At 61.8% G+C, this 56628-nt stretch carries 53 protein-coding genes (2 of these 53 running past the window's edge); 27 read left to right on the forward strand and 26 right to left on the reverse strand.

Translation table 11 applies throughout. The annotated features are described in order from the left end of the window. Positions 1–316, reverse strand: the 5' portion of a protein-coding gene (locus tag BM177_RS06530; protein WP_091680136.1) for an aminotransferase class I/II-fold pyridoxal phosphate-dependent enzyme. It extends 911 nt beyond the left edge of the window; the window shows 316 of its 1227 coding nt (coding positions 1–316); the start codon lies at positions 314–316; its stop codon lies off the left edge, out of view. A gap of 561 nt (positions 317–877) precedes the next feature. Then, on the reverse strand, positions 878–2149 hold the full coding sequence (gene purD, locus BM177_RS06535; protein ID WP_091680139.1) for a phosphoribosylamine--glycine ligase: 1272 nt from the start codon (positions 2147–2149) through the stop codon (positions 878–880). A 195-nt stretch (positions 2150–2344) separates the two neighbouring features. On the opposite strand from purD, the gene BM177_RS06540 reads away from it, so the two are divergent. After that, positions 2345–3055, forward strand: a complete 711-nt coding sequence (locus BM177_RS06540) for a VOC family protein (RefSeq protein WP_342028895.1) — start codon at positions 2345–2347, stop codon at positions 3053–3055. Between the two features lie 23 nt (positions 3056–3078). Here BM177_RS06540 and mutL read toward each other — a convergent pair whose 3' ends face one another. Next, a complete protein-coding gene (gene mutL / locus BM177_RS06545) occupies positions 3079–4938 on the reverse strand; it encodes a DNA mismatch repair endonuclease MutL (RefSeq protein ID WP_091680142.1) in 1860 nt (619 codons plus the stop codon). Positions 4939–5093: 155 nt separating this feature from the next. Further along, entirely contained in the window at positions 5094–5390 is a 297-nt protein-coding gene (locus tag BM177_RS19460; protein WP_139223538.1) for a hypothetical protein, read from the reverse strand. On the opposite strand from BM177_RS19460, the gene BM177_RS06550 reads away from it, so the two are divergent. Continuing rightward, positions 5391–5648 (forward strand): antitoxin, encoded by a 258-nt coding sequence (locus BM177_RS06550; RefSeq protein ID WP_425284375.1) that lies wholly within the window; start codon positions 5391–5393, stop codon positions 5646–5648. Between the two features lie 5 nt (positions 5649–5653). After that, the gene (locus tag BM177_RS06555; protein ID WP_091680145.1) at positions 5654–6064 is read left to right on the forward strand and encodes a type II toxin-antitoxin system VapC family toxin; all 411 of its coding nucleotides are present in this window, start codon (positions 5654–5656) and stop codon (positions 6062–6064) included. 75 nt (positions 6065–6139) lie between these two features. Here BM177_RS06555 and BM177_RS06560 read toward each other — a convergent pair whose 3' ends face one another. The 11 genes from BM177_RS06560 to yajC all read right to left on the reverse strand — a co-directional run bounded on the left by BM177_RS06560 (position 6140) and on the right by yajC (position 18116). Then, positions 6140–7420 carry a M16 family metallopeptidase gene (locus tag BM177_RS06560; protein ID WP_091680323.1) on the reverse strand — a complete coding sequence of 427 codons (1281 nt, stop codon included), beginning with the start codon at positions 7418–7420 and terminating at the stop codon, positions 6140–6142. Between the two features lie 34 nt (positions 7421–7454). After that, positions 7455–8855, reverse strand: a complete 1401-nt coding sequence (locus tag BM177_RS06565) for a M16 family metallopeptidase (protein WP_091680326.1) — start codon at positions 8853–8855, stop codon at positions 7455–7457. A gap of 5 nt (positions 8856–8860) precedes the next feature. Continuing rightward, a complete protein-coding gene (locus tag BM177_RS19965) occupies positions 8861–9007 on the reverse strand; it encodes a hypothetical protein (protein WP_175492520.1) in 147 nt (48 codons plus the stop codon). A gap of 5 nt (positions 9008–9012) precedes the next feature. After that, positions 9013–9687 carry a hypothetical protein gene (locus tag BM177_RS06570; RefSeq protein ID WP_091680148.1) on the reverse strand — a complete coding sequence of 225 codons (675 nt, stop codon included), beginning with the start codon at positions 9685–9687 and terminating at the stop codon, positions 9013–9015. 138 nt (positions 9688–9825) lie between these two features. Next, positions 9826–10320, reverse strand: coding sequence for a signal peptidase II (lspA, locus tag BM177_RS06575; RefSeq protein WP_091680328.1), 495 nt, complete (start codon positions 10318–10320; stop codon positions 9826–9828). Further along, positions 10317–13436 carry an isoleucine--tRNA ligase gene (gene ileS, locus BM177_RS06580; RefSeq protein ID WP_091680330.1) on the reverse strand — a complete coding sequence of 1040 codons (3120 nt, stop codon included), beginning with the start codon at positions 13434–13436 and terminating at the stop codon, positions 10317–10319. Before ileS ends, lspA begins: the two co-directional genes overlap by 4 nt. Positions 13437–13801: 365 nt before the next feature. Next, on the reverse strand, positions 13802–14668 hold the full coding sequence (locus BM177_RS06585) for a phytoene/squalene synthase family protein (RefSeq protein ID WP_091680150.1): 867 nt from the start codon (positions 14666–14668) through the stop codon (positions 13802–13804). Next, positions 14665–15051: an Mth938-like domain-containing protein gene (locus BM177_RS06590; protein WP_091680152.1), complete on the reverse strand. Its 387-nt coding sequence runs from the start codon at positions 15049–15051 to the stop codon at positions 14665–14667. The genes BM177_RS06585 and BM177_RS06590 overlap by 4 nt, the downstream gene beginning before the upstream one ends. A 58-nt stretch (positions 15052–15109) precedes the next feature. Further along, entirely contained in the window at positions 15110–16057 is a 948-nt protein-coding gene (gene secF / locus BM177_RS06595; protein ID WP_091680332.1) for a protein translocase subunit SecF, read from the reverse strand. Positions 16058–16162: 105 nt separating this feature from the next. Then, positions 16163–17758: a protein translocase subunit SecD gene (secD, locus tag BM177_RS06600; RefSeq protein ID WP_091680154.1), complete on the reverse strand. Its 1596-nt coding sequence runs from the start codon at positions 17756–17758 to the stop codon at positions 16163–16165. 76 nt (positions 17759–17834) lie between these two features. Next, positions 17835–18116: a preprotein translocase subunit YajC gene (gene yajC / locus BM177_RS06605; RefSeq protein WP_091680333.1), complete on the reverse strand. Its 282-nt coding sequence runs from the start codon at positions 18114–18116 to the stop codon at positions 17835–17837. A gap of 329 nt (positions 18117–18445) precedes the next feature. On the opposite strand from yajC, the gene BM177_RS06610 reads away from it, so the two are divergent. Further along, positions 18446–19351, forward strand: coding sequence for an ATP-binding protein (locus tag BM177_RS06610; protein ID WP_244532179.1), 906 nt, complete (start codon positions 18446–18448; stop codon positions 19349–19351). A 27-nt stretch (positions 19352–19378) separates the two neighbouring features. Here BM177_RS06610 and dusA read toward each other — a convergent pair whose 3' ends face one another. After that, positions 19379–20383 (reverse strand): tRNA dihydrouridine(20/20a) synthase DusA, encoded by a 1005-nt coding sequence (gene dusA / locus BM177_RS06615; RefSeq protein WP_091680156.1) that lies wholly within the window; start codon positions 20381–20383, stop codon positions 19379–19381. Positions 20384–21058: 675 nt separating this feature from the next. On the opposite strand from dusA, the gene BM177_RS06620 reads away from it, so the two are divergent. The 7 genes from BM177_RS06620 to puhA all read left to right on the forward strand — a co-directional run bounded on the left by BM177_RS06620 (position 21059) and on the right by puhA (position 30125). After that, positions 21059–21361, forward strand: a complete 303-nt coding sequence (locus BM177_RS06620; protein WP_244532168.1) for a hypothetical protein — start codon at positions 21059–21061, stop codon at positions 21359–21361. Positions 21362–21415: 54 nt separating this feature from the next. Next, on the forward strand, positions 21416–22687 hold the full coding sequence (ihpA, locus tag BM177_RS06625) for a divalent metal ion exporter subunit IhpA (protein ID WP_091680159.1): 1272 nt from the start codon (positions 21416–21418) through the stop codon (positions 22685–22687). Beyond that, on the forward strand, positions 22684–23673 hold the full coding sequence (ihpB, locus tag BM177_RS06630) for a divalent metal ion exporter adaptor subunit IhpB (RefSeq protein WP_091680161.1): 990 nt from the start codon (positions 22684–22686) through the stop codon (positions 23671–23673). Before ihpA ends, ihpB begins: the two co-directional genes overlap by 4 nt. Next, on the forward strand, positions 23666–26860 hold the full coding sequence (locus BM177_RS06635; RefSeq protein WP_091680164.1) for an efflux RND transporter permease subunit: 3195 nt from the start codon (positions 23666–23668) through the stop codon (positions 26858–26860). Before ihpB ends, BM177_RS06635 begins: the two co-directional genes overlap by 8 nt. 142 nt (positions 26861–27002) lie before the next feature. Next, complete coding sequence (locus BM177_RS06640; protein ID WP_244532169.1) at positions 27003–27674, forward strand: hemerythrin domain-containing protein; 672 nt, start codon at positions 27003–27005, stop codon at positions 27672–27674. 391 nt (positions 27675–28065) lie between these two features. Beyond that, positions 28066–29028, forward strand: coding sequence for a phasin family protein (locus tag BM177_RS06645; RefSeq protein ID WP_091680167.1), 963 nt, complete (start codon positions 28066–28068; stop codon positions 29026–29028). A gap of 419 nt (positions 29029–29447) precedes the next feature. Next, positions 29448–30125, forward strand: a complete 678-nt coding sequence (gene puhA / locus BM177_RS06650) for a photosynthetic reaction center subunit H (RefSeq protein WP_091680169.1) — start codon at positions 29448–29450, stop codon at positions 30123–30125. Between the two features lie 386 nt (positions 30126–30511). On the opposite strand, the gene BM177_RS06660 is transcribed toward puhA, so the two are convergent. Next, positions 30512–30901, reverse strand: coding sequence for an HU family DNA-binding protein (locus BM177_RS06660; protein ID WP_091680345.1), 390 nt, complete (start codon positions 30899–30901; stop codon positions 30512–30514). A gap of 329 nt (positions 30902–31230) precedes the next feature. On the opposite strand from BM177_RS06660, the gene BM177_RS06665 reads away from it, so the two are divergent. The 4 genes from BM177_RS06665 (at position 31231) to BM177_RS06680 (ending at position 34804) form a co-directional block, all read left to right on the forward strand. Then, entirely contained in the window at positions 31231–31458 is a 228-nt protein-coding gene (locus tag BM177_RS06665) for an FmdB family zinc ribbon protein (protein ID WP_091680173.1), read from the forward strand. 58 nt (positions 31459–31516) lie between these two features. Beyond that, positions 31517–32830: an alpha/beta fold hydrolase gene (locus BM177_RS06670; protein ID WP_091680176.1), complete on the forward strand. Its 1314-nt coding sequence runs from the start codon at positions 31517–31519 to the stop codon at positions 32828–32830. A 316-nt stretch (positions 32831–33146) separates the two neighbouring features. Then, positions 33147–33791 (forward strand): DUF47 domain-containing protein, encoded by a 645-nt coding sequence (locus BM177_RS06675; RefSeq protein ID WP_091680178.1) that lies wholly within the window; start codon positions 33147–33149, stop codon positions 33789–33791. A 50-nt stretch (positions 33792–33841) separates the two neighbouring features. Continuing rightward, complete coding sequence (locus tag BM177_RS06680) at positions 33842–34804, forward strand: inorganic phosphate transporter (protein WP_091680347.1); 963 nt, start codon at positions 33842–33844, stop codon at positions 34802–34804. A gap of 55 nt (positions 34805–34859) precedes the next feature. Here BM177_RS06680 and BM177_RS06685 read toward each other — a convergent pair whose 3' ends face one another. After that, positions 34860–35363, reverse strand: a complete 504-nt coding sequence (locus tag BM177_RS06685; protein WP_244532171.1) for an NUDIX hydrolase — start codon at positions 35361–35363, stop codon at positions 34860–34862. Positions 35364–35451: 88 nt separating this feature from the next. Next, entirely contained in the window at positions 35452–36477 is a 1026-nt protein-coding gene (gene pstS / locus BM177_RS06690; protein WP_091680180.1) for a phosphate ABC transporter substrate-binding protein PstS, read from the reverse strand. A gap of 477 nt (positions 36478–36954) precedes the next feature. On the opposite strand from pstS, the gene BM177_RS06700 reads away from it, so the two are divergent. From BM177_RS06700 to BM177_RS06710, 3 genes are all read left to right on the forward strand, one after another. After that, positions 36955–37722, forward strand: coding sequence for a YkgJ family cysteine cluster protein (locus tag BM177_RS06700; RefSeq protein ID WP_244532172.1), 768 nt, complete (start codon positions 36955–36957; stop codon positions 37720–37722). A 71-nt stretch (positions 37723–37793) separates the two neighbouring features. Continuing rightward, the gene (locus tag BM177_RS06705; protein WP_091680352.1) at positions 37794–38207 is read left to right on the forward strand and encodes a group III truncated hemoglobin; all 414 of its coding nucleotides are present in this window, start codon (positions 37794–37796) and stop codon (positions 38205–38207) included. Between the two features lie 27 nt (positions 38208–38234). Then, positions 38235–39206, forward strand: a complete 972-nt coding sequence (locus BM177_RS06710; protein ID WP_091680186.1) for an LLM class flavin-dependent oxidoreductase — start codon at positions 38235–38237, stop codon at positions 39204–39206. 22 nt (positions 39207–39228) lie between these two features. On the opposite strand, the gene BM177_RS06715 is transcribed toward BM177_RS06710, so the two are convergent. Further along, the gene (locus tag BM177_RS06715; RefSeq protein ID WP_091680188.1) at positions 39229–40125 is read right to left on the reverse strand and encodes a tRNA nucleotidyltransferase/poly(A) polymerase-related protein; all 897 of its coding nucleotides are present in this window, start codon (positions 40123–40125) and stop codon (positions 39229–39231) included. Between the two features lie 410 nt (positions 40126–40535). Here BM177_RS06715 and BM177_RS06720 point away from each other — a divergent pair, with 410 nt between their 5' ends. Together BM177_RS06720 and BM177_RS06725 are read left to right on the forward strand one after the other, a co-directional pair. Beyond that, entirely contained in the window at positions 40536–41408 is an 873-nt protein-coding gene (locus tag BM177_RS06720) for a xanthine dehydrogenase (protein ID WP_091680190.1), read from the forward strand. A gap of 214 nt (positions 41409–41622) precedes the next feature. Further along, positions 41623–42045 (forward strand): winged helix-turn-helix domain-containing protein, encoded by a 423-nt coding sequence (locus BM177_RS06725; RefSeq protein ID WP_091680192.1) that lies wholly within the window; start codon positions 41623–41625, stop codon positions 42043–42045. Here the strand turns inward: BM177_RS06725 and BM177_RS06730 are convergent. Beyond that, on the reverse strand, positions 41975–42460 hold the full coding sequence (locus BM177_RS06730) for a TOBE domain-containing protein (protein WP_091680354.1): 486 nt from the start codon (positions 42458–42460) through the stop codon (positions 41975–41977). The two genes, BM177_RS06725 and BM177_RS06730, sit on opposite strands and share 71 nt — an antisense overlap. Positions 42461–42583: 123 nt before the next feature. Here BM177_RS06730 and modA point away from each other — a divergent pair, with 123 nt between their 5' ends. The 5 genes from modA to BM177_RS06755 all read left to right on the forward strand — a co-directional run bounded on the left by modA (position 42584) and on the right by BM177_RS06755 (position 47184). Continuing rightward, positions 42584–43426, forward strand: coding sequence for a molybdate ABC transporter substrate-binding protein (gene modA / locus BM177_RS06735; protein ID WP_091680194.1), 843 nt, complete (start codon positions 42584–42586; stop codon positions 43424–43426). A gap of 135 nt (positions 43427–43561) precedes the next feature. Beyond that, the gene (gene modB / locus BM177_RS06740) at positions 43562–44257 is read left to right on the forward strand and encodes a molybdate ABC transporter permease subunit (RefSeq protein WP_091680196.1); all 696 of its coding nucleotides are present in this window, start codon (positions 43562–43564) and stop codon (positions 44255–44257) included. A gap of 69 nt (positions 44258–44326) precedes the next feature. Beyond that, the gene (gene modC, locus BM177_RS06745; protein ID WP_091680199.1) at positions 44327–45424 is read left to right on the forward strand and encodes a molybdenum ABC transporter ATP-binding protein; all 1098 of its coding nucleotides are present in this window, start codon (positions 44327–44329) and stop codon (positions 45422–45424) included. 96 nt (positions 45425–45520) lie between these two features. After that, entirely contained in the window at positions 45521–46333 is an 813-nt protein-coding gene (locus BM177_RS06750) for an amino acid kinase family protein (RefSeq protein ID WP_091680357.1), read from the forward strand. Positions 46334–46344: 11 nt separating this feature from the next. Continuing rightward, positions 46345–47184, forward strand: a complete 840-nt coding sequence (locus tag BM177_RS06755; protein ID WP_091680201.1) for an amino acid kinase family protein — start codon at positions 46345–46347, stop codon at positions 47182–47184. A 215-nt stretch (positions 47185–47399) separates the two neighbouring features. Here the strand turns inward: BM177_RS06755 and BM177_RS06760 are convergent, their stop codons facing one another. From BM177_RS06760 to BM177_RS06775, 4 genes are all read right to left on the reverse strand, one after another. After that, positions 47400–50147 (reverse strand): bifunctional diguanylate cyclase/phosphodiesterase, encoded by a 2748-nt coding sequence (locus BM177_RS06760; RefSeq protein WP_091680203.1) that lies wholly within the window; start codon positions 50145–50147, stop codon positions 47400–47402. Positions 50148–50165: 18 nt separating this feature from the next. Then, positions 50166–51071 carry a transporter substrate-binding domain-containing protein gene (locus BM177_RS06765; protein ID WP_091680360.1) on the reverse strand — a complete coding sequence of 302 codons (906 nt, stop codon included), beginning with the start codon at positions 51069–51071 and terminating at the stop codon, positions 50166–50168. 319 nt (positions 51072–51390) lie between these two features. Further along, positions 51391–52125, reverse strand: coding sequence for a TVP38/TMEM64 family protein (locus BM177_RS06770; RefSeq protein ID WP_091680205.1), 735 nt, complete (start codon positions 52123–52125; stop codon positions 51391–51393). A 247-nt stretch (positions 52126–52372) separates the two neighbouring features. Continuing rightward, positions 52373–53776 (reverse strand): pyridoxal-phosphate dependent enzyme, encoded by a 1404-nt coding sequence (locus BM177_RS06775; RefSeq protein WP_091680207.1) that lies wholly within the window; start codon positions 53774–53776, stop codon positions 52373–52375. A 511-nt stretch (positions 53777–54287) separates the two neighbouring features. Between BM177_RS06775 and BM177_RS06780 the strand changes: the two genes are divergently transcribed. Both BM177_RS06780 and BM177_RS06785 read left to right on the forward strand, forming a co-directional pair. Then, the gene (locus BM177_RS06780) at positions 54288–55409 is read left to right on the forward strand and encodes a diguanylate cyclase domain-containing protein (RefSeq protein WP_175492521.1); all 1122 of its coding nucleotides are present in this window, start codon (positions 54288–54290) and stop codon (positions 55407–55409) included. Positions 55410–55471: 62 nt separating this feature from the next. Beyond that, entirely contained in the window at positions 55472–56125 is a 654-nt protein-coding gene (locus BM177_RS06785; RefSeq protein ID WP_244532173.1) for a TetR/AcrR family transcriptional regulator, read from the forward strand. Positions 56126–56311: 186 nt separating this feature from the next. Here BM177_RS06785 and asd read toward each other — a convergent pair whose 3' ends face one another. Further along, positions 56312–56628, reverse strand: partial view of an archaetidylserine decarboxylase gene (asd, locus tag BM177_RS06790; RefSeq protein ID WP_091680212.1) — the end only. Its footprint extends 553 nt past the window's final position; only the last 317 of its 870 coding nucleotides appear in the window; the start codon falls outside the window, past its right edge; it ends in the stop codon at positions 56312–56314.

The raw sequence follows: 56628 nt of genomic DNA on the forward strand, positions 1-56628 counted from the left end.
CTGTTCCGACGAATTTCGCAAGGGCGACCTCAAGATTGCGATGGGTCGACCGCTCTCCGCCGACGAGACGGGAGGCCAGCGCCCCGACGCCAAAGGTATCGAGCGCGGCGGCCGCGCTCGACTTGATGGCCGGATGGGTGGACAGCCCGAGGTAATCATAGTTTGCGAAGCTGACAAACCGCTGGCCCTTCGCTTCCGCCTCGCGCCGCAAAGTATCGGTCGGAGCAAAGAATGGATCGCCGCTTTCCAGATAGGCTTTCCCGGCAAGGCGGAAGCGCTTGGTGGCGTATTGCGCGAGGCTGTTATCTTTTTGCACTTAGGTCTAGCCGTCTCAAAGGAGTTCTAGGATGTCTTTAAGAAACCTTGCGGCGTTAAGAAACCTTGCGGCGTTGCGCCTGCAACGAATCAAAGAGCCTGCAATGAATCGAAGCGCCTTCAATGAATCGAACTGTTCCCCCACAGCAAATCAATGCATAGCATCGCCCGACGGGGGGAGCAAAAGTCGATCGGGGGATAACCCTCGCCGATCGTCTTAAACTGCTTGCTGAAATCGCGTAACCCCTTGCAGACCAAAGATTTAGCGGCTTTGGTCAATTCGAGTTACAAACCGTAACAATGCTCAGTTTAACCGTCGGACGCGGTATTTAGTGCTGACGATAGCCCAACGAAGACCGAAGATGGGAATCGGTTGCTTTAAAGCGGCGATCTTGACCGCCAAGTCAGGGCCGCGGATTTTTAAATCCGTTTGAGCTCCAACGACTGAAATGCACTTCTAAACATGAATTTTTTACAAAGATTAAGAAAGTCTTTACTATATTGCCGGGCCGCCAGCCTACGGCGAGCCATCGTCGACTCAGTTTCCGTCGACGCTTGCCCTTTACGGGCGTTGCAAGGCGCGCCAGCCGATATCGCGGCGGCAAAATCCCTCCGGCCAATCGATCGCGTCGATCGCCGCATAGGCTCTGGCGCCGGCTTCCGCCACGTTGGCTCCGACGGCGGTGACGTTGAGCACCCTGCCGCCGTCGGCGAGAAGCCGCGTTCCCTCGAGCCGCGTTCCCGCGTGGGTGATTGTAACAAAAGGTTTCGCCTCGGCCCGTTCAAGATGGACGATCTCCGCGCCCTTCAGCGGCGCCTCGGGGTAGCCGCGTGCGGCGAGCACGACGCTCAGCGCGGTGCAGGCGGAGAGCCGTATCGGCCGGTCCGGGAGAGTGGCGTTTGCGCAGGCGAGCATGAGGGCGAGGAGATCATCCTCCAGACGCGGCAGGATCGCCTGCGTCTCGGGATCGCCGAACCTGACATTGAATTCGATGAGCTTTGGACCCTCGCGGCCGATCATCAGGCCCGCAAAAAGGACGCCCCTGAACGGCGCGCCCAATTCCGTCATGCCCTTGAGGGTCGGTTCGATGATCTCGGTCATGACCCGCCGGCTCATCGCCGCGTCCATGACCGGCGCGGGCGAATAGGCGCCCATCCCGCCGGTGTTGGGCCCGGTTTCCCCCTCGCCGACGCGCTTGTGATCCTGCGCCGAGGCGAATTCGACGGCGCGGGCGCCATCGCAGAGCGCGAAAAAGGAAGCTTCCTCGCCTTCGAGAAAGTCCTCGACGACGATGGTCTCGCCTGCGGCGCCGAATCCGCCGCGAAACATCATGCCGATCGCCTCTTCCGCCTCGGCGAGACTGGCGGCGACCACAACCCCTTTCCCGCTGGCGAGGCCATCCGCCTTGATGACGATCGGCGCGCCTTTGCCGCGTGCATAGGCCAACGCCGAAGCCGCGTTGCTGAAACGCCCGTAGGCCGCCGTCGGAATCCTGAACCGCGCGCAGAAGTCCTTGGCGAACCCTTTTGACCCTTCGAGACGGGCGGCCGCTTTGCCCGGCCCGAAGACCTTGATCCCGGCCAGAGCCAGATCGTCGGCGATGCCGGCGACGAGCGGCGCCTCGGCGCCGACCACGACAAGGCCGATCCGGTTCGCCTTGCAATACGCGGCGACTGATGCATGATCGGCGGCGTCGAGCCCCACGCATTGACCGATGCGGGCGATTCCGGGATTGCCGGGCGCGGCGAAAAGGGTGTCGAGCAGCGGACTTTTGACCAGCGCGGCCGCGATCGCATGTTCGCGCCCGCCCGAGCCAAGGAGGAGGACGTTCACGCCGCCGCCGTAACGTTTGCGCCGGCCTGACCGTTGTGGTGGGATCCCTGCGCGATCAGGCCCGGCGGAAGGCGGAATACGGCGCTCACCTAGAATTTTCCTCTTGCCTGCTTTTGCGCGCTTGCGTCATCGAATTCGCCTGTCCGATTGCGCGGCGGATCGGGCGAGGGCGTGATTGGACGGGGTCCTGATCGGATGAAGACCGAGGCCGGCAAAATGCTGAAGGATGCGCCCGTCGTCAAGGAGCGTTCGTCGGGGGCGGACCGGATTTACGCCTTCCCCCCCCCAGCGGGCTCGGGCGACGGGGCGGAGCTGAACTTGAACGCCCTCGCTCGCGCGCGAAGGGAATTATTGCCGCGCCTTCGGCGCCGGCGGCGTGAAACCCCGCGACGCTTTGCGGATTATCTGACGGACAAAAGCGAAGGGAGAGACACTATGGCGAGCGCTCAGGTAAAGCCAATTCCGGACGGGATGCATCGCGTGACGCCGCACCTTGTCTGCGACGGCGCGGCCGGCGCCATAGACTTCTACGAAAAAGCCTTCGGCGCCGTTGAGGAAATGCGCCTCGCCGGGCCCCAGGGCAGATTGATGCATGCGCGAATCCGCATCGGCGATAGCGCAATCATGCTGGTCGACGAATTCCCGCAATGGGGATCGTTCGGTCCGAAATCGCTGAAGGGCACGCCAGTGACGATCCATCTTTTTGTCGAGGACGCCGACGCCGCCGCCGCCCGCGCCGTCGAGGCGGGGGCGAAACTGATCCTGCCGGTCACCGACATGTTCTGGGGAGACCGTTACGGCGTGATCGAGGATCCGTACGGTCACCGCTGGTCGATTGCGACGCATGTGCGCGACCTGAGCGCGGAGGAGATCGCGCAGGCGATGCCGAAGCATATGTCCGGTTGAGCCGCGCCAGGCCCCGCCCTTCCCTACCGCCGCCCGAACAGCTTCTCGACATCGACGAGTTTCAGTTCGACATAGGTCGGGCGGCCGTGGTTGCACTGGCCGGAGCCTGGCGTGCGCTCCATCTCGCGCAAAAGCGCGTTCATCTCGTCCGCGCCGAGCCGCCGCCCCGCCCGCACCGAATGATGGCAGGCGAGCGTCGCCAGCACCCGGTCAAGTCGCTTCTCCAGAGGCGCCGCGCCGCCGCCCTCCCCGGCGAGCGCCGCGGCAAGATCGCGCACGAGACTCGAGGCGTCGCAGGCGCCGAGCGCGGCGGGCGTCTCGCTGACCGCGACGGCACCCGGCCCGAACGGTTCGACCCTGAGGCCGAACTCGCCAAGGAGGTCCGCCGCATCGCAGACCCGCGCCGCCTCGCTTTGCCCCATCTCGACGATCACCGGGATGAGCAGATGCTGGCGCGGCGGGCTAGAGCCCGCGCGGGCGGCCTTGAGGCGCTCGTAGACCAGCCGCTCATGCGCCGCGTGCTGGTCGACGATGACGATCCCCTCGCGGGTCTGCGCGACGATATAGGTCTCGTGCAATTGCGCTCGCGCCGCGCCCAGAGGCGCGTCGAGGTCTTGCTGCAAAGGCTGCTGCTGATGCGCCCGCGCGGAGACGCTCGCGATCCGCGCCAAGGCCCCGTCCGTGGCGAAGCTTGTCTGGTCAGGCGCAGCGAAAAGGTTTGTCGCCTCGGCGAAGCCGGCGGAGGGGCCGGAATGCTCCGGCTTCGCGGGCGAGGCCCGCCAATCCCAGTTCGCGGCGGGCGCATAACCCGACCGGGCTGCGCCGAAGCCGCGTCTGGCGAGAAGATCGAGCGCGGCGGCGGAATTGTTCGGGGTCGCCCTGTGCAGCGCGCCCGCCAGGGTCTGTTTCAGCGCGCCGACGATCAGGCCGCGCACGAGGCCGCCGTCGCGAAAGCGCACCTCCGCCTTGGCCGGATGGACGTTGACGTCGACCTCGCGCGGATCGCAGGAGAGGAAAAGCGCCAGCGCCGGATGGCGTCCCTGCGGCACAAAATCCATATAGGCCGCGCGCACGGCGCCCGCGAGTAGCTTGTCGCGGACCGGACGGCCGTTGACGAAGAGAAATTGCGCCGACGCATTGGCGCGGTGCCAGGTCGGCAGCCCGGCGAAGCCCGCAAGGCTCACGCCCTCGCGCTCCGCCTCGACGCGCAGCGCATTGGCGCTGAACTCGCGGCCCAGAATGTCCGTCAGCCGCGCGAGCAGACCCGCGTCGCCCGGCCCCTGCGCGGCGAACTCGAAGCCCGCCGCCTCGCCCCCGCCTGAAAACGTGAACCGCACCTGCGGATGCGCCATCGCATGGCGCTGCACGGTCTCGGAGGCGGCGCGGGCCTCGGCCCGGTCGTTTTTCAGGAATTTCAGCCGCGCGGGCGTCGCCGCGAAGAGGTCGCGGATTTCGATCCGCGTCCCTTGGGGATGGGCGGCGGGCGCAATGGCGCTTTTGGCGCCCTGATCGACGCAGATCCGCGAGCCATGCGGCGCGCCAGACGCGCGGGTCGTGATCTCGAGGCTCGCGACCGAGCCGATCGAGGGCAAAGCCTCGCCCCGGAAGCCGAGGGTCTCGATCGCGGAGAGATCGCCGCCGGGAAGTTTCGAGGTGGCGTGGCGCTCGACCGCGAGGTCGAGGTCCTGCGCCGACATGCCGAAGCCGTCGTCGATGACGCGAATGAGCTTTTTCCCGCCCGCCTCGAGCGCGACGTCGATCCGGGCCGCCCCGGCGTCGAGCGCGTTCTCGATCAATTCCTTCAAGGCCGAGGCCGGCCGCTCGACGACCTCGCCCGCGGCGATGCGGTCGATGAGAACGGGATCGAGGCGGCGAACCGGCATGGGGGTTTGATGCTCTCAGCTTGGGCTTGCGCCGATCTTATCGTGCGCCGGACGCCGATGCGCGTTCGAGATTGGGCGGAGGAAGTTTTTCCAGAGCTTTCTTACACAAAAAGGCCAATGCCAGTCTGATGCGGCGAGTGTAGTCGGCGATACGCCTAACCAAGTCTTGTTGAATCTTTGCGGGTTCTTCCTGAAATCTGGACGGCGCGGAAGAGCTTTTGTCGCGACTTCTGCGCCAACATCGCGCTCTCTGACACGCCGACGCTCACACTGGCTTCCCTTCTTGACGGCGGCGCAACGTGATGCATATCAATGGTATCCACCATAAGAGCGCTTTCCGATCGCATGAAGTCATGCGATCGATCAGAAATCGCTTCAGATTCAAAGAATTGAGCATATTCTTGTCGATTGGATTGATTCAATCCAATCGGAATTTGCTCCAGGAGGCGCATTTGACCGCCAAAGGAACCGCCAAGCTCTTCATGTCCGGCCGCAGCCAGGCCGTGCGCCTGCCCAAGGAATTTCGGTTCGAGGGATCGCAGGTGCGGGTCTCCAAAATCGGCGACAAGGTTATTCTGGAGCCGATGGAGAACGCACCCTTCGACGTCACGGCCTGGCGCGCGAGGCTGCGGGCCCTCGGCGCCGCCGATTTTCTTCCCGAGGGGCGCCCCGAGCAGCCGCCAACGCCTGATGACGGCGCCGCGTTCTAAAGGCGATGTTCTGTCTCGATACGAACGCCGTCATCGCCGCGCTGAATGAGAAAAGCCCGTTGATGGCGGCGCGCCTCGACGCGGAAATCGCGCGCGGCGCGCAAATCCTTTTATCAGCGATCGTTCTTTACGAATTGCGGTATGGCGTCGCCAAAAGCGTGCGCCCGGAGCGCAGCCAGGCGATTCTCGCGGCGTTTCTGGATCTGCCGCTCACGATCGCCGCGTTTGACTCGGAGGACGCGAAAGGCGCGGGCGAAATCCGAGCGGCGCTGGCAAAGGCGGGAACGCCGATCGGACCCTATGACGTGCTGATCGCGGCGCAGGCCCGCCGCCGGAGCGCTACGCTCGTCACGGCGAACCGCCGCGAATTCGAGCGTGTGCCGGGGCTGGTCATCACCGATTGGATGGCAGGTTGACCGAGAATCATCGGTGCGTCATTCCTGCATCCTTCTTCGAGAGGCACGGGCTCATCTGGATGAGGAATTGCCCCCTCACATCCCTTCCGGGCGCCCTGCGACGGCGACGAGGAGCTTCCCATCGCCAAAGATGCGCCTCGCCGCGCGCTTGGCGTCGTCCATCGTGACGGCGGCGATCAGCCTGTTGCGTTCATCGAGATAATCGACGCCATAGCCCTCGGTCTGGAGGTGGACGAGCTGGGCCACGATCTTGGTCGAGGTATCGAAGCGGAGCGCATAGGAGCCGATGAGGTATTTTTTCGCCTTGTCCAGTTCCTCTTCCGTCGGCCCCGACTCGGAAAGGCTGGCGATCTCGCCCTCGATCACCGCCATCGATTCGGCGGCGCGTTCATTCTTGGTGGAGGTGCCGCCGCTCAGCATGGCGGCGTGATCGAAGGTCGTGAGGTGGGACCAGACCGAATAGGCGAGGCCGCGCTTCTCGCGCACCTCGCGGAAGAGCCGCGCCGAAAACACGCCGCCGCCGAGGACGTGGTTGACGACAATCGCGGGGATGATGTCGGGATCGGCGCGGGCGATCCCTTGCCGGCCGAAACGGATCGCCGATTGCGGCACGTCGATCCTGACGACATGGCGCGCGCCTTCCCCCGAGAAGGCGATGGGAGCGATAGGATCCAGGTCGGACTTTGCCGGCAGGGCTCCGAACACGTCGTCGAGACGGGCGGCGAGCGTCGCGGCGTCGATCGCGCCCACCGCCGCGATTTTCAGCGTGTCGCGCGCGAAGACCCGCGCCCGCATGTCGGTGAGGTTGGCGCGGGTCAGCGTCGGCAGAGTCGCGAGATCGCCGCGCACCGGCAGGCCATAGGGATGGTTCGCATAGGCGACCGAACGGAAGGTGCGCGCGGCGACATGGTCAGGATCGTTGACCTCGCGCTTGAGGCTGGCGGAGATCTGGCCGATGACGCGCTCGAACGGTTCGGAGTCGAGACGCGCCTTGCCGACGGCGAGCTGCAGAAGTTCGAAGGCCCGCGCAATGTTGCGGGCGAGCGTCTGCATCCGCCCGCTGACGAGATCGCGGTCGGCCGAGAACGAAAGCTCGATGGCGTCTTCATCGAGCGCGCGATGGAAGGCCTCGGCGTCATAGGGGCCGGCTCCTTCATCGAGCATGCCGGCGAGAAGGGTGGCAACGCCCGGCTTGCCGATCGGGTCCTGCGACGCGCCGCCCTTGAAGGCGAATTCAAGCGCGACGATCGGAACGGCGTAATCCTCGACCAGCCAGGCCTCGATGCCGCCGGGCGAGACGATCTTCTGGACGGCGGCGGCGCGGGACGGGCTTTGCGTGCTGGCGAGAGCGGTCATGATGGATCCATTTTTTCTTTTTTTTGCTTTTCGTTCAGCACGCGATGATGGCGTCGGCAGCATCCTGCGCGGGAGGGGTTCGCGCAGAGGGTTCGGCCGGAAGCAGGAATCCAGTGACGCTGCGCCGCTTGTCGAGCCAGCGCGCGGCTCTTTTCACGTCGTCGGCGGTCACAGCCTCGATCCGCTCGGGCCAGTGCGCGACGTCCTCGATCGAAAGTCCGACCGCCAGCGAGGCGCCGTACCATCGGGCGAGGGTCGCCTGATTGTCCTGCGCATAGATCGCGTCGGCGACGAGCCGGGTTTTCGCGCGTTTGAAGTCCGCCTCATCGACGCCATGGGCGGCGACGCCGGCGATGATCTCTCCGATCGCGGCGTCGAGCCGTTCGAGCGAAACCCCGGGCGCCGGGACGGCGAAGACATAGAATCGCGTGTCGTCGACCGAGGCGCCCTGGTAATGCGCGCCCGCCCCGACCGCGATCTTGTCGTTCATGACGAGGGTCTTGAAGAGGAGGCTCGTCGGGCCGCCGCCCAGAAGATGGGCGAGGACTTCGAGGGCCTCGGCCTCGCCGGGCTCGGCCGTCCTGTACGAGGGCGCAAGGAACACGCTCTGGTGCGAGGGCTGTTCGACCTTCTCGTCGGCAAGGGTCACGAGACGGTGCGCGCGGGGCTCGGGTTCGCGTGGACGCGAGCGTTTCGGGGCCTCGCCCCGCGCCGGGATCGCGCCATAGATCTCCCCCGCGAGTTCGATCACGGCCGCCGCATCGACGTCTCCCGCAATGACGAGGATCGCGTTTTCGGGCGTATAGAACCGATGGTAATAGGCCAGCGCGTCGTTACGGTCGAGACCTTCGATCTCGTGATTCCAGCCGATGATCGGCCGGCCGTAGGGGTGCTGGGTGAAGAGCGCGGCCTGCACCGCCTCGTTCAACTGGTCCGAAGGATCGGAATCGGTGCGCATCCGACGCTCCTCGAGCACGACGTCTCGTTCGGGCGCCACCACCTCGTCGCTGAGGACAAGATTGGTCATCCGGTCCGCTTCATATTCCATGCAGACCCGAAGATGGTCCTTGGCGACGCGCTGGAAATAGGCGGTGTAATCGTTTGAGGTGAACGCGTTCTCCTGACCGCCGACATCGGCGATCAATTCGGAGAATTTACCCTGGGGATTGGCCTTGGTGCCCTTAAACATCAGATGTTCGAGGAAATGGGCGATGCCGGATTTTCCCAGCGGGTCGTCGGCGGAGCCGTTGCGGTACCAGACCATGTGCGTCACGACCGGCGCGCGATGGTCGGCGATCACGACGATTTCGAGGCCGTTGGCGAGTTTCGCCTGAGCGACAGGCGGCCCGGCGGGTTTGGCGGAGGGCTGCGCAGAGGGCGTAAGGGCGCAGGCGCGCGGGCCGGAAGCGGCTTGACCAGGAAGCATTCGATCCATCGCTTTCATGAGACCGCGGCGAGCAGGCCGAGGTCCGAGTTGAAAAGTCTGGAGCGAATATAGGTCAGAAAATCGGCGGCGGTATAGTCTTTGTGAATTTGCGGCGACAGGCCCCGGCCCGGAAAGCCGCCGCCCGCCGCGCGCGGAACCATAAAGGTTAGTTGTCCACCGAGTTCTTGCGTCGTTGCGAGCGGTTGTAGGCGGCGGGATCCGACGGGTCCGCCTCTTCTTTGACCTTGTCCGGCGCAAGAGCGGTGGCGGCGGTCGCCTTGCGATAGCCCGGCGGCGGTTCGGTCAGATATTTCCGGCTCGGCTCGACTCCCGGCTGGACCACATCCGCTTGTCCGCCGCCGCCGACGGCGGCCTGCAGGGCTTTCCAGGGCGCGTAAAGGCAGATCGGCGTTCCAGAACCCGCCTGACATTCGCTAGGCGGCCCCTCCTTCGGAAGATCGCCGGTGACGCGACTAAGGTCGCGGGGCGACATTTCCACGCGGGCGTTCGGCGTCGGTTGCGGCGCCGGCTGATTCGCGCTGAGCGCCGCCCGGCGGCGTTCGACGACATCGGGGTCCGTTGGCCATGACGCGCTCCGGGCGCTTTCCTTTGGCGGGGGAAGATCGAGTCGCGGCGGCACGACGATGGGGGCGCGGGCGCGGTAATCGATCGCGTCCTGCTCCTTGTCGAACTGCAGCCCGACAAAGCCGAGCATCGAGTTGAACATATTGGTGTCTTCTTCAGCCGCCGCAGGCAAAGGCGCGGCGGCCATGAAAGCGCCGGCGGCCAACGCGGCCAAAATGGAGGCTTTGCTGCGTCCCTGAACCTTGTCAAACACCATAACGAAGTCCTCTCCCCTGTCGTCGCCCGAACACGGCGGTCAATCGCCGGGAAGCCGCGAGAGCGCTTGCGCCGAGCTTACGTCGCCATGTTAAGCGCCATCGCGGCATTTTGACGGCGAAGCTGCGCCATTCGGCGATTATTGCTCCGCAACGCCCTCCGGGTCGCGGTTCGAGGTAAACAAAGAATCGTAAAGAAGTAGTCCAACCCCGGACACAATCGCGACGTCGGCGAAATTGAAAACGTACCAGGAGAATGTCCCGACGTGGAAATGGTAGAAATCGGCGACGAACCCGTAGGCGAACCGGTCATAGGCGTTGCCGAGCGCGCCGCCGATGATCAGCCCCAGCGCGAGGGCGACCGTTTTCGTCTGCGCGCGCCAGAGCCATGCGCCCAGAAAGAACGTCGCGGCAAGGGCGAAGGCCAGCAGGACATACCTTCCGGTCTCGCTGCTCGCGCGCAGGAGCGAATAGGAAATGCCGGTGTTTTTCGCGTAGATCACGTCGAGAAACGGCGCTAATCGCACCGGCTGGCGCGTCTCGATGCCATAGACGAAGATCAGCCACAGCTTGTTGGCCTGGTCCGCCGCCAGCGTCGCCAGCGCGACGGCGGCGCCAAGGCGGCGGGGACTCATCGCCATAGGCCGGCGGCCCGCAATTCGCGAAGGGCCTGCGCGTCGCGCGGGCTGACGTCTGGAAATTCGGAATCGGCGCCGACACTTTTCGAGATCTTCCACGATCTCGCGCATTTCGTTCCCTCGGCGAGTCCCGGGACGATTGCGACGCCGGGAACGTCGTCGAGCCGGAACGCTTCCGCCGGGCCTTCGCCCGCCGCAATCGAGATGTCGGAGGTGATGCAGATCTCCGCGAAATCGACGCCGTTGAGAAGAGCGCGCCAGTCTTCATTTTCGATGAAGACCTTTGGCGCCGCCTCGAGCGACGAGCCGATGCGCTTTTGCGCCCGCTCGATCTCGAGCGCGCCGGTCACCACCGAGCGGATGCGGCGGATTTTTTCCCATTTTTCGGCGAGCGCGTCGTCGCGCCAGGCTTGCGGCGTTTCGGGAAATGCTTCGAGATGAACCGAGACGGCGTCGGGGCGGCGCGACAGCCACGCCTCTTCAGACGTGAAGGCGAGAATCGGCGCGAGCCACAACGTGACCCGGCGGAAGATCTGCTCGACAGTCTCCAGCGCGGCGCGGCGCTTAAGGCTCGAGGGCGGCTCGCAATAGAGCGCATCCTTGCGGATGTCGAAATAGAAGGCCGACAGGTCCGAGTTGAGAAAGGCCGACAGGCGCGCCACCACCCTCTTGTAGTCGAAGCGCAAGTAGGCGTCGCGGATCTCGCCGTCGAGTTCCGCGAGCTTGTGCAGCATCAGCCGCTCCAGTTCGCCCATGGCGGCCGGCGCGACGGTCTGGGCCGGATCGTAATGAGCGAGCGTCCCGAGCATCCAGCGGATCGTGTTGCGCAGCTTACGATAGGTCTCGACGAAGGTCTTGAGGATTTCCGGCCCGATGCGCAGATCGTCGGAATAATCGGACGCCGCGACCCAGAGCCGGAGAATGTCGGCGCCGGCGTCCTTGATGATGGTCTGCGGGGCGGTGACGTTGCCCGCCGATTTCGACATTTTCTGGCCCTTCTCGTCGAGAACGAAGCCATGGGTCAGAACCGCGTCGTAGGGCGCCCTGCCCCGCGTGCCGCAGGATTCGAGCAGCGAGGAATGGAACCAGCCGCGATGCTGGTCGGAGCCTTCGAGATACATGATCTCGTCGGCGCCGCCGTCGCGCAGCCGATGGATTCCCGCAAGGCCGGGAAAGTTCTTCGGATCGTCCAGCGTGAAGGAATGGGTCGATCCGGAATCGAACCAGACATCGAGAACGTCGTCGATTTTCTCGAATTTTTCCGGATCGTAGCCGGGCTGCAGGAAGCGCTCGGCGGCGCCATCGGCAAACCATGCGTCGGCGCCCTCTTCTTCGAAAGCCGCCGCGATGCGCTGGTTCACCACATCGTCAACGAGAATGTCCTTCGTGTCCTTATCGACAAAGATCGCGATGGGCACGCCCCAGGCGCGCTGGCGCGAAACCACCCAGTCCGGGCGGTTGGCGATCATGCCATTGATGCGATTTTCGCCCGCCGCCGGAACCCATTTGGTGGCTTCGATTTCGCGCAGGGCGATCTGGCGGATGGTGGGAGCGTTTGTGGAGGCGCCGGCGTCAATCGGCTTGTCGAGCGCGATGAACCATTGCGGCGTGTTGCGGAAGATGAGCGGCTTTTTCGAGCGCCAGCTATGCGGATATTGATGCTTCAACCGTCCACGCGCGACGAGATTGCCCGCCTCGATCAGCGCCTTGATGACCGCCTCGTTGGCGTCGCCCTTATTGCCCTTGTCGTCGATGACGCGGCGGCCCTCGAAGCCGGGCGCTTCCTTGGTGAGAAAGCCGTCGGCGTCGACGGTGTAGGGAATGCGCGTCTCGATGCCGCGCGCGGCGAGTTCGCGGCCGTGCGCCATCCAGACGTCGAAGTCGTCCCGGCCGTGGCCGGGCGCGGTGTGGACGAAGCCGGTGCCGGTATCGGCGGTGACGTGGTCGCCGTCGAAAAGGAGAACGTCGAAATCATAGCCGGGGATTGTTGCGGCGAGGGGATGTCGAACTTCGAGAGCCGCGAGAGCCTCGGCGGACACGTCGTTTTCACGCTCGAAAGCGTTGACTTTTGCAGCATTGAACACGCTTTCGGCAAGCGCATCGGCAAGGATGTAGAGATCGTCAACTTTCATCCAATTGTGTTCAGGCGCCGCCGTCACGCGATACAGGCCATAGGCGATCTTGGACGAAAAGCTAATCGCCCGGTTGGCTGGGATGGTCCAGGGCGTCGTCGTCCAGATGATCACACGCGCCCGTTGGCGCTTGACGCTCTCAACTTCACTTAGATGTCTGGTTCGAGCGTTCGCCCAATCAAACAATGCAGAATCATCGAATATGGTCTGACCGGTTTCTTCATCTACAGAGATTTTGCCGGACGGCGCCATTAATCGGTGGGCATTTTCGGCGCCACCGATAGGAAACGCCACAAAAACCGTGTCGCTAACATGGTCTTCGTATTCCACCTCCGCCTCGGCCAAAGCGGTTTTTTCGACGACGCTCCACATCACCGGCTTCGAGCCGCGATACAGCGTCCCGTTGGCGGCGAATTTCATGATCTCGCGGGCGATCTGCGCTTCGGCCGGAAAGGTCATAGTGAGATAGGGATGATCCCAGTCTCCCGTGACGCCAAGACGCTTGAACTCCTCGCGTTGCACATCGACCCAGTGCGCGGCGAAGGCGCGGCACTCGCGGCGGAATTCGTTGATCGGGACAGCGTCCTTGTTGCGGCCCTTGGCGCGGTACTGCTCCTCGATCTTCCATTCGATCGGCAGTCCGTGGCAGTCCCAGCCCGGCACATAATTGGAATCCTTGCCGAGCATCTGCTGCGAGCGGGTGACGAGATCCTTGAGGATCTTGTTCAGCGCATGGCCAATGTGGATGTTGCCGTTGGCGTAGGGCGGGCCATCGTGGAGGACGAATTTCGGGCGCCCCCGCCCGCTCTCGCGCAGCCTCTGATAGAGGCCGATCTCGCGCCAGCGGGCGAGCAATTGCGGCTCCTTGGCCGGGAGGCCGGCGCGCATCGGAAAATCCGTCTGCGGCAGAAAAAGCGTCTTCGAATAATCTGGGCCATCCGGCTTCTTGTCAGCCGTTTTGGCCGGAGCTTGTTCGTTCATAGTGTTTGAGGCCTGATCGAGCATGGCGCGGCGCCTGCCGCGTGAGAGCATGATCGCCGCAATCGGACCATGCCCGGCAATATGGACGGGTGCGCGAGATCGGTCTGGAAAATTTCCCGAACTGGTCTAGCGGCCGGATCGTCCCCGGACTCGCGGGCGCACGGCGCCGGCGCGAGCCGGGCCCCTAATTCGCGTCGCCCGCAAAGGAGAGTTCTGTAGCATCGAATTGTTCTAGCAATAGACGGGAGCGGAATAAAGCGCCGCTTTATTGGACGACTTGGTCAATTCCTTGGGCCAATTCCTTAGGCCCACCCTGACCCCAAAGCCTCAGCCCCAAGCCCCCCCAAGTCGTCACCCCCAAGTCCTCAGCCCCAAGTCTTGGCGGCGCGCCAGAGGATCCATTGCCGGCGCCATTGCGGCGGCGCGACCGGAGTCTTGAACGGGTCGTAGCCAGGCTGTTCCATCGCGCAGAGATAAAGTTCGCAAAGACTCGCCGGCAGGAACGCGGCCCGACTCCGGTCGGGAAGCCCGAGAATCCGCGCATCGAACGTCTCGAGATGGCGCCGCGCGAGGGCGCGAAGGTCCGCGAGCGCGGCGAGAACGCCGGGCGTCGCCACCCCGGCGGCGAAATCCTCGCGCCGCGCGCCATGTTTCGCCAGGAGGTCCAGCGGGACATAGAGCTGGCCGCGCGCGCAATGCCAGGGCAAGGCGCGTAAAAGTCCGGTCAAGGCATAGGCGATTCCAGCCGCTTCGTCAGCGCCAAGGCCTTGAGTCGGCTCGTCGGGTTCGAGGATCGTCGAGGCCAGCCTGAAGAGGCCCGAGGACGTCGCCCTGGCGTAGGCCTCGAGCGCCTCCACCGATTCCATCGGATCGTCGTAAAGATCGAAATGCCGCGCGTCGATCAGGTCGAGCAGCGGCCGTTTGGGCAGATCGGAGCGCTCGACCGTATCGAGAAGCGCCGCCGCGACGGGATTGGCCTGTGTTTCCGATCCGGACCCCTCGATGGCGTCCCGCCACCATTGATAGCGGATTTCGCCCAGCAAGGGTTCGGAAACGATTTCACGGACGCGGGCGATCTCGAGGCTGAAGGCGTAGAGCGCGTGAATGTGGGGGCGAAGCGGCCTTGGAACAAAAAGCGCGGAAAGCCAACGGTCCGGGTCGTCTCGGCGCAGCATCGTTTCGCAATAGGAATAGTCGGGCTCGCGTCCCGGGAAAAGATGATCCGCGGTCATGGCGCCGCCAGAAGCGCGGCGGCGACCCGCCGTCTCTCGCCCAGCAGAATGGAATAGGTGCGGGCCGCCGCCCCGGTCGGCATGGGCTCCGCCCTGATCCCGGCCTCGCGCAGACGCTGGCGCAGGGGGGCGGCGAGCGGCCGGAGTTCGGTCCCGGTCCCGACCAGGAGATGCTCGACGAGACCCGCAGGCTCCGCGAAAAGCTGGCCCAGCGAGTCGATGTCGATCTCGGCCGGAGTCGCCGCGCTCCAGGCGTAGATTCCCGACGGCAAGGCGAGGATCGAGCCGCGATGGGACATTCCGCCGAAGCGGAAGCCGCCGCCGCCATATCCTTCGATCATATGGGCGCCGGGGAGGAAGCCCTTGTCCTGCGGCTGATTCATGGGGCCTCCCTGGCGGCCTCAGCCGCGCTCATCCGATGAGCGGTCAGACCGGCGCGCGTCAGGCCGGGCTCTTCGCCAGCTTGCCCGGCGCGGGCGGGGCCGATCCGACGGTCTCGGTGCGCAGCCCGAGATAGATCAGCATGGGCGAGCAGATGAAGACCGACGAATAGGTGGCGACGAAAATTCCCCAGATCATCGCAATCGAGAACGAGCGGATGACCTCGCCGCCGAACACGACGAGCGACAGAAGCGCGAGAAACACCGTCGTCGCGGTCATGATGGTTCGCGGCAGGACGGCGTTGACCGAAAGATCGATCAATTCATCGGTCGGCATCTTGCGGTATTTACGCATCATTTCACGGATGCGGTCGAGCACGACGACGGTCTCGTTCAGCGAATAGCCGACGATGGTGAGAATGGCGGCGATCGAGGTCGTGTTGAATTCGAGCCGCGTCAGCGCGAAGAAGCCGACGGTCAGAAGAAGGTCGTGCATCGTCGCGATAATGGCACCGACCGCGAACTGCCATTCGAAGCGGAACCAGAGATAGCAAAGCACCGCGATGATGGAGATCACGACGCCGAGGGTGCCAGATTGCACGAGTTCGCCGGACACGCGCGGTCCGACGACCTCGGTGCGCCGGACCTCGTATCCATCCCCGATCGCCGCCCGCACCCTTCCGACCGCGACTTCCTGCGCCGCGTCTCCTCCCGCCTGAAGGCCGAACCGCAGGGTCACGTCCGTCGGCGCGCCGAATTCCTGAACCTCGACCTGGCCGACATTCATCTGTTCGGCGGCGGCGCGAAGCTTGGCGATGTCGGCCGGTCCGGACTTGGCGCGCAGCTCGATCAGGGTGCCCCCGGAAAAATCGATCCCGAAATTCATGCCCACGGTCAAAAACAGGACCACAGATGCGATCGAGAGCAGCGCCGAAAAGGGATAGCTGATGCGCCGGAAGCGCATGAAGGGAAATTTGGTGTTCTCGGGCGCGAGGCGCAGCAGTTTCATGGGATTAACATCCTTGGCCGCTTGAGCGAACATATCGTCTCAACGGGCGCCGTTGGCAAGCGCGATCCCCGGCGGGGCGCCTTTGACTAATATTCTGGCCCCGATTCAGATCGGCAGCTTCGAAGGCCGCCGGTACCGGTACCAGAGCGTGATCATCATCCGCGTCATCGTCACCGCGGTGATGATGGTCGTCAGAATGCCGAGGGCGAGAGACACCGCGAAACCGCGCACCGGCCCGGAGCCGAGAAAATAAAGGATCGCGGCGGCGACGAACATCGTGACGTTGGAGTCGACGATGGTGGCGAAGGCGCGGTTGAACCCTGCGTCGAGCGAGGACAGGATCGAGCGCCCCTGATGCGATTCTTCGCGGATGCGCTCGTAGATCAAAACGTTGGAATCGACCGCCATGCCTATGGTGAGGACGATGCCCGCGATGCCGGGCAGGGTTAGGGTCGCCCCGAGGAGGACAAGACCAGCGAAAATGAACGCGATGTGGACCAGCAGAGCGATATTGGCGAAGACGCCGAACACGCCGTAGGTGATCAGCATATAGAAGCCGACAAGCCCGGCGCCGACATAGGCCGCGCGTTTGCCCGCGTCGATCGAATCCTGTCCCAGCCCCGGCCCGACGGTGCGCTCCTCGACAATCGTGAGCTTGGCGGGAAGCGCGCCCGCGCGCAGGAGAATGGCGAGATTGTTCGCCGACTCGACGGTGAAATGGCCGGAGATCTGACCGGATCCGCCGGTGATCGGCCCGAGGATGCGCGGCGCCGAAATCACTTTTCCGTCGAGAACGATGGCGAACAGATGGCCGACGTTTTCCGACGTCACCTCGCCGAATCGTTGGCCGCCGCGAATATTGAAACGGAAGTTGACGATCGGCTCCTGCGTCCTTGTATCGAAACCGGGCTGGGCGTCGGTCAGATCCTCGCCCTGCACCATAACCCGCTTTTCCACGGGTAGCTTCCCGCCGGGACGGTCGACTTCCTCGAGGAGATCGGCCTCGGAGGGATCGGCGCCCGCCTCGCTCACGAGACGGAATTCGAGTTTGGCCGTGGTGCCAAGGATTTCCTTGAGCTTGCTGGTGTCCTGCAGGCCGGGCACCTCGACCAAGATCCGGTCGGCGCCCTGGCGCTGGATATTTGGCTCCGTCGTCCCGAGCGCGTCGACGCGGCGGCGCAGCACTTCGATCGACTGGTCCACGGCGCGGCGAACCTTGGCGTTGACGCCCGCTTCGGTGACGGTGAATTGAATGAGGCCGCTGTCATTTTCGATCACGTCGAAAGCGGGCGCCCGCGACCCGTCGGCCAATCCGCTGCCGGCGCTCGCCAATTGCCTCAGCTGCGGCATCACCTTCGCGCGATCGTTCGCATCGGGAATCCGCAACTGGAGACCCCTCGGCTGCACGCCGATGCCTCCCGTGATCGAAACCTTGTCCTCGCGCAGAACCCGGCGCACGCTGTCTCGCAGATTGTCGATCAGCGTCTTGACGACAGACGGACTGTCAACCTCGAGCAGGACATGCGAGCCGCCCTGCAGATCGAGGCCGAGCACGATCGCGCGCGCGGGAACCCATTTCGGCAAAAACGAAATCAGAGCGTCGCGGTTCGCAGGGCTCAGCAGGCTCGGCACGATGACCAGGAAGGCCAGCACCGTCATGCCGATAATGGAGACGATCTTCCAGGTGGCGTAACGCAGCATGGCGTTGTCAGCAATCCAGGTTCAGGGGCGCCCCGCGAAAGGCGCGCGATGGGAGAGTAGAGAGGTATGGCTCAGGTCACGCCTGGTCTTTGACAGGCTCGCTTTTGGACCGGACGTCCGTGATCATGCCCCGCGCGACGCGCACGCGCACGTTCGGCGCGATCTCGAGTTCGATTTCATTCTCGTCGACGACCCTGGTGATCTTGCCGATCAAACCGCCGTTGGTGACGACGCTGTCGCCCCGGCGCATGTTCTTGACGAGATCGGCATGATCCTTCGCCCGCTTCTGCTGCGGGCGAATAATAAGAAAGTACATGATGACGAGGATCAGCGCGAAGGGCACAAGCTGCAACAGCATGTCTCCCGGCGCGCCCTGCGGGCCGCCAGCGGCTTGAGCGAAAGCAGACGTGAACAATACCCTTCTCCTCAATTGCGGCGCTCAAGGCTCTTGCCCGAACGCGCGCGAATATAACTAGAGTCCGCATGAAAGCAATGCCGCTCGCGCCGCATTCAAAAACCGCTTGGACTCGAAGGCTGTTTGCGTCGCGAAACGCGATCCTGATCGAAACTCCCGCGATCCTGATCGAAACTCCGCGAGATCGCGGAACGCCCTGCCTCGAACCCACTGGCGCCATGGCCGCGGGGCGGGTAAAGCCGGATGCGAAGATAAATCCGGTGTCGAGCCCAATGACCGAGCAGAACCATGATTCCCCCGTCCCTTTCGCAAACGAGAGAGCCGCGGGGGCGCTCGAGCGGATCGCGGCCGCGCTCGAAGCGCTGGCGCCGGCCCCGCCCAAGCCTTGCGATTTCGAAGCCTCGGACGCGTTCGTTTTTTCAGCGCCAGGAATCCGGCTTCAGCCGGTCGCCCGCGTCAATCGCGTCGACATGAAGCTTTTGCGCGGCATCGACCGAGTGCGCGGTCTGCTGACGGAGAACACCAGCCGCTTCGCCAACGGATTCGCGGCGAACAACGCCTTGTTGTGGGGCGCGCGCGGCATGGGCAAATCCTCGCTGGTGAAAGCCGTCCACGCCAGCGTCAACGCCGGTCTCGCCGCAAATCCCGAACTCCCGCCGCTCAAGCTCATCGAGATTCATCGCGAGGACATCGACAGTCTGCCCGCTCTTATGGGATTGCTGCGCGACGCCCCGTTCCGGTTTCTCGTCTTTTGCGACGATTTATCCTTCGACGCGGCGGACACAAACTACAAGTCGCTGAAGGCGGCGCTGGAAGGCGGCGTCGAGGGCCGGCCGCGCAACGTCCTCTTTTATGCGACGTCCAACCGCAGGCACATCCTGTCGCGGGAAATGGTCGAGAACGAGCGGGGAACCGCCATCAATCCGGGCGAATCGGTCGAGGAAAAGGTCTCGCTCTCGGATCGCTTCGGTCTTTGGCTGGGATTTCACTCCTGTTCGCAGGACGATTATCTCGCCATGGTTTTCGGCTACGCGGACCATTTCGGCCTGACGGGCGAAAGAAGCGCGATCGAACACGAGGCGCTCGAATGGTCCCTCACCCGCGGCTCAAGGTCGGGGCGCATCGCGTGGCAGTTCATTCAGGATCTCGCCGGGCGGCTGGGTAAGACGACGGAATAAGGCGAAGACGCCCTTTCACCGGGCCTTTCAGGCGGCCGCGCCGGCGTCCGCCAAGAGGCCGCGAGCGACATTCGCCAAGGCCGCCGTGAGGGTTTCGAGTCCCGCGCCCGGCTTCACCGCCTCCGCGGCGAGATGACGCCTCCAGGCCCGGGCGCCGGGCCGCCCGTTGAAAATCCCCAGAACGTGCCGGGTCATCGCATGCAGCGGCGCCCCTTCCCGCAACCGCTCCTCTATGTACGGACCATACGCCTCGATCGCGGCGAAGGCGTCCGGGACGGGCGCCGGCGCCCCAAAGAACAGCGGATCGACCGACAGGAGCAGCGCCGGATCCTGATAGGCGGCGCGCCCGACCATCACCCCATCGACGTGATCCAGCTCCGCAAGCATCTGGTCGAGCCGGGCGAGGCCGCCGTTGAGTGCGATGGGCGTTTTTGGAAAGCGCCGCTTCAGGGCGCGCACAAGCGAATAATCGAGAGGTGGAACATCGCGGTTCTCCTTGGGCGAAAGACCCTTCAGCCACGCCATGCGGGCGTGCACGAAAAGGCCGTCGCATCCGGCGGCGATCACGTCTTCGGCAAGCCGGCCGAGCGCCGTTTCGGGATCCTGATCGTCGACGCCGATCCGGCATTTGACCGTCACCGGAAGCGCGACCCGCGCCTTCATGGCGCTGACGCAGGCGGCGACAAGCTCCGGTTCGCGCATGAGGCATGCGCCGAATGCGCCGTTCTGGACCCGGTCCGAGGGGCACCCGACATTGAGGTTGATTTCGTCGTAGCCGAAGTCGGCGCAGATGGCCGCCGCCGCCGCAAGTTGCGCAGGGTCCGAGCCGCCGAGCTGGACGGCGACCGGATGCTCGGTCGGATCGAAGCCCAGCAGACGGTCGCGCTGACCATGAAGGACGGCCGCCGCCGTCACCATCTCGGTGTAAAGCCGGGCGCGCCGCGAGAGCGTGCGATGAAAGACCCGGCAGTGCCGGTCGGTCCAATCCATCATAGGCGCCACGCTAAATCTGATATCGCGGTCAACGAGCATTTTCTGTCGTCTCACTCCGTCAGGTCGGTCGTGCGCACTCTTTTCAACGCTGTCACTCGACCTTTTCGTCGCAGTTCGACAGCTCGGCGCACGCACATTTTTCGGCGACTTTTACGAAGCTCAAATCGGGTTCGTGGCGAGCCCAAGTGCGGCGAAAAGGAACGTATGTCAATGAGACGTTCCTTCGCCGCAAAGCCGCCGAGGAATGGGCGCTCGAGACTGAGCGCCGTATCGATCGCAGCGATCGAAGCGCCCCGTCGCCTCAACAGCCAGGATGCGCTTGCCATTTTGGGGCGGCTATTATTCAACGGTGAAACTCCGCAACGAACGTCTGAATATGGAATTGTTTTATGCTCTACTCGAGCGAAGATGATCATCGAGCGCTGGAGGCGCGGCTACACGACCCGTCCCCTCCCAGAAGAGAGGCGGCGGCGCGCCGGACATCCACGATCCCAACTCCTATCAGGGGGAGCAAGATCAAAGCACGCGTGCAATCTTGCGCGCTTAACGTACGCGCACGTCTGCTGAAACGCCTCGTGTAACATTGTTGCGGGTCGACACGTCATCCACCGCATGGTACTCGGTGTCCTTACGATGGACTGGACTCGCCAAGCGCCCTTCTCAGCCTTAAAATTTGGCCGTGTTTTGCGGCGCTCTCAACGGGGGGCGATGGCCATGTTTGTGCTGGCGATTTACCTGGTCGCCGGTCTGCTGCACGGCGTCTGTGACCTGGATGTCACGAACATTTCGGGCAAGACCGTCATCTCTCTTGCCGACAAGCACGCCGATCACTCCGATCAAGGCTCCTTGGCGGACCATCATTGTCACGGCTGCTTCTGCTTCTCCATCTCCTTTCAAGCGCCGTTGGCCGTACCGGTATCCGTGGCGCACGCCGTCAAGGCGATCCCCGTGTTGGAAGCTCGCCGCCCCGGCCTGCCGCCCGGGATCGATCTTCCCCCGCCGAAATCCCTGACTTGAAGATGACCGCTGGGCGTTCCGCGCCCTGACTCCGTCTGTCGTCAGGTTTTCATCATGTTGTCTAAATGCGCCACGCGTTTCGCGTGCGCGATCGCATTGCTGGTCAGCCCCTGGCTGGCGGTGGCGTCGCATTCGCAGACCCTTACATTGCGAGCGTCGCTGCAGCGCGCGCTCGCCGCCAGTCCTCGACTGACCGCAGCCGAGCGAGACGTCGGCATCGCCACCGGCCAGCGCATCCAGGCTGGCGCGCTGCTCAATCCGGAAGTGTCCTATGAGCAGGACAATTCTTTCGGTACGGGCATCTATCGCGGCACGAAATCGGCCGAGACAACGCTGCAGATCAGCCAGATTTTCGAACTGTTCGGCAAGCGCGAGGCGCGGATCGCGGTCGGCCAGGCGGCGCTCGATGGCGCGGCGATCGAGCGCAAGGCCGTGCGGTTGCAGATCTTGTCGGAGACGGCGATCGCGTTCCTTTACGTGCTCGGGTCGCAGCGGCGAATCCAGATTTTCGACGAACAAGTCACCGCGCTCGAGCGTCTGACGCCGTTGCTCCAGCGCCGGGTCGAAGCCGGCGCATCGTCGCCCGCCGAGACCGGACGCGCCGAAGTCGCCGTGGCGTTGGTGAAGGCCGATCGCGAGCGAGCCAAGGCCGCCTTGTCGAGCGCGCGTCGCGAACTGGCGGTGCTCATGGGAGACCCGTCGCTAAAGTTCGCCGGCGTCTCCGGCCGGCTGGACGCGACCACTCGCGCGCCGTCGTTCCAGGCGGTGATCGCCGCCATCGACGCGAACCCGCAATTGGTCAAGTGGAACGCGATCTACGCAAAGCGTAACGCCGAACTCCTGCTGGCTCGGCTAACCCCATATCCGGACGTTCGTCTCGCCGCCGGGTGGCGTCACTTCAATGAGACCAACAACGACGCCGTCCGGCTAACCTTGTCGGTCCCGATCCCCGTGTTCGATCAGAACCAGGGCGACATTTTCGCTGCTCAGGAAAGCCTCGCCAAGACGCAGTCGGAGCGAGAGGCGAGCCGCAACACGCTGATCGTCGTCGCGGGGCGCGCCTACGACACGGTCCAAGGCTCACTCAAAGAACTGTCGGTCCTCCGCGAAGCCGGCATCCCGAAGGCGCAAGCCGCCGCGAACGAGATCGAACAGGGGTACGGCGCCGGGCGCTTCAGCTTGCTCGAGGTGCTGGATGCGCAGGCCAATGTCATGCAGACGCGGCTCCGCGAACAGGAGGCGCTCCAGAACTACCACGTCGCCGTCGCCACGATCGAAGGACTCGTTGGCAATCCCTTTGCTCTGGCGCGGGAGAGCGCACGATGAAAAATTCGAGCGTGATCGTCCTCGCTGTGGTCGCCGCCGCCGCCGGGGCCTTCGGTTATCGTTGGCTTGCGCCGATGGATGCGCCTGCCGCCAAAGGTCAGGTCGAAAGGCAGGGAGGCAAGGACGCCAAAGAGGAGAAGGCCGGCGCCGAACAGGACGAGCACGGCGCCGACCGCATCGTGATCAGCGATGTCAAGCTGGCGGCCGCCGGCGTCAGGTTCGCGGAAGCAGGGCCCGCGACGCTGACGCAGACGCTGTCTTTCAATGGCGTGCTGCGCGCCAACCAGGAGACCGTGGTGCAAGTCACCCCGCGGTTTCCTGGCATCGCGCGTGCGATCAAGAAGCGGATCGGCGACGTGATCGGCAAAGACGATCTTCTGGCGTCGATCGAAAGCAACCAGAGCCTCACGGTCTACGATCTGAAGGCGCCGATCGGCGGCACCGTCATCGATCGGCAGATCTCGCTCGGCGAATATGTGTCCGAGCAAAAGCCTGCCTTCATCATCGCCGATCTCTCGACGATCTGGGTGGATCTATCGATCTACCGCCAGGATCTCAGGCGCGTGCGGACCGGGGACGAGGTCCTGATCGATCCGGACGACGGCGCGGGCGACATCAAGGGCTCGATTTCCTATCTTGCGCCTGTCGGCGCGAGCGAGACCCAGACGGCGATCGCGCGAGTGATTTTGCAGAACCCGAAGGGACGGTTGCGACCTGGCCTGTTCGTTACTGCTCGCTTGGTGTTGGCTGAACGCAAGGTCCCCGTCGCCGTGCATGCCGGCGCCATCCAGACCTTCGAGAACACGAATGTCGTGTTCGTGCGCGAGGGCGGCGACATGCTCGAGGCGCGCCCGGTTGAACTCGGCTATTCGGACCAGAACTTCGTGGAGATCCGCGCCGGCATCTCTCCCGGCGACAAGTACGTCGCTGAAAACTCGTTCGTCGTGAAGGCCGAGATGGGCAAAGGGGAGGCCGAGCATGATTGAACGCCTCATCGCATTCTCCATCCGCCAGCGCTGGTTCGTGATTCTGTTCGTGCTCGGGCTGGCGACTTTCGGCGGCTGGAACTTCACGCGGTTGCCGATCGACGCCGTGCCCGATATCACCAACGTGCAGGTGCAGATCAACACCCGCGCGCCGGGCTATTCGCCGCTTGAGACCGAACAGCGCATCACGTTCCCGGTCGAGACCGCGATGGGCGGGCTGCCCAAGCTCGAATATACCCGGTCCCTGTCTCGTTATGGTCTGAGCCAGGTGACGGTCGTCTTTCAGGACGGCACTGACATTTACTTCGCCCGTCAACTCGTCAATGAGCGGATCCAGCAGGTCAAGGATCAGCTTCCCCCAGGGGTCGAAGTCGCGATGGGACCGATCGCCACGGGCCTTGGCGAGATCTTTCTCTACACGGTCGAGGCAAAGCATGGCGCGAAGGGGCCGGGCGGAAAGGAATTTTCGCCGAGCGATCTGCGGACGATCCAGGATTGGATCATCAAGCCGCAGCTTCGCAACGTCCCAGGCGTGATCGAGATCAACACGATCGGAGGATTCGAGCGGCAGTTCCACGTCCTGCCAGATCCCGGCAAGCTCATGGCCTATAAGCTAGGCTTTCGGGATGTAATGACCGCGCTTGCCGCCAACAACGCCAATGTCGGCGCCGGCTACATCGAGAAGAACGGCGAGCAATATCTGGTCCGGACCCCAGGCCAGGTCGCCAATATCGCCGAGATCGAGGACATCGTGATCGGCTCGCGCGGCGGCGTGCCGGTTCGGGTCAAGGACGTGGCGCAAGTCGCCGAGGGCAAAGATCTGCGCACCGGCGCCGCCACGCTCGGCGGCAAGGAGACAGTTCTGGGGACCGCCATGCTGCTGATCGGCGAGAACAGCCGTTCGGTGGCTCAACGGGTCGGCGCCAAACTGAACGATATCGCGAAGTCGCTTCCGGATGGGGTCGTCGCGCGGACCGTCTACGACCGCACCCATCTCGTCGAGGCGACGATCAAGACCGTCGAGAAGAATCTCGTCGAGGGCGCGATCCTCGTCATCGTCGTGCTGTTCCTGATTCTCGGCAACTTCCGCGCGGCTCTCGTCACCGCGTGCGTGATCCCCCTGTCCATGAGCATGACCATCACAGGGATGGTGGAGACGAAGGTCAGCGCGAACCTGATGAGCCTCGGCGCCATCGACTTCGGCATCATCGTGGATGGCGCGGTCATCATCGTCGAGAACTGTCTTAGGCTGCTCGCCGAGTCGCAGCATGAGAAGGGCCGGCGGCTGACCTTGACGGAACGGCTCGATACGATCCGCCGCGGATCCGTCGAGGTCATCAAGCCCAGCCTGTTCGGAACGCTCATCATCGCGGTCGTGTATCTGCCGGTCCTGACGCTGACGGGCGTCGAGGGGAAGATGTTCACGCCGATGGCGCTGACGGTGCTGATGGCGCTCGCCGCGGCGGCTCTGTTCTCGATCACCTTCGTGCCGGCGGCCGTGGCCATTTTCGTCACCGGCAAGGTATCGGAGAAGGAGAACTTCTTCATGCGCGTCGCCAAGCGCGTTTACCTGCCTCTTCTAGACCAAGCGCTCGCCTTCCGCGGGATTGTCGCGTTCGCGGCGGCCGTGATCGTGGCGGTGAGCGTGTTCGCGGCGACTCGTATGGGCGGCGAGTTCATCCCGAGTCTCGACGAGGGCGATATCGCTCTGGCCGCGATCCGGATCCCCGGAACGAGCCTGACACAGTCGCTCGAGCTGCAGATGGCGCTGGAAAAGAGGATTCAGCAACTCCCCGAAGTGAAGGAGTTCTTCACCCGTACGGGCACGGCCGAGGTCGCCACCGACCCGATGGCGCCGTCGATGTCCGACGGCTACGTGATGCTCAAGCCTCGCAGCGAGTGGCCGGACCCTGGCAAGCCGAAGTCGGAACTGATCGAGGAGATCGAGAAGGCGGCGAACGACATCCCTGGCAGCAATTATGAGGTCTCCCAGCCGATCCAGTTGCGCGTCAACGAACTTATCTCGGGCGTCCGCAGCGACGTCGGCATCAAGATCTTCGGCGACGATCTCGACGTGCTGCAGGGGGCAGCGAAGCAGGTGCAATCGGTGATCCAGGGCGTCCGCGGCGCGACGGACGTGAAAACCGAGCAGGTCGCCGGCCTGCCGATCCTTACCGTCAAGCTCGACCGGCGGGCGTTGTCGCGCTACGGGCTGAGCGTCGGCGATGTTCAGAACATCGTTGAGATCGCCGTCGGCGGAAAGAGCGTCGGGAAGCTGTTCGAGGGCGATCGGCGTTTCGAGATCGTCGTGCGCCTTCCCGAACGCCTGCGCGGCGACATCGAGGCGATCCGCGCAATCCCGATACCTCTGCCCGCGGAGGATCCCGGCTCCTCCGCGATCGCCAAATCCGCCTGGTCTGGCGCGCTCGGCGCGCAGCCGCGCTACGTGCCGCTCTCGTCGGTGGCCGCCGTCGAGTCCGCGCCCGGACCGAACCAGATCAGCCGCGAGAACGGCAAACGCCGCATCGTAGTGACCGCCAACGTTCGGGAGCGCGACCTCGGCTCGTTCGTCTCCGAAGCGCAGGATGCAGTGGCGCAGAAGGTCAAGCTTCCGGCCGGCTACTGGATCGGCTGGGGCGGCCAGTTCGAACAACTGGTCTCGGCGACCAACCGGCTCATGATCGTCGTCCCGGCGGCGCTGCTGCTGGTGCTGCTGCTGTTGTTCATGAGCTTCGGCTCCATCGCCGACGCGCTTCTCGTGTTCAGCGGCGTGCCGTTGGCGCTGACCGGCGGCGTCGCAGCGCTGCTGCTACGCGGCATTCCGCTGTCGATCAGCGCAGGCGTCGGGTTCATCGCGTTATCGGGCGTCGCGGTGCTCAACGGTCTCGTCATCATCGCGTTCATCGAACGGCTCAGGCGGGAAGGCAAATCCGTTCTCGACGCCGTCCACCAAGGCGCGGCGACGAGACTACGGCCCGTGCTGATGACCGCGCTTGTGGCTTCGCTCGGGTTCGTTCCCATGGCGGTCGCGACCGGCGCGGGCGCGGAGGTGCAGAGGCCGCTGGCGACCGTCGTCATCGGGGGGATTATCTCCTCGACGATCCTGACGCTGCTGGTTCTGCCGGCCCTCTACGTGCTGTTCCGGAAGGATTCCGAGCCGGCGTCCGCACCCGAAGAGGCGGCATGATGACGGATCCAAACGTAAGAAATGAGAACCCCGTTCCGCTGTCCCCTTCGGGCTCGCCAGGGTTGCATTTCCCCCTGCGCTGGGGGCGCACGCGATTATTTGAATTGGAATAATTCAATTACCGCACACTACAGCCAACGCGATGCGATTTCATCGGGAAAGCCGGCGCCTACGGGACTCATACAAAAAATTTGCTGTGACTATGAGTCGATCTGGTGGAAAAAAAATGCTTTGGCCGAGGATCAAGGACATGCTCATTGACTCTTTGCGGCGACAACATCGCAACATGGAAACGCTGCTTGATGTTCTCGAACGGGAGCAACACGTTTTTGATCGCGGGGGACGGCCGGACTACGAAGTCATCCATGCGATCATTTCCTATTTTGAAGTGTATCCAACCGCCTGTCATCACCCTCAGGAAGATCTGATTCTCGCCAGATTGGCGGTGCGTGATCCCGTCGCGGCGGAAGCTGTTGGCGATCTCGCGAGCGAGCACAGAAACGGCGTTGTCCGCCTCCGCCGGGTCGCTCGGGCGGTCGAGGACGTTCTCTCAGGCGGGGCGATCACGCGGAGCGGCGTCAACGCCATTCTCCGCCACTTCATTAACAGTGAAAGACGGCATATCGCTATTGAAGAGCGCGTTTTCTTTCCTGCCGCGCTCAAGGCGTTGCGGCAAGAGGATTGGGTTCAGATCGCCTGTGCAATTAGCGAAGGAAAAGACCCGCTCGTCAGTAAGGCCGCCGAAGACGGTTTCAACACCGTGCGCAGGCACATCTTGCAGTTGGAAGCCGAGGCTGAAGCGATCCGGGCCTGAAAGGACGCCGACAGCCGCCATCTCTGTGAAACGCCTGTTTCAATATCTTATCACACTATTTGCCTCGACCCGTTCGCGCCGCCATCAAGTCCGTCAAAGGCGTCGTGCCAGCGAGCGCAATAATCGTCCACGGAACATAATTTCAGGCGCGCGCCGCTGACGGGCGTCGCCGGCTGACCGGCGACGCCCTCGGCTAGAAGCTGGCGCGAGGCGCTGTTCTGACTCGCGCTTTCCCGGGTCCTTTCCAGTCCGCGCCGCGGCCCTGCCGGAAGTTCTGCGATAGCCTGTCAAGGCGACAGTCCGATTTGGGATTGTTGTCGCGGAGCGCGCGATCAAACAACGTAAATCCGCCCTCATTGTGCGCTGCAGTAGAAAGAGAGTAAACTTGAACATGGTCCGATTCCACGGCGGCGGCGAGCCGCTTCCCAATCCGAGGGTGAACCACATGGCGACGAGCAAGGAAACAGATCCGTCCGCAAAGCAGAAATCTCTGGTTGAAGAAGAGGTCTGGGCCAAAGTCGTGGAGGAGGCCGCGCGAGCCAATGCCGAAGGCGAAGCGCGCGGAGGCTCCAAGGGAAAAGGCCGCGCAAGAACCATTAACGCCGCCGAACCGGATGAAGCGGTCATGGCCAAGGCTAAACAGAATGCCCGCGCCAAAGCTGAAGAGCTTGCCCAGCTAAAAGTCAAACTTGAGGCTCGGATCAAGGCCGTGCAAGACTCATCCGCCAAGGCCGAGGAAGACGCAAGGTTGCGAGCTGATCTCGAAGCTCGGCTTCAGACGGAGCAAACGGCGCGGCTCGAGGCTGAAAAGAAGGCCCTGGCCAAGGATGAACAATTGGCGTGGACAAGGACCGAGTTCGAAGCCCGGCTCCTCGAAGAGCAGGAAAGCCGGGCGAAGGCTGAACAGAAGGCGTCAACCAGGGCCGAGGACGCGGCGAGGATCAGGGCCGAACTTGAGGCCCGGCTTCAGACGGAGCAGGCTGCGCGGATCCAGGCCGAGCAGGAGACGTCAGCCAAGACCGAGGAAGCGGCCCGACTGCGAAGCGATCTGGAAGCCGGGCGTCGGACGGTGCGGCCGATTCGGGTCGGGGCCGGTCGGCCGGTCGCGCTCCTTGCCCCGGGCGTCGAAAACATTGCCGCAGAAACAATTGAATATTCAAAAAAGACAATCGCGAACAGCTCTGCTTTCTTTGAAAAATTGCTGAACGCCAGGACATTCTCCAGCATCATCCAAATCCGGATCGAATATGCTAGGACAACTCACGCCGATCTGGTGGCATTCGCGGCCAGCATCGGCAGCGTCTATGGCAGGTTCGCCAGAGACCTTTTCGTCAAGCCTTGTTCCGCCGCGTGAACGCCCGTCACGTGCAACCTTGATCGTTTCGCCTCCGGCGTGACGGCGACGAGGTGACGAGGCCGTGTTGTCCAACGAATGCAGGTTCGGGCGCCCGCCGAATTGGGCAGGTCGCCCGACCGACGTCTGTCACCCTGCTTTCCGTTTAAAGTTTCTTGCGGTTTCGACGCCGCCGGCCTGGGCTCAACCCGAAGTGTCTATTTTCTCTGACGTCATTTTTGCTTGACTGTCGCCGGCGTCTATCTTAGCTTTTCCCGTGCCCTGGCGTGGACTCGCCGCGATGGAAAAAGCTTTCCCGGATCTTTCCGCCGGAGATGGCGCCAATCAGGAACTTCGCAAGCCGGACCGGCGCGAAGTTTCGCCAATGATCAACGGCTGAAGCGAATACGGATAAGCAACACAATGTGGAGTTAACGTCCATGCCCGTCGGCGCGATCACAAGCAACATCGATGTCGCTCAGGTGACGCTCTATGCGTTCTGGATTTTCTTCGCCGGGTTGATCCTTTATCTTAGGCAAGAGGATCGCCGCGAAGGTTACCCTCTCCAAGATGATCTCAAGCCGCGAAGGCCTCCCGCCAATTCGACGTCATTGGGAATTCCGGGCGGACCCATTACGCCTGTCGGCAACCCCTTGCTGGCCGGCGTCGGACCGGGAGCCTGGGCGCAACGGGCCGACGCGCCTGACCTCACTTTCCATGAAAAACTGCCGAAAATCGTTCCTCTGAGGGTGGCTTCAGGATTTTACCTGGAACCGGACGATCCTGATCCAAGGGGGTTCACCGTGATCGGCGGCGATGACCGCGTCGCGGGCGCCGTGGTGGACGTGTGGGTAGATCGAAGCGAAACGCTCATTCGCTATTATGAACTGGAAGTGTCCGGCGGGGCAAAACGCGTGCTGGCGCCCGCGACATTCGCTGTCGTCAAACGAAACAAGCGGCAAATAAAAATCAACGCGATCTTCGCCTCCCAGTTCGCAGATGCGCCAACCACCAAGAACCCGGTAGAGATCACCCTGGCGGAGGAAGACCAGATCGCCGCCTACTACGGAGCCGGAACGCTCTACGCTTCGCCTGGCCGGCTTGGTCCGTATATTTAATTCGGCGAGGCTAAATTCCGCCGACGCGTCGCACGAAGAGAGAACACATCGCGAGCAGCAATCGCTTATCGCAAGCTAGAGCGCTTTCCGATCGCATGAAGTCATGCGATCGATCAGAAATCTCTCCAGATTCAAAAGCTTGAGCATAGTCTTGTCGGTCGGATGGGTTCAATCCGATCGGAATTTGCTCCAGGTGAACCGGTCCGCCAAAGTTTGGCTGACGCCAATCCGATCTCGTTTCACATCTAATATATTTTTGCTCCGGACATGCGGTCCCCGCTCGCGCCCATGCAATGCGGCGGAGAGCGCCGTCGCGGCCTCGTTCCAAACTCGGAACCAAGGATATTCCACCGTGGTTCGGTTCGAGATCGACGCTGAAGTTGAAATCAGCGCGCCGCCGCCGTCTTCAGTTTAGATAAAGCGCGGATCGTGACTCGGACGCTTGCGGGTTTCGCCGCTCCCTTCATCATCTCGCCGGTGGCGGGATTGCGAACAAGGGTTCCCGCTCTGCGCGCCGGCACCTTGCGAAGAGACACCTTCAGCAATCCCGGCAAGGTGAATTGGCCGACGCCGCGCGGATGAACTGATCCGAGAAACACGCTTTCCAGTGTGGCGTAGACCGCCGCAGCGGTTTTACGCGGAATGTCGTTCTGCTCGGCGACAAGATTGATGAGCGCCGACTTGGTCAGAGTTTCCTTGATCGGTCGAACGGCTGGCGCTTCGGCTTTGCTTGGCTTCTTAGTCGCGGCGGGCTTGGTTGTTTTCGCCTTGGCCATAAAGAAAATTCCTTCTTCGAACAAAATTGGAATGGCTGATCCATGCGCCAGCGTGGGCCGCTTTGCTAGCGATTTAGCAATTGATTTGCAATCGACAGAATGTTTCATTCAAAAATTAGGCGACGGCGAAGCAATCTCCTGTCCGCGTCGAGCGCCAAACAAGAAGCCGCCCGAGCGCGGCTCGGCCTTCAATTGAAAGTATCGTAAAATCCGGCCTGGAAAAGAGCGGCGCAAGCGGCTTCGAAAATGAATTGCGCCGGCTTTATCCCTATGGGTAAAGCTACGGCCGAGGGTTCAACCTGCGTTCGTCCAATCTTTCGGGAACAGCCATGCCGATCCATGCTTATCGCTGCCGCACGTGCGGCGCAGAATTTCAGACGCTCGTACGCTCCGGCGATCGGCCCGCTTGCGAAGTCTGCCAAAGTATCGATCTCGATCAACAGATCGCGCTGATCGCCGCGCCAAACAAGGGCGGCGAGTCGAGCGCGGAAGGCGCTCAGGGCATGGGCTGCGGCGCGTGCGGCGAGGCCGCATGTCCGGCATTTGGCGAATCGTGAGCGGGATCTTGTTAGGCCAGGATCGAGGATCTTGTTAGGCTAGGACAAAGGAGATGACATGGCGACGAAACGTGCGACGGCCGCGATCATATCCATGGCGCTTGCTTGCTCTGTGGTTCTCGTCGGAACGCCCGTTGTTGCTGGCGTCGCTCTACCGCCTTTCTATGAAGCGGCCGCCAAACTCAAGGCCGAGGGCAAGCTCGGACAAATCGTCAAGCGGGAGCCGGTCGCGACCGGCCTTCCGGGCGCGCGGGCGTGGCGCATCGTCTACATCTCCTCGGACGCTCTGGAGCGAAAGACGCTTGCGAGCGCGCTGGTGGTCGCGCCCGTAGGCCCAGCGCCGAAACAGGGGCGGCCGGTGATCGCCTGGGCGCATGGCACGACCGGCACGGCGCAGAACTGCGGCCCGTCCCAGGTGTTCGATCCCGCTCAGCCGCTCAACCAATATTTCCTGGTCGGGGGAAACTCCTGGACGGATTACGGTCTGCCCAGCGTCGACGCCTTCATAAAGCAGGGTTATGTCGTCGTGGGAACCGATTACCAGGGTCTTGGCGCCGGCGGAAAACATCAATACGCCGTGTCGGCGTCGAACGGACGTGACGTGATCAACTCGGTTCGAGCCGCCAGTTCAATGAAGGAAACGGGCGGCGGCGGGAAAGCGATCGTTTACGGATGGTCGCAGGGCGGCGGCGCGACCCTGGCCGCCGCGAGCCTCGCCGGCTATATCGCGCAGAACGGGACGGCCGCCGACGGAATTGCGTTTCTCGGCTTCGTCGCATTGGCGCCGCATGAGATCGCGGCGATGGCGCCGAAGGGGACTCTTGACGCTGCGGGCGCGGCGAAGATGCTCGAGGAACTGGTGACCAATTTTTCGGACAATGTCTTCAATTTCTCCCATTTCGCCATGCTTCTCTGGGGAACGCAGGCCGCCTACCCGGACACGCGCCTGACGGACATTTTCACGGACGAGGGCGCCGCGACCTTCGACAAAATCGCATCGCAGAAGTGTATGCATCCTACTTCGGATACGCTCAACTACACGTTCGGCGCCAACTTCAAGACCCTGCTGAAACCCGAGGTCACGAACGCGCTGGCCTGGTCAAAGGCGTTCGTCGACGGAAGCGTCCCCCCGGTGAAGCCCGTGGCCCCTGTGATCATCTACTGGGGCACAGCCGACACCGTCGTTCCGCCAGTCATGGGTCAGCTTTACCGCAAACAGATGTGCGGTCTTGGAGCCAATGTCACACGCGTTCAGCTGGACGGAAAGCAAACGCATTTCTCGACGCCGGGAGCGGCGGCTCCCCTTTACCTGCCGTGGATCGCGGACCGGTTCGCGGACAGGCCGATTGCCGACGGCTGCACGGTGCCATAGCGTCAACGTGACGGGATCATTCGTTCCGTTCCTTCCGTTTGTTCACAGCATGTCGGCATCGTCTTGACATCCATTTAGAGCCTCGATGCGAACCAATGGCGATGCGCGCCCATCGCAGAGTGGTCCTGGGCGACTGGCGCGGCGCACGTTCCGCAGACCTGAAGGGAGCATGCGGGCGAGACGCGACCTGCGCTATGCGAGGCGTCCGTAAGAGCGAACCTCTCCTTTTCCGCTTGAAAGGGCCGAAAGTCTCATTAGCGGCGCTCAAGTTTTCATGATATTGCGCTAACAAGGCCAATCCGCCTGGAGGCGAATAATGATCTCATGGTTTCAAGCGCTTATGCCGAAGGAAGAGCGCTTTTTCGATCTCTTCGAAGGGCACGCCGCCGCCATAGTCGCAGGCGCGCGCGCGCTGCGCCTGCTGCTCAACGGCGACGAGAGAGCGCTGGAATATTGCGCGGAGATCAAACGCTTCGAAAACGAGGCTGACGACATCACGCGGGACGTCTTGCTGGCGGTAAGGCGCACATTCATTACGCCTTTCGACCGCGGCGACATCCGCGACCTGATCACGGTGATGGACGACACGATCGACGAGATGCATCAAACAGCCAAAGCGACTCTGCTTTACGAAGTTCGCAACTTCGAGGCGCCCATGATCCGAATGGGCGACATTATCATTCAGGCCGCCGAATTGACGCAAACCGCAATCCCTCTGTTGCGCTCCCTTCACCAGAACGCGGCCAAGCTGAATACCTTCAGCGAGGAAATCCTGCGCATCGAGGACGAGGCTGACGACCTCCATGACGAGGGATTGAAGGCTCTCTTTCTGGCGCACCGCCATTCCGACCCCATGGCCTTCCTGGTTGGAGCCGAAATCTACGGACATCTTGAGAAGGTCGTCGACGGATTCGAGGACGTTGCGAACCGGGTTACCGGAATCGTGATCGAAAGCGTGTAACAAGGAACGTTGCAGTGGATCATGCGCTTCCTTATCTCGTCGGCCTCATCATGGTCGCTCTCGCGTTCGACCTCCTTAATGGCCTGCACGACGCGGCGAATTCGATCGCAACGATCGTCTCGACCCGGGTTCTGAAGCCGCAATATGCGGTCTTTTGGGCCGCCTTCTTCAATTTTGCGGCCTTCCTGTTCTTTGGCCTGAATGTCGCCCAGACCGTTGGAACGGGCATTATCACCCCTGAAGTCATCGATGATCATGTGATCTTTGGCGCCTTGATGGGCGCGATCATCTGGAACCTTTTGACCTGGGCGCTGGGGATACCATCGTCGAGTTCGCACGCCTTGATTGGCGGCCTCGTCGGCGCCGGAACCGCCAAAGCCGGCCTCGGCGCCGTCGTCTGGACCGGGTTGATCAAGACCGGATCGGCAATCGTCCTGTCGCCGGCCCTCGGCTTCATTTTGGCGTTGGTCCTCGTTCTTGCGGTGTCATGGATTTTTGTGCGGAAGACGCCGATCGCGGTGGACAATATTTTTCGCTCGCTGCAATTCATCTCCGCTTCGCTCTATTCCCTTGGCCATGGCGGAAACGACGCGCAGAAGACAATGGGAATCATCGCCGTCCTGCTCTTCTCGCATGGCCGGCTCGGCGCCGAATTTTACGTCCCCTTCTGGGTCGTGTTGAGCTGTCAATTGGCCATGGGTCTTGGCACGCTTCTCGGCGGCTGGCGTATTGTCCACACCATGGGTTCGAAAATCACCAAACTCACTCCGATGCAGGGCTTTTGCGCCGAGACAGGAGGCGCGATCACGCTTTTCCTCGCGACCGGACTGGGCGTCCCTGTTTCGACCACGCACACCATCACCGGCGCGATCGTCGGCGTCGGGGCTGCGCGCAGGGTGTCGGCGGTCCGCTGGAACATCGCAAAGAACATCGTCGTCGCCTGGGTCATCACGATGCCGGCGGCGGGGATTATCGCGGCTATTTTCTATGCGCTCGCCAGGGCGGCTGGCTAAAGCATATTCCGATCAGAAAATGACCCCGAGACGCTCTACCGCACGCAGGCTTGGGTCACGGCTTCCGTCGGGGCAGAGCCCCGGAAGCAGCCAGCCGGTCGATGAATGACGCCAGCAGATTTCTGAGGCTCTCCTCCTTGACCAAGGATAACGCCGCCAGCGGCTCAAGCCATTGAGCGACGCGCTGCCCGGACTCGGGCCATGTCTTGGCCTGACGCTTCACGAGCAGCGGAAAGACCTTCACGTCACAAGGGATCGTAATTCCACCCTCGTCGAGGCGCTTTTCGTATGAGAAAATTCCAATCGCCTTTGCTTTGACCGCCCCGCGCACGCCGGCTTCCTCATAAGCCTCGCGAGCAGCCGACTTCGCCGGCTTCAGGCCTTTGATCGGCCAGCCCTTGGGGATGATCCACCGCTTCGTTTGACGGGTGGTGACGAGAAGAATCTCGAGCGCGCCGGACTTTGAGAAACGATAGGGCAACGCGCCGTATTGAACCCGGATCGCATGTTTCTCCCTGCCCGATTTCCTACTCGTCGGAATGTCCGCGCCCCCCTTCAAAATTGCTTGTGGGCGCAGGTTTATTGCGGCGCAAAGCGTCAGGCAAGCCCTCTCCCCGTCTCTTTTGCGACGCGCCGCTCGAGAGGCGTCACCGAATGTTCGCGGAGGCGGATCTGACCTTTTCGACGATATCGGAGGGCAGCGGGATATAGCCCATGCTCTCGGCTAACTTCTGGCCGTCCGTCAAGCCGTAATCCACGAGATTGCGCAAGGTTTCGCTCTTGAGCGCACTTTGTTTCTTGTAAAACAGCATCCATGTAAAGGTGACGATTGGGTAAGCTTCCGCCTCGGCGGGGTCTTCGATCCAGGCGATGAGATTGTCAGGCAATGTTGCGCCCGCCAGCGCGGCGGCGCCGCCCTTGCCGCCGGGCGCAACATAGATGCCCGCCTTGTTTTGCAACACGCAGGTCGGCAGTCCTGCTTTTTTCGCGTACGACCATTCGATATAGCCGATGGCGCCAGAGATCTGCTGGACGAGCGCCGTCACGCCGTAGGACTTCTGCACCGCAATCATCTTATCGTTCGGCGCCCAGGGAACGCTGGCACCTGCGCCCACCCTTTCCCTGAAGGCGGCGTTAACCGCGCTGAGGTGTTTGGTTAAAGCATAGGTCGTGCCGCTGGAGTCCAGACGCCGGACGATAGTGATCGGCAGATCCGGCAGCCTGATCTCGGGGTTCGCCGCCGCGATCCGCGCATCACTCCAGTTCGTGATCTTGCCAAGGAAAATGTCAGGATAGACATCACGAGGGAGCTTCAGCCCTGTTGGCAGATCAGGAAGATTATACGCAAGGACGACTTCCCCCGCAGTCATAGGAAGCAGCACGACGCCGTTGCCAACTCTGGCGATCTCCTCAGGCGTCATCGCCACGTCGCTGGCGGCGAAATCAGCTGTATTATTGATCAGCTCCTGAATACCGGCTCCGCTCCCGTTCGGGTGATAGTCCACCGTGACGCCGTGAGCCGTTTTCGTGAATTCCTTGAACCAGACTGAATAGAGGGGATAGGGAAAACTGGCGCCGAAACCGGTCAGGCGCAATTCTGCGGCATGTAGATCCGCCGACAAACAAACCAGCGAGAACAACGCCGCCGCGACAAGGATCAAGCCGTGCTTCATGCCACCATCCTGTCGTTCATTTTCACCAGGCGCCGAAGGACGTCAATTCTGCCCAAGGCGACGTCGGTTGAACAAGGTCTCGACGGCGGAAAGCGCCGCAGGTCAAGCCTCAGGCGTTGTGGATGATCAGGGATTGTGCGCACGCCCGACAAGACAGGGAATCGCGCTGGTTGGGCGAGGCGGGCGAGCGCCATAAAGACCATTGCGGCGCATGTCTTCTCTAGTCCATGTTTTCCTAAGAAGCATGTCTTCGCATGCACGTCTTTCTATCATGCCGGCTTCCTTGAAAAACGTGATGACGAAAATCGGAGTTGAAAAGCCAGCGGATTTTATCCTATATCTGAAATTATACATGAACAAGCTTCCTCCCTGGCTTTTTCATCGCAGCGGCTGCGCGTTCGCGCCCAAACCTCGGCTGAACGAACACATCCGCGAAAGCCATTGGCGCAAAGCTGAATTGATAAGGCGATGTTGGATATGATGACGACTTTTGACGGATTAAATCATATCGCATTTTTCAAGGCGCTCTACGGGAATTTTTGCAAAGTCCTCGTCAGTCAACCAAACGAGCAAGGGACCATCGGAGTTCTGATCGAGGATTGCTTCCGGACTTTTGAAAGCAATTCCGCAAACGCAGTAGGAGTTGTATGCCATGGCGGATGCGCAAGCTGCTGCGCGATCCGCGTCGCCGCGACCGCGCCCGAAATCCTGCTGATCGCGCGCGTTTTGCGCTCGTCCTCAAACGCGATGGGGTTCGAGCTTCGACAAAAGATCGATTTGATCGACCGCGCCGCGCGCAGACTTGATGAACAGGGTCGAATGACGTCCGGTTCGCAATGCCCCTTTATCGAGGATGGCCTTTGCGTCATATACGCGGCGCGGCCGCTGGCGTGTCGTGGCCATGCCTCCTATGACGAACAGGCCTGCATCAACGCGTTGGCGGGCGTTTCGTGCGATGTGCCGATCTCGGAACTGCATCTGACGGTAAGAAGCCTCGTTCAGAATGCAATGCAGGCGGCGTCGCGGGATTCGGGCTACGCCTGGGGCACGTACGAGCTCAATCATGCGTTACAAATCGCATTGACGAATAAGGCGAGCGAAACAGCCTGGCTCAACGGCGAGGACGTCTTTGGCGCGGCTCTCATCACCGACGTGAGCCCCGAAAAAATGGCCGAGACCTTTGACGCGATCAAAGCGATCGGCGTCAACGATCCATCGCCGCGCCGAGGCTCATTTCGATCATGACGCTGGCCGACGCCGCGATTGGCAAGGTTCTTGATGTATTCCGTCGACGAGGCATAACCACGGCGTGCGCAATGACAGAAGAGTTCTCCATATGTAATTCGGAAGCCGTCGAGGCCGCGATTTCCTTGTGCGTCAAGGAATTTTATCACAAGGCGCGCCGCGACGATTTGCTTGGGCCCATTTTCAATAAGGTGATTTTGGACTGGGACGTTCATCTTCGCCTGATCGAGAAATTCTGGTCGAAAGCCTTGCTCATGACGGATGACTACACCGGCTCTCCGTTTGTCCATCATATGAAGCTGCCCGTCGAACTTGAACATTTCGAACGCTGGCTCTCCCTCTTCGAGGAGGCGGCCGACGCGACCCTTCCGGCCGAATATACGAAAAAGGCCATCGCCAAGGCGCGCCACATGGCGGAGAGCTTCAAGGCCGGCATCTTTCCGTTTCTTGACAAGAATGGAAAGCCCGCCCGCCATCCCGAATAAGGCGGCGTTGGAACCAGAAAGCCTGAGATGCGAACCGGACTATTTTGCACATACGAGGATCCCCAGGGCGACCGGCGTTCGGCCTTCGCCGACCAGCTCAAACTCGTCCAACTCGCCGAGAAGCTCGGATTCGACGAAGCCTGGGTCGCTGAGCATCATTTCAACGCAAATGCGCTGACGCCGTCGAGTCTTGTCGTTTTAGCGCACCTCGCGGCCCGTACATCGCGCATCAGGCTCGGCTCGGCGGCGGTGCTGTTGCCCCTGCGCAACCCTATCCAGGTCGCCGAAGAGGTCGCCACCCTCGATATTCTCTCCGAAGGCAGATTTGACTTTGGCGTCGCGAAAGGCGGTCCGTTCCCGCTCCAGAACAAGCATTTTGGCGTGAGCAGCGGCGAGAACCGGGCCAAGACAATCGAGGCTCTCGGCCTCATTCAGAAACTTCTGAACGAAGACGGCGTGCATTTCGAAGGAGAGTTCTTCAAGGCCGATGACGTGAGCCTGACGCCCAAGCCGCTTCAAACGCCTGTGCCAACCTTCATCGCGACGTCAACGCCGGACATGGTGAGAATCGCGGCGGAGCGCGGCTACGGCGTCATGGCGGGGCCGCCGTTTCCGCTTGAGAGCATACGCGACAACGTCCGGTTCTATCGTGAGGTCTCGCCGAGCCTCGATCCGAATCTCGTTTTGATCCGATTTTGTCACTTCGCTCCGACGCGCGCTCAAGCGATAGACGAAGCCGCTGTCTTTTTGCAGCCTTTCATCGAGCGAATGACCGTCACGACGGCCCGAATGCAGCCGGAATGGACGCCGTGGTTCAAGCTCGAACGCCTGATCGAGGATTCGCTGATCGGGGCGCCGGCGGATATTGCCGACAAAGTCTCGCGGATGAAGTCGATGCTTCAACCCCGCAGCCTCGTCCTCAAGTTGCTGAGTCCGGATATCTTCAAGCGCCGGACTGATCTGGAACGCTTCGCCGACCTCGTCGCGGGTCACTGCTGATACATCCGAGGCGCTGAAGCCGCTACGGCTCCGTCGAGCCGCCGGACCAGCGTTGCGAGCGGAATGTGCGTGCGATCGCCTCGGCGCGTGCTGTCTGCAGGGCGCCCAAAGCCTGATCGGCGCCAAGGCCGGGGTCGATGGTGGTTGTGTCGGCCCGCGAGCAGGCCTCGAGCGCGGTCTGCAATAACGCCGCCTTGGGATAATCGTGCTCGGAACGACCTCCATACGCGCGGTAGTCGCAACTGCAAACGATCATCAACAAGTCGAAAAGGTCCGGCGCGTCGAATGCGCCAAGCCGTTCCAGCATCACCGCGACGGGTCCGGCGCGCACCTCGGACACCCGGTGCACGCGCTCGCATTCGGCCAAAGCCAGAAGCGCGAGTTCGCGGCACGCCTGCGGCGTCGCAAACCGGTCGCAGATCGCTTCGATGCGGGGCCGCCCGCGTTCGATGTGACGATAATGGGCCGGCAGGTGTTCGGGCGGCGAATCCGCCTTGCCGACGTTCATTACGAGCAACGCGAAACGCGCCGCCAAAGGGGCCCCGCGCCGCGCGGCCTCATCCAGCGCTTTCAGCACGTGATCGCCAAGGTCGACTCCAACGGGATCGTCTGCGATCTGCGGAACGCCGGACAAGGCCGCCACCTCCGGCAGGACGACGGCCAGCGCGCCGCACTCGCGCAAGGCCTGGATCATCCTGGAGGGGGCGGGAGCCATGAGGCCGCGAACCAACTCCGGCCACATGTTCGCAGGCGCCGCGCCGGCGAGAACGCCAGCCTCGACCTGCTCGAACATCGCATCGAGCGTTTCCCGTTCCAGTTTCGCGTCCGCATCGGCGAAGAGGGCCGCCAGGCGCAAAATGCCGAGCCCGGGATCGGTCTGCGCCAGGTCGAGAGACGGAGAGTTGAATTTACGAACCATGGCGCGATGAAGTCGGTGTTCGATGAATGAAAGCGACGTTCTCAGCCGCTGACGATAAGGATGCGCTCGTTCTTTCTTCCTGCAATGCAATGGACGTGCTGCGCAGCCAGTCCCGACCAAGCAAGACGGGCGCCTGAATTGTGCGTCCAGGCGTCGCCTTTGTTCCAGGATTTTGATCGATTGGCTCCAGACTCTTCCAGGCGCCTCTCTTCTCAGGCGTCCGGACAATTTATGCTATATTTATAACAATATAGGTTGCGGCCATTGTCACACTTATGACATTCCCCGGCTCCCCGAACGTTCCGCGCCGGCTTTCGGTCACGAGCTCTGCTTGAAACGGCGGTCGGTCGCCTGTCTCCGCGCTGGCTCGGAGCTTGCTCGGTGGGAGCAGGTTCACGAGGAGTCCAACCATGCGCCCCGACCTTTTCGCCGCCTTTTTGTCGAGGGAAGCGCGCCCTCTCGCGCTGATCCTCGGGACCAACGAGATCGCGTCGGCGACGGCGGTGCTGCTGGCCTGGGAGGGTTATTCGGTCATTTTGAGCCACGATCCGTTTCCGCCGGTCATCCGCCGCGGGATGTCGTTCCACGACGCCCTGTTCGACGACCGGGCCGAGGTCGACGGCATCGCCGGCCTGCGGGCGGAGACGTCGATGGAGATCGCCGAACGCCTGAGCGAAGACGGCTGCGTCGCCGTCACCCCGCTGCAATTGACCGACCTGCTTCCGCTGCGCACGCCCGCAGCCCTTATCGACGCGCGGATGCAGAAGCGCCGCGTCACACCCGACCTTCGCGGACTCGGCCGGGTCGCCGTCGGGCTGGGACCGAACTTCGCGGTGGGGGTCAATTGCGACATCGCCGTCGAAACTCATCCCGCCCATACCGGCGAACTTGTCGAAATCGGCGCCACGGACGGCCCGGACGGAGTTCCGCGCGCGCTCGGCGGGGCCGGCGGCGAGCGTTTCGTCTATTCCCGCCGCGACGGGATCTGGCGCACCGCGGTCGACGTCGGCATGCAAGTGTTCCGGGGCTTCCCGCTCGGGCGCCACGGCGGGGCGCAGATCCTCGCGCCGATCGACGGCTCTCTGCGCGGGATCGCCCGTGACGGGGCCTTCGCGCCAGCCGGCGTCAAGCTGATCGAGATCGATCCGCGCGGCCGCTCCGCCGCCTGGACTGGCTCCGACCAGCGCGGCCGCGCCATCGCCGAGGCCGCCGCTAAGGCGATCCGGACCTGCGCGAGACTCCGCAAGGCGATGGCGACCGCCAGCCCGACCCGCCAGGAATGATCAAGAAGGATCACGACGGTCCAAGCGGAATCCGGGCGGTCCAAACATTGCGCCTGTCTCGGAGCGGCCGTCTTGGCATGAGCGTCTTGGGTGAGCGCCATGAACGCCGCGCTTTGCTTTACCGGTGTAACGCCGTATACTGGACTTCTGGCAGGTTCCCATGTCGAAACAAAAAGTTCAGTCTCTCCCCACCCCCGGCCGAAAGCCGCCCGCTATGGCGCCAACCAAACGGCTGCCCGAGTCCGCTTCGAGCCCAGCCTCGGTTTCGATCGAAATCCACTGGCCGAACGGCGGAACGTTCGGACCGGAGGAACTGGTCCTGATCGACACAATCCGGAAAGAGCAGTCGATCATCGGGGCGAGCCGGGCGCTGGGACTGTCCTATCGGAAATGCTGGCTGATCGCCGACATGCTGAACCGCTGTTTTGAGTCGCCCGTCATCGCGACCTTTCCGGGGCGGCGCACCGCCGGCGCCGAAATCACGCCTTTCGGCGAACGCCTCGTCGCTCTCTATCGCTCGATCGGGCGCCATGCCGCGGCGTCCTCGAAAAAGTCGCTGGACGAACTCACGTCTTCACTGGACTGGGAGTTCGATCCAAAGGCCAGGGCCGCGGCCGCGGCGCGCGATCTGGCGTGAGGTCTTGCTCGGAGATGGCGACGGCCTTGATCATTACCCAGGCCTTGAGTCCGTCGACCAGCGCCAGCCGCTCTACGGATTCGTTGGTGACCAGAGAGTGAAGCCGCGTCCTGCCGAGATTGAACGTGACCCGGACATAGGGCGGGTCGAGCGCGGCGATTTCGACGATTTGTCCAGGAAGCCGGTTGGTGATCGACACGTCCATCGGCCGCGACAGGGCGATCGACACGTCGCTCGCGTCGATGCGCACGATGACGCTGGCGCCGACGGCGATGTCGATCAGCGGCGCGCGCAATTCGCCGTCCTCGAAAAACAGAATCGTCATCGCGGCGGAAAGGTCATGGCGCAGCACGCGCGCGGACAGAGCCGTTTCGAGGACTGGACGAAGCGCGCGCTTTCTGGAGCTTTCCAACATGACTTGCTCGCCGCCCCTCGCCGGGGCGCATCCCCTTTCCCAGACAAGGCTTGCTCGCTCGCGCCGCAAAATCCGCGCCGCGATCCGCACAACCTTAAACAGTTTCAATACGGAGAAAAAGCAATGATCGAACTGACCCGCCTGGGGCTCAAGGCCCGAGTGCTCGCAGGTCTGGCGCTCGTAGGCCTGACGCTCACCGGTCTGGCGTTCGCCAATCCGGCGTTCGCTGAACAGCCTCTTGCCACGGCGCCAGGCGCCGCCGCGACCAAGGGCCCGGTGATTTTCGCGGCGGCCAGCATGAAGACCGCTCTCGACGCCGTCGCGGCGGCCTGGACGGCCAAGACCGGCAAGGCCACCTCGATTTCCTACGCGGCCTCGCCGGTTCTCGCCAAACAGATCGAACAGGGCGCCCCGGCCGACATTTTCGTCTCCGCCGACCTGCAATGGATGGATTATCTGGATAAGGCCAAACTCATCAGGCCGGGCACCCGCCACAATCTTCTTGGCAATACGCTGGTGCTGATCGAGCCGGCCGACGGCAAAACCGAATTGAAAATCGAGCCGGGGTTTGACCTCGCCGGCGCGGTCGGCAGCGGCAAGCTCGCGGTCTGCACCATTACATCGTGCCCCGGCGGAATCTACGCCAAGGAGGCGCTGGAAAAGCTTGGAATCTTCGCCGCGCTCGAACCGAAACTGGCTCAGGCCGACAATATCCGCAACGCCCTCGCGCTCGTCGCCCGCGGCGAGGCGCCCTTCGGCATCGTTTACCTCACGGACGCCAAGGCGGAACCCAAGGTCCGCGTCGTCGGCACGTTTCCCGAGGGCTCCCACAGTCCGATCATCTATCCGGTTGCGATCGTCGCCGATTCCAAAAACAAGGACGCCGCGCATTTCGTCGCTTATCTGTCCTCGCAGGAGGCGACGAAAATCCTCACCGGACAAGGTTTCAAGATCCTGACAAAGTAATCTCGACAGCCTAGCGACAATGATCGCCGCAGCGCGCGGTCCTCGCTCACACAAGCCTCTCGCTCACACAAATCCCTTGCCCTCAAAAACTACACACACAACCCCCCGCCCTGACTCACAATCGCTGGAGCGCGCATGTTTCATCTGAACGCCGCGGAATGGACCGCGATCTGGCTGTCCTTGCGCATCGCCATCGTCGCCACCCTGATCAGCCTGCCCTTCGGCATAGCTGCCGCCTACGCGCTCGCGCGCGGCCGGTTCCCCGGCAAGTCGCTTCTGAACGGGATCATCCATCTGCCGCTGGTCCTGCCCCCGGTCGTCACCGGCTTTCTTCTGCTCATGCTGCTTGGCCGCAGGGGCGCGCTTGGTCCGTTTCTCGCCAGCATCGGCATTGTCCTGTCGTTTCGCTGGACCGGCGCCGCCGTCGCCTGCGCGGTCATGGGATTTCCCTTGATGGTGCGCGCGATGCGGCTCTCCTTCGAGGCGGTCGACCGCCGGCTTGAACTCGCGGCCGGAACCCTCGGGGCGAGCGGGCCCTGGCGGTTTTTCCTCGTCAGCCTGCCGCTCGCTTTTCCCGGCATCATCGTCGGCTCGATCCTCGCCTTCGCCAAGGCCCTCGGCGAATTCGGCGCGACCATCACCTTCGTCTCCAACATTCCCGGCGAGACGCAGACCATCTCGGCGGCGATCTACACCTACACGCAGGTCCCGGGCGGCGACGAAAGCGCCCTGCGCCTCACCATCGTCGCCATCGTGATCGCGCTCGCGGCCCTGTTCGCGTCCGAGATTTTCCAGAAGATGGGTGAAAAACGCATCGCGAGTCTTGAATGATCAGATCCGAATGAAACAGATCCAAATGAGCAAGATCCGGAAGATCCGGCTCCGGACGCCAGAGGTCCCATGCTAGAGGTCAATGTCGCGCTCAAGGTGGGAAGCTTCCAACTGGAAGTCGCCTTCCAGAATCAGAAGACCTTCACCGCGCTGTTCGGGCAATCGGGTTCGGGCAAGTCCCTGACGCTCAATCTCATCTCCGGCCTGATCCGGCCGAACGAGGGTTTCATCCGCCTCGACGGCGTGACGTTCGTCGACATCAACGAGGGCATCTTCGAGCCGATGCACAGGCGCCGCGTCGGGGTCGTTTTCCAAGATTCCAATCTTTTTCCGCATATGAGCGTCCGGCAGAACCTGCTGTTCGGCCGCTGGTTCGCGCCCAAGGGCGACCGTCGGATCGATTTCGACCAGGTGATCGAGGTGCTCGGAATCGGCAAGCTGCTGAAACGTCCGCCCTCGCGTCTTTCGGGCGGCGAGCGCCAGCGCGTCGCGATCGGTCGCGCGCTTTTGTCGTGTCCCAGGCTTCTGCTGTTCGACGAGCCGATGGCGGCGCTCGACATGGAGCGAAAGCTTGAAATCCTGCCCCTGATCGAGCGAATCCGCGACGAGTTCAGGGTGCCGATGGTCTATGTCTCGCACGCGATCGAGGAGGTTGTCCGCCTCGCCGATCTGATCGTCGTGATCGACGCCGGCAAGGTCAAGGCGATCGGCGGTCCGGGCGAGGTCTTCAGCGCGGCCTCGGCGCAAAGCGAGGAGGCGCGGTTCGACCGCTCGTCGGTCCTGACCGTCAGGGTCGCGGGCGAAAACGCCCGCTATGGCCTGACCGAATTGAAACATTCTTCAGGCGTGATCTGGCTCGGCGGCGCGGCCGGACCGGCCGGCTCCGAAGCTCGCGTCATCATCAAGGCGACCGATGTCGTGCTCGCCAACGAACCGGCGCATCGCACCAGCGTGCGCAGCGTGCTGCAGGGCAAGGTCTTGTCCATTCACGACAGCGGCCCGTTCGCAATGGTCGAGATTGCGTTGGCCGGAGATAACCACCTGTTCGCGGCGGCGACCCGGCAGGCGGTCGACGAACTCGGCCTGCAGAAGGGCTGCGACGTCTTCGCCCTGATCAAGACCGCCGCCCTCGACGAGGCCAAAATCGCTCCCGCGCATGTTTCGTGAACAAGGATCTGCGTTTAAGACTATCGTTCAATAAGACTGTCGTTCAAGCTTGCGGCCGCTCGCAAGAATAACCCACACTGGATGGAGGGCGCCTACATGACCAACACGACGGCGGAGCTAGAAGGGCTCCTTATGCAGCGATCGCTGACCGACCCGCAGCTTCTGGCGGCGGCGGCGGCGGCGGCCGACTTCCGGATCCTTCCGGACGCGAGCGTGATCAAGATTGGCGGCCAAAGCGTGATCGACCGCGGCCGCGCCGCTGTCTATCCGCTCGTGGACGAGATCGTCGCCGTGCGCAAAAGGCATCAGCTTCTGATCGGGACCGGCGCCGGGACAAGGGCCCGGCATCTCTACTCGATCGCGGCGGAGCTGAACCTGCCGGCCGGCGTGCTTTCGCAGCTCGGGGCCTCGGTCGCCGACCAGAACGCCGCGATGCTGGGGCAACTCCTCGCAAAGCACGGCATTTCCCTCGTCAGCGGCGCTGGACTTTCAGCGGTGCCGCTCTATCTCGCCGAGGTGAACGCCGTCGTCTTCAGCGGCATGCCGCCCTACTCGCTGTGGACGCGGCCTCCGACCGAAGGCGTCATCCCGCCCTACCGCACCGACGCGGGATGCTACCTCATCGCCGAGCAGTTCGGCTGCAAGTCGATGATCTTCGTGAAGGACGAAGACGGCCTCTACACCGAGAATCCGAAAACCTCGAAGAACGCCATTCTCATTCCGAAGATCTCGGTCGACGAGATGAAGGCGCGGGGCCTGCACGATTCGATCCTTGAATTCCCGATGCTCGATCTGCTCAAGAGCGCGCATCACGTCCGCGAGGTTCAGGTGGTGAACGGCCTCGTCCCCGGCAACCTGACGCGCGCGCTTGACGGCGAGCATGTCGGCACCATCATCACCGCGAGCTAAGGACCCCCGCCATGCCCGAACCCACCAACACCATCAAGCACGTCGCCTCGCCGCTCGCGCGTCAGACCCTGCTCGACAACGACCTCACCCGTCCCGTCGCCGGAGGCCGTCCTATCCGGCTCCTCCCCTGGCTGCAGGTCGTGAAAATCGGCGGCCGCTCGATCATGGATCGCGGCCCGGACGCGATCCTGCCGATCGTCGACGAACTCAGGAAGCTGCTACCCGAGCACCGTCTGCTCATTCTGACCGGCGCTGGCATCCGCGCCCGTCACCTCTACGGCGTCGGCCTCGATCTCGGCCTCCCCGCCGGCTCGCTCGCGCCGCTCGCCGCGAGCGAGGCCGGCCAGAACGGCCACATTCTCGCGTCGCTGCTCGCGCCCGAGGGCGTCTCCTATATCGAGCACCCGACCATTGCGACCCAGCTCGCGATCCACCTCTCCGCGGCCCGCGCGGTCGTGGGGAGCGCCTTCCCTCCCTATCACCACCACGAGTTCCCTGCCTCGCGCATCCCGATCCACCGGGCCGACACCGGCGCGTTCCTGCTCGCCGACGCGCTCGGAGCGGCCGGCCTCACCATCGTCGAGGATGTCGACGGGGTATATGACGTCGATCCCAATGGCGCCGGCGGGAAGCAGGCGAAATTCATTCGCGAGACAAGCGCGGCCAGCCTCGCTGATGATCTCGCCAAGTCAAATGGCACATTGCCCTTCGACCCTGCGCTCCTCGAGGTCATGGCGACCGCGCGCCATATCGAACGCGTGCAGATCGTGAACGGACTGGCCCCAGGCCGGCTCACCGCCGCCCTCCGCGGCGAGCATGTCGGGACGATCATCCATACGGGCGCGCATTAAGCCCAGGCGCCGCGACGCCGCGCCCCCCGATCCGCTTCGGGCGCGGCGCGACGGCCTAAGCCCGCTTTGAAGAGGCAATCTCTCGTTCGCGATAGGAACAATGTTTACGCCGACGACGGAAAAAACGTTTGTTCATCGCCTGTCGGAGGCCCTCGGCCGCGGCTCTCGAAAATGACTCACCGGCGTTTCAAACTTCGCGGCTCTTTCGCTTGTCTTTATTTAGCCGCGACGAGAGCAGGCGCCGGCTGTCCATAGCGTTCGCCGTCATCCATCGTCGACATGAGAAAAGCCTGCACCTCGCTCGCCGGCATCGGCCGTCCTAAAAGAAACCCTTGAACCTCGGAGCAGCCCTGCATGCGGAGCATCGCCAGTTGCTCTTCAGTCTCGACGCCCTCGGCGATGACCCGAAGGTTCAGCCGTTTGCTCATCGCCAGCACCGCCTCCAGAATCGTCTGGGTGCCGGCGTCGTGCTCCTGAGCATGCACGAAGCATTTGTCGATCTTGATCCTGTCGAACGGGAAACTGCGCAGATAACTGAGGCCGGAGTAGCCTGTGCCGAAGTCATCCAGGGCTATTTGCACGCCCAGTTCCTTCAGCGCGCGCAATGTGCCAAGAGCCTGCTCCTCATCCTTGATCAGAACGCCCTCGGTCACCTCCAGCTCCAGTAGGCTGGCGGGAAAATCTGTGCTCTCCAGGATGCTCGACAACAGCGACAGGAACCCGGAGTCGCGAAACTGCAAAGGCGAGAGGTTCACCGCAACCGGGCAGCGTGGTCGCCACGCGGCCGCCAGTCTGCATGATTTTTCGAGCACCATGCGGCCGATCTGTATGATCAGACCGCACTCTTCAGCAAGCGGAATGAAGACCCCCGGCGGCACGAGGCCTCGCTCGGCATGATCCCAGCGCACAAGCGCCTCGAAACCGGTCAGCTGCAACGTGTCGCAGGCGAACTGCGGCTGGAAGTACATTTCTATTTCGTCATGCTCGATCGCCAGCCTCAAGTCACGCTCCAACGCGCGACGCTCGGCAAGGGAATGATCCATCCAGCTCTCAAAGCGGCGATAGCGGCCCTTTCCTTCGGCCTTGGCCCGATAGAGCGCGGTGTCGGCGTTCTTTTGAAGAGTGGCGCAATCGTCGCCGTCCTCGGGATAAATTGCTATCCCTATGCTGCCCCCAAGCGTTCCGGAATAGCCGCCGAGATCCACCGACAGGGGAAGACTGTCCAGAAGACGCTGGGCGACCTGTTCGGCGGCCTTGGGATGAGGGATATTGTAGAGTAGAACGGCGAACTCGTCGCCCCCTGTGCGCGCCACCAGTTCATCCATTCGGATCATCGCGCGCAGATGATCGGCGAAGGTGCACAGAACCACGTCGCCCGCGTCGTGCCCCATGGTGTCATTGATCGCCTTGAAACCGTCCAGATCGAGGCAAAGGACCGCAAAATGGCCGCCGTGACGCCGCGCGCGGTGCAACTCCTCGGCCATGCGCTCATTCAGTAATATCCGGTTCGGCAGGCTGGTCAGCGCATCGTGATGCGCAAGGTGCAGGATTCGTTTTTCCGCCCGCTTGCGTTCTGTGATATCCACGACCGTCATGCACGCCAGTCTTCGCCGGGCGATGTCAATAGGAACGGACGCAATCGCCACATCGTGGATTTCGCCGGACCGCGTCTGGTGCTGTGTCTCGAACTGGACAGACTGCCCCATCAGGGACGGGGCGCGCCAGAGGACTTCGCGATTTTGCGCAATCGGGTCGATGTCCATTAATCGCATGCCTCGAAGCGAATCTCGATCATAACCGAGCATCGTCGCGGCGGCGGCGTTGCAGTCCACGATGGAGCCATCGGACGGATCTATAAGGTGGCTCGGCAATGGCGCTTCGTCGAACAGCTTGCGGAAACGCTGCTCGCTTTCGCGCAGGGCCGCCTCGACTTCCTTGCGCCGAGTGATCTCCTCGGACAAGGCGCTATTGCGATCACGGAGTTCGTCGCTGTGACGTGTTGTTTCGATATAGCGCGCGTGCAATACCTCGTGACGACGCCGCATCTGTTCGAGCAGAATCGCCGCAAAAAACGTGAGAGGTGGAAGCGCGCTGAGCAAGTAAAGAAGTCTGCGCGATGTGATGTGGCCATAAACCTGCTGATCGCCGACAATAGTGATCAGCGACAGAGGCGAGATTGGAATTGGCGTCCGCACCGCCACCATGTCAGCCGGATCGCCAACGTGAATGGCCGGCGCTATTTCAGCGAATGGAACGATGCGGTTCTCGGGGAGATCAGCGAATTTTCGTCCGAGTGCGGGATCAAGCCAGGGCGTGGCCTCTGGGGCGATAACATCCTCCCCCGACTGGGTCAGCAAGGCTTCCCGCATCTGGGCCCCATCCGGCTCTGATCTCAGGTAGCCGGACAAAATACTGATGTCGCTGAACGCCATGATTGCGCCGACGAAGGCTTTCTTGCGGATGATCGGCGCGGTCACGACGAGCTGCCGATGCTCGCGGTCAAAGGTTATTGTCACGCCGGCAGCGATGTCGATGGGCAGCGCAATCGCGCCGGCGCCTGGCCCAACCTCTGCGAGAGGTATCCCATCAGTATCAAAAAAGGCGATGCGATTATAGATTTCCTTGCCGCGAACGATATTTTTGGCGCTCCAGCGCGACAGGCGTTCCCTGATCGAATCGAGGTTGGCTTCCAGTCCATAGCGCAGCGACATGCCCAGCGCCTTGTTGGTCAGATAAGTCTCGATCTCATGAGATTCCGCCAGTTCAGACACATCGACGCGACGGTCCGAAAGAAAGTCGCCAAGCTGCGCCGCCTGTCGCTGGGCCTCGGTAATTAACCGGGACTCGGCGCCCGCGGTGAGCTGCTCCTGCGATCGGAAGCCATTCCAGAGCAGGACAGAGGCGTAGACGCAAAAAGCGACAGCGATAAGAAGAGGCCATCGAGCAAGCAGGCGATCCATCATCGTGCCGCTCACTACAAGCTACCCACCGACTTTGAAAAAGGCAGGAAAGTAGCGCCGGACGCCGGTGTAATATTTGTCGACCAATTTATCATAGTCGCCTTCTTCGCGCAGCCGCCTCAGGTAGCGATTGAAGGCGTCACGCAGTTCGGGAGAGCCTGTCGGGAACGCCGCCGCAAGCACCTGCTCGGGCGAGATCGGCCCAAGCACCTTGATCTGACCGGCCCATTTCTGCATGTCGAGGATGACGTCAGGAACATCGAGAAGGGTGAATTCGGCCTCCTTGTTCAGCAGAGCCGGGACCATCTCATTGAGATTGGTGCTACGGATATAGGAACGCAAATCGAGGCCCTTCCCCTTCAGGTCATAGTTCGCCGGGTCGAGGCATGTACGTTCCATCACCAGCAAGCTGTGGCCGCCAATCAACTGCTTGGTCTCGATGATGTCCTGTGTGAGGTTCGAACTGCCCTTGATAGGCGCGTAGGGCGAAGCGGCGCGCGCGACGAGCAGCACTTGCGAAGGGAAAGTTGGGTCGGAGTACAATACCACCTGCTTGCGCCAGGGGAGAACGGTGAAACCCGTCGCGATCATATCGCCGCGGACCGGGAATTCCCCTGTCAATGTGACGGCGCCGTTTTGATTGACGACGTCGTGACCGAGAAGGTCGCGTAAAACAGTATAGAAATCTGTATAAACTAATGTATAGCGAACGCCGATCTCGTGAGCAAATCCGCGAACCAGATCGACATCAAACCCGTCACCGTCGCCCGTGACGAAATTGGCGTACCTGATGCCGAGATGACGGATTTCTCCGCGGGCCTGAATATCCTTCAGGTCGGCGGCCCAACCAAGCGATGTTCCGAGCGAGACGCAGAAGACGATCGCGGCGATAGAGCTTCGCCAGACGCGGCGGATTGAAAAACGCATTCGATTTTCACACATGATTGGAAGTCGCTGAAATTGCTGCATCGGCTGTTCCTGCATGCCTGATTGCAGGTCGGATTGCCGCCACATTGCAATGAAGCATCGAGAAAAAACACAATGTATATTCAATTTTTGAAACATCAAGGTAATATAGCTTCGCTCCAATATGAAGTAGATAACAGTTAATGTTTATTATCATTCATTACTATAAAGCCCATGACGCACCGACTCTCGCCCGATTATAGAAATCCAGATGGTCGCGGAAACGCCTATATTTTAGAACGCTCGTGCCTCCTTTTTAGGCGCCAGGACAATTGTTTCGCTAAAGTGAATGGCCGGCCGGCGCCGACTCGACCGGCGGCGTAGGCTTTTCCTCTGCGATGCCGGCCTGAATGGCCTTCAACGATTGGAGAGCGATTTTAACGGGTTGCAGAAAGCCGACGAGCGAGATGACGCCGAGAAGGAAAAATGCGGCCACTACGTCGGTCGAATAGAGAATCGAAGCATCCAGATGACCATACAGCCGTCCGGCTGCGATCGTGTAAATGGCAATCAAAGGCAATGTTCCGAGGAAGGTCGTCAGCGCGACCATCCCAATCCCGACATCGACTGCGCTACAAAACAGCGTGATCAGCGGATTCGGCAACCACGGCGAGGATCGTAACAGAAGCAGGGTCATAAAAACGTTCTTGATCTCCACGGAGCGCAGCGCGGCGTTCTGCGGGATGGCGCGGCGGAAAAAACAAAAGGCGGCCACCGAGCCTGCAGTAGTGGCCAGCCCCGCCAGGAACATCCCTTCATAAGCGCCGAAGAAAAACCCAAAGGCTAGATAAAACAATGGCGCAGCTGGAATAGACAAAAAAATGCAGACGGCCGACAGGAAGAACAATGCAATCGCCAGAAGGGGTATTGGGATCCAGGCCGTCAGTCCTTCGGAGCCGCCCGACGCGAAAAGATGCGCCCGGATTTCAGCGTTGTACATGTAATAAATCAATATTCCGACAAGCACAGCCACGACATACGCCAACTGGGCCAGAGGCAGATTTTTTGAGCTCATGCGGGGATCTCACTTGAGCAAGTTTCAAATGCGGCTGATTAAAAGGGGCCGAACCGACGACGGATAATAAATTTTGATTATGAACCGCAATGCTGGAAAAATGATATAATTTTATTGGAAATAACGCAAGCATAAGCGGTCTCTCCGAGAGAAAACCTTGGCGAGTTCGGAGCTGTGATTGATTGGGCAGCTTGTTGGCGCCGATCGCCCCCCGGGCGGCGCGCCTCAAAACCCGGCAGACGAACGTTCAGGTGAAAAGGCGACTCTGAACGTCTTCGGGGAGATATTTTGCCCAGGCGTCGTCTTGAGGAAGGATGGTTTCGAAAGGAAAACGTTGATAAGTATTCCAAAAAAGGATCCGCTTATTCTTCAGCAGGCCCCTTTCAGCGAAACTGCCAAGCGTATCAAACGCCTTGGCTGAAAAAGTCCCATCCAAGACGAGACCAAGATCATTGGCGAGGCCGGCGCGCTCGGCCACGCGCTTGTTCATCTTGCCGTAGGCCGGAAGCCAAGTCTCGTTGTCATAGAAAAGTCGGCCTTTCAGGATTTTCGCAGGCGTGATATCGTCCTCGACGAGGCCGAGCTTCCTGGCCCACGGCAACGATTCCTCCAGGAGGTGGCAGGCATGCGCGATATCGAAGGGCGCGCCGATATCGCCATTCACCACGAGTTTCGCCAGAGAACTCTTGTCCTGAGAACAGGTGACAACAACGCGTGTTGGCCATCCGAGAAGATAAAACCCAAGGGCCAACCCCATGGCGGTGCCGCCGGTGCCGATGGGGAGGAACACATAATCCGGGTAACGGTTCAGTTCGCAGGAACCGCTTTCGATCTGCTGCGCAAGCTCCATCGCGGCCTCGACATGCCCGAGCACGGACAAGGGGGATGATCCGCCCGGATCGATATATCCTTCTGCGCTGCGCTTGGTCGTTTGATTCATCAGACTGAGCATCTTGATGGACACGCCGACGACGGCGTCGCCTTGCATAAAATTGAGCGTCACGCCGGTAGCGGAAAGCAGGCGAAGCTTGGTGACGACATTCTCCGTGATGGCCTGCGGGTAGAGGTTAAGCACGACGTCCATGCCCTCGGATCTAGGCCCCGAATGGAATTCCGCAAACCGGCCGGTCAACGCGAGGTGCGCACAATGATTGCTGCCGTAGGCGCCGTGCGAATAGATTTTCCGCACCCCGCTGTAATGCAGGTTTGGCAACAGAAATTCATATTTTCGCACTTTATTGCCGTAAATTGCGACAAGATCGCTGCCCTCATCCTTGATAAAAAGCTGCTCGACGCCGGCAAGGCTCTGGAGTTCGCGATTGGCGCGGAAGATGACGCTCGGGCGTTCAAACATCGGAGCCCACGGGATCACCGCACGGCTTCCGATGGTGAATTCACGCTCCCCAAGCCGCCCCTCGGTGGGCGCCGATTCGAACCCTATGCCGGGTTTGAAAGCATTTGCGATCTGGAGTTTATGAGACGTCGCCTCGCCATATTGCACCCACGGGAACCGCTCTGCCAGGGCAGGCGCGGTTTCTGCATTGGCTCTGAATTGAGGCAGCGCTGGCCCGGTGAGCGCGTTCACCCCATGGCCAAGGGCCTGTTCGGGCCAATAGGATGCTATTTCGCCGACGCCAAAAGCAGCCGCCAATGACGCTGAGCCCGTGAGCAATCGGCGGCGAGAGAGGATGGCCGAGCACACTACGAAACAATCCCTTCTTTGCCTTTGGCTTCACAGAAATCCAGTCGGCCACCGCTTTTCATTGGCAACTTGCGCCTGCGGAAGCCAATTCTTGCGTACCCGCTGCGACGCTAGAGATTTAAATATCAAATAACGCATTTTAATATATGTTAGATATCACAAATAGCATACATCAATTACTTCCACTTTTGTATTCTTTTTGATTATGTAATTGTGAGCGCGGCCCCGCTCTGATTAACATTTAGGCTCTAACTGCGCAACTCGCATTAATTAACTCACGAACGTGGTAATTTCGAACCTCGCCGAGACGCTAAGGACAAGCGCAAGCTTAACAAGTTTCGAGGATTAATCCATGCGCTTAGTTTAGGCGCCAATTTTACTTAGAGTCTAAAATGTTATATGGAAAAAATCGACAGACCGTGGTTAGAAATCCATAATGGATGTTTGTTATGAGGATTTCATGAAAGCGCTTGATCAGATCATTGAGCATGCAGAAAAGGGCGATGCCGACGCGCAATTCATCCTCGGCTCCTTTTACGACGAGGGGTTCGGCCTAGGTCGGGACCATAGCGAAAGCGTCCGCTGGCTCAAAATGGCGGCCGCGCAAGGTCACGCCGCCGCACAATGTTCAATTGGATATAATTATGCCGTCGGTCATGGCGCTCCGCAAGATTATGTTCTGGCTCGTGAATGGCTTCGCGCTGCCGCCGATAAGAATTTTGCGAAAGCTCAGTTCAATCTTGGCCTGATGTGTTTCAATGGTCTCGGCGCGCCAAGAGATTGCGCCGAAGCGGCGATGTGGCTGCAAAAAGCCGCGGATCAGTCTCATGCCGACGCGCAGGTTCTCCTCGGGTCGCTCTTCATCGACGGCGCCGGGGTGGCGAAGGATTATGCAGAGGCCTCCCGATGGCTTCAAAAAGCTGCCGAACAGGGCCACACAGGCGCTGAAACAGTCCTTAAGCATTTGTCGGTGAATAACTTATCGGCGCTCGCGCCGGCAAGGACCGAAGTCGAAGCAGGCGTCGACGCGCGGCCTGACGGCGAAGTCGGGTTTTTGAACGAGCGAGACGCTGTCACCGGAATTCTGAATCGTACCGCGATGTTGCAGGCCCTGCAGGCAGAGATCAATCGCGTTCGCGCTCGTGAGCACGTAATGACCGGCGGCCTCGCGCTGATTTTCATTGGCTTGGGCGAACTCCCGTCGTCGAGCAACGGGACCGGGCCAACCTGTCAGGATGCAGTGCTCTGTGGCCTTTCGGATCGGCTAGCGGAGAACCTGCGCCGTTCGGACAGCCTTGGCCGTATGGGCCGCGAGGAATTTGCGGTTTGCGCGCCTGGCGCGACGCTGCCGAACGCCACGGCGCTCGCCCAGCGGCTGCACAAGGCGGTGGCGGCGGAATTGTTCGATACGCCGGCGGGACCGGCGGCCGTAACCGTGCATATCGGCGTCGCCGCTTTTCAGGCGGGAGATTCCGTGGCGAGCCTTGTGGACAGGGCGCAGGCGTCAATGTCTTCGGCAAGACAGGCTCACGCTGACAAATTGGTGCCATTCGACGCCCTGCCGCCTCGCCGTCGATATTGACGCGCGGCCAGCTGGCCGCCAGCTGAACTCTACTGGCCCTGCGGCGACCGCGCGCGACTGAAATGTATTTTCTTTATACAGATTGTCGTGATCTCTTTTTTCGTTTCACCAATCAGGACGTTGACATGAGAGCTCCTGCGAACCTCAAGTCCAAGGACACGACTCTCGATATAGTCGGAGTCGCCGAGCGTCTGTATGATCAGATTGGATTTCAAAAGACGACGGTCGCGGACATCGCGCGCGAACTGAGTATGTCTCCAGCCAACGTCTATCGCTTCTACGCCGCGAAATCCGGGATCAATGAGGCGGTCGCCCGAAAATTGCTCACAGAAATCGAAGCGGCGATTAACAACGTCGTGGAACAAAAGAAGTCTGCGAATGAGAAGTTACGCGCCTTTTTCGAAGCGATCGAGAAGTCTCATTTACAGCGCTTCGCGTTAAATCGAAAACTCCACGAGTTGTTGGTGAAAGCTTACGATGAAGACTGGCAGATATTGCGTCCACATCACCAGGTCGTGCACAACGCGTTAGCAGAGATCATATCTCAGGGTAATCGCGAAGGCGTTTTTAACGTCGGCGATTGCGCTGAAGCTGCAACACAAGTTCGTACTGCCTGTATCCGATTTTGTCATCCGCGACTCATCGTCGAGTTCGCACAGGACGCGAAGCCGACCCTCGATCAAATGGTTGATCTCTTCATTCGCGCTCTCGCTTGAAATCGAGGCGCTTCAAGACGACGCGCTCATGCGTCGCTGACACGGCGGCTTAGGGCGCGACCTACAGCCCCCCCCTCTAATGATATGGGCTGCGGAGCCCCGTCCATCGCAATTAGCTGACGGGCCGGCAGAGCCATAGTCAGGCCGAATGGCGCGCGCCAACAGCAGACGCCTGAAGCAAGGTCGTCAAGGCAGCCGCATCAAACATTCTCCCATCCGGATACGAGCGCCTTCCCGCACGCCTTCGCACAACTCGAACCCCTTGGGCGCGAAGACGATGATCGTGGATCCATGTTGAAACCAGCCCATTTCCTCGCCCTTGCGGAATTTGACCGCGCACGAAAAAATGTTGGGTCCGCCGTACCTGAGATTGAGTAGGACATCGATGAAATGAAACCTCATGCTCGCCACGAGGATCGCTGCGACCGGCGCCAAGGTGATCACATGGCTTGTCGAAGCCAGCCGGGTCTGAATCACCGCACGTTCATTTTTGCAGAACAACT

Origin of the sequence: Methylocapsa palsarum, assembly GCF_900114285.1 — a bacterium.
Lineage (GTDB): Bacteria > Pseudomonadota > Alphaproteobacteria > Rhizobiales > Beijerinckiaceae > Methylocapsa > Methylocapsa palsarum.

Excerpts from the sequence above, each read along its gene's own strand:
- modA (WP_091680194.1), top strand. The coding sequence starts at position 42,584 with ATGATCGAACTGACCCGCCTGGGGCTCAAGGCCCGAGTGCTCGCAGGT.
- dusA (WP_091680156.1), bottom strand. The coding sequence starts at position 20,383 with ATGCTCGTTGACCGCGATATCAGATTTAGCGTGGCGCCTATGATGGAT.
- BM177_RS06725 (WP_091680192.1), top strand. The coding sequence starts at position 41,623 with ATGGCGCCAACCAAACGGCTGCCCGAGTCCGCTTCGAGCCCAGCCTCG.
- BM177_RS06765 (WP_091680360.1), bottom strand. The coding sequence starts at position 51,071 with ATGCGTTTTTCAATCCGCCGCGTCTGGCGAAGCTCTATCGCCGCGATC.
- BM177_RS06675 (WP_091680178.1), top strand. The coding sequence starts at position 33,147 with ATGATCTCATGGTTTCAAGCGCTTATGCCGAAGGAAGAGCGCTTTTTC.
- BM177_RS06560 (WP_091680323.1), bottom strand. The coding sequence starts at position 7,420 with ATGACCGCTCTCGCCAGCACGCAAAGCCCGTCCCGCGCCGCCGCCGTC.
- BM177_RS06760 (WP_091680203.1), bottom strand. The coding sequence starts at position 50,147 with ATGATGGATCGCCTGCTTGCTCGATGGCCTCTTCTTATCGCTGTCGCT.
- BM177_RS06540 (WP_342028895.1), top strand. The coding sequence starts at position 2,345 with ATGAAGACCGAGGCCGGCAAAATGCTGAAGGATGCGCCCGTCGTCAAG.
- BM177_RS06755 (WP_091680201.1), top strand. The coding sequence starts at position 46,345 with ATGCCCGAACCCACCAACACCATCAAGCACGTCGCCTCGCCGCTCGCG.
- lspA (WP_091680328.1), bottom strand. The coding sequence starts at position 10,320 with ATGAGTCCCCGCCGCCTTGGCGCCGCCGTCGCGCTGGCGACGCTGGCG.
- BM177_RS06585 (WP_091680150.1), bottom strand. The coding sequence starts at position 14,668 with ATGACCGCGGATCATCTTTTCCCGGGACGCGAGCCCGACTATTCCTAT.
- BM177_RS06700 (WP_244532172.1), top strand. The coding sequence starts at position 36,955 with ATGATGACGACTTTTGACGGATTAAATCATATCGCATTTTTCAAGGCG.
- BM177_RS06665 (WP_091680173.1), top strand. The coding sequence starts at position 31,231 with ATGCCGATCCATGCTTATCGCTGCCGCACGTGCGGCGCAGAATTTCAG.
- modC (WP_091680199.1), top strand. The coding sequence starts at position 44,327 with ATGCTAGAGGTCAATGTCGCGCTCAAGGTGGGAAGCTTCCAACTGGAA.
- BM177_RS06705 (WP_091680352.1), top strand. The coding sequence starts at position 37,794 with ATGACAGAAGAGTTCTCCATATGTAATTCGGAAGCCGTCGAGGCCGCG.
- BM177_RS06645 (WP_091680167.1), top strand. The coding sequence starts at position 28,066 with ATGGTCCGATTCCACGGCGGCGGCGAGCCGCTTCCCAATCCGAGGGTG.
- BM177_RS06590 (WP_091680152.1), bottom strand. The coding sequence starts at position 15,051 with ATGAATCAGCCGCAGGACAAGGGCTTCCTCCCCGGCGCCCATATGATC.
- BM177_RS19460 (WP_139223538.1), bottom strand. The coding sequence starts at position 5,390 with ATGCGCCTCCTGGAGCAAATTCCGATTGGATTGAATCAATCCAATCGA.
- secD (WP_091680154.1), bottom strand. The coding sequence starts at position 17,758 with ATGCTGCGTTACGCCACCTGGAAGATCGTCTCCATTATCGGCATGACG.
- BM177_RS06770 (WP_091680205.1), bottom strand. The coding sequence starts at position 52,125 with ATGAGCTCAAAAAATCTGCCTCTGGCCCAGTTGGCGTATGTCGTGGCT.
- BM177_RS06635 (WP_091680164.1), top strand. The coding sequence starts at position 23,666 with ATGATTGAACGCCTCATCGCATTCTCCATCCGCCAGCGCTGGTTCGTG.
- BM177_RS06565 (WP_091680326.1), bottom strand. The coding sequence starts at position 8,855 with ATGGATCGAATGCTTCCTGGTCAAGCCGCTTCCGGCCCGCGCGCCTGC.
- BM177_RS06670 (WP_091680176.1), top strand. The coding sequence starts at position 31,517 with ATGGCGACGAAACGTGCGACGGCCGCGATCATATCCATGGCGCTTGCT.
- BM177_RS06640 (WP_244532169.1), top strand. The coding sequence starts at position 27,003 with ATGCGATTTCATCGGGAAAGCCGGCGCCTACGGGACTCATACAAAAAA.
- secF (WP_091680332.1), bottom strand. The coding sequence starts at position 16,057 with ATGAAACTGCTGCGCCTCGCGCCCGAGAACACCAAATTTCCCTTCATG.
- pstS (WP_091680180.1), bottom strand. The coding sequence starts at position 36,477 with ATGAAGCACGGCTTGATCCTTGTCGCGGCGGCGTTGTTCTCGCTGGTT.
- ihpA (WP_091680159.1), top strand. The coding sequence starts at position 21,416 with ATGTTGTCTAAATGCGCCACGCGTTTCGCGTGCGCGATCGCATTGCTG.
- BM177_RS06710 (WP_091680186.1), top strand. The coding sequence starts at position 38,235 with ATGCGAACCGGACTATTTTGCACATACGAGGATCCCCAGGGCGACCGG.
- BM177_RS06785 (WP_244532173.1), top strand. The coding sequence starts at position 55,472 with ATGTATTTTCTTTATACAGATTGTCGTGATCTCTTTTTTCGTTTCACC.
- BM177_RS06660 (WP_091680345.1), bottom strand. The coding sequence starts at position 30,901 with ATGGCCAAGGCGAAAACAACCAAGCCCGCCGCGACTAAGAAGCCAAGC.
- BM177_RS06715 (WP_091680188.1), bottom strand. The coding sequence starts at position 40,125 with ATGGTTCGTAAATTCAACTCTCCGTCTCTCGACCTGGCGCAGACCGAT.
- mutL (WP_091680142.1), bottom strand. The coding sequence starts at position 4,938 with ATGCCGGTTCGCCGCCTCGATCCCGTTCTCATCGACCGCATCGCCGCG.
- BM177_RS06750 (WP_091680357.1), top strand. The coding sequence starts at position 45,521 with ATGACCAACACGACGGCGGAGCTAGAAGGGCTCCTTATGCAGCGATCG.
- yajC (WP_091680333.1), bottom strand. The coding sequence starts at position 18,116 with ATGCTGTTGCAGCTTGTGCCCTTCGCGCTGATCCTCGTCATCATGTAC.
- BM177_RS19965 (WP_175492520.1), bottom strand. The coding sequence starts at position 9,007 with ATGGTTCCGCGCGCGGCGGGCGGCGGCTTTCCGGGCCGGGGCCTGTCG.
- BM177_RS06570 (WP_091680148.1), bottom strand. The coding sequence starts at position 9,687 with ATGGTGTTTGACAAGGTTCAGGGACGCAGCAAAGCCTCCATTTTGGCC.
- BM177_RS06680 (WP_091680347.1), top strand. The coding sequence starts at position 33,842 with ATGGTCGCTCTCGCGTTCGACCTCCTTAATGGCCTGCACGACGCGGCG.
- BM177_RS06730 (WP_091680354.1), bottom strand. The coding sequence starts at position 42,460 with ATGTTGGAAAGCTCCAGAAAGCGCGCGCTTCGTCCAGTCCTCGAAACG.
- puhA (WP_091680169.1), top strand. The coding sequence starts at position 29,448 with ATGCCCGTCGGCGCGATCACAAGCAACATCGATGTCGCTCAGGTGACG.
- modB (WP_091680196.1), top strand. The coding sequence starts at position 43,562 with ATGTTTCATCTGAACGCCGCGGAATGGACCGCGATCTGGCTGTCCTTG.
- BM177_RS06620 (WP_244532168.1), top strand. The coding sequence starts at position 21,059 with ATGTTTGTGCTGGCGATTTACCTGGTCGCCGGTCTGCTGCACGGCGTC.
- BM177_RS06720 (WP_091680190.1), top strand. The coding sequence starts at position 40,536 with ATGCGCCCCGACCTTTTCGCCGCCTTTTTGTCGAGGGAAGCGCGCCCT.
- BM177_RS06555 (WP_091680145.1), top strand. The coding sequence starts at position 5,654 with ATGTTCTGTCTCGATACGAACGCCGTCATCGCCGCGCTGAATGAGAAA.
- ihpB (WP_091680161.1), top strand. The coding sequence starts at position 22,684 with ATGAAAAATTCGAGCGTGATCGTCCTCGCTGTGGTCGCCGCCGCCGCC.
- ileS (WP_091680330.1), bottom strand. The coding sequence starts at position 13,436 with ATGAACGAACAAGCTCCGGCCAAAACGGCTGACAAGAAGCCGGATGGC.
- BM177_RS06610 (WP_244532179.1), top strand. The coding sequence starts at position 18,446 with ATGACCGAGCAGAACCATGATTCCCCCGTCCCTTTCGCAAACGAGAGA.
- BM177_RS06780 (WP_175492521.1), top strand. The coding sequence starts at position 54,288 with ATGAAAGCGCTTGATCAGATCATTGAGCATGCAGAAAAGGGCGATGCC.